The organism is Imperialibacter sp. EC-SDR9 (assembly GCF_902498805.1).
In the GTDB taxonomy this organism is placed as follows: domain Bacteria; phylum Bacteroidota; class Bacteroidia; order Cytophagales; family Cyclobacteriaceae; genus Imperialibacter.
This window is the reverse complement of sequence record NZ_LR701604.1, coordinates 1-57,671: the sequence shown is the minus strand read 5'-3', so window position 1 is coordinate 57,671 and position 57,671 is coordinate 1. Positions and strand designations below refer to the sequence as shown.

45 protein-coding genes (1 of these 45 running past the window's edge) are annotated in these 57,671 nt (G+C 47.9%); 7 read left to right on the top strand and 38 right to left on the bottom strand.

Annotation, left to right across the window (positions count from 1 at the left end):
- The 9 genes from GC130_RS22320 to GC130_RS22280 form a co-directional block, all read right to left on the bottom strand.
- Nucleotides 1–1,535: the 5' portion of a tetratricopeptide repeat protein gene (locus GC130_RS22320; protein WP_193217954.1), read on the bottom strand. Its footprint begins 61 nt before the window's first position; only the first 1,535 of its 1,596 coding nucleotides appear in the window; its start codon is at nt 1,533–1,535; its stop codon lies off the left edge, out of view.
- A 49-nt stretch (nt 1,536–1,584) separates the two neighbouring features.
- Nucleotides 1,585–3,168, bottom strand: a complete 1,584-nt coding sequence (locus tag GC130_RS22315) for a tetratricopeptide repeat protein (protein WP_152000580.1) — start codon at nt 3,166–3,168, stop codon at nt 1,585–1,587.
- 117 nt (nt 3,169–3,285) lie between these two features.
- Nucleotides 3,286–5,124, bottom strand: a complete 1,839-nt coding sequence (locus GC130_RS22310) for a peptidase M61 (RefSeq protein WP_193217953.1) — start codon at nt 5,122–5,124, stop codon at nt 3,286–3,288.
- 150 nt (nt 5,125–5,274) lie between these two features.
- Nucleotides 5,275–5,688 carry a DUF3052 family protein gene (locus GC130_RS22305; protein ID WP_152000579.1) on the bottom strand — a complete coding sequence of 138 codons (414 nt, stop codon included), beginning with the start codon at nt 5,686–5,688 and terminating at the stop codon, nt 5,275–5,277.
- 187 nt (nt 5,689–5,875) lie between these two features.
- Entirely contained in the window at nt 5,876–6,337 is a 462-nt protein-coding gene (locus GC130_RS22300; protein ID WP_193217952.1) for a GNAT family N-acetyltransferase, read from the bottom strand.
- The gene (locus tag GC130_RS22295) at nt 6,334–7,941 is read right to left on the bottom strand and encodes a M1 family metallopeptidase (RefSeq protein WP_152000577.1); all 1,608 of its coding nucleotides are present in this window, start codon (nt 7,939–7,941) and stop codon (nt 6,334–6,336) included. The genes GC130_RS22300 and GC130_RS22295 overlap by 4 nt, the downstream gene beginning before the upstream one ends.
- A 70-nt stretch (nt 7,942–8,011) precedes the next feature.
- Nucleotides 8,012–9,190 (bottom strand): DnaJ domain-containing protein, encoded by a 1,179-nt coding sequence (locus GC130_RS22290; protein ID WP_152000576.1) that lies wholly within the window; start codon nt 9,188–9,190, stop codon nt 8,012–8,014.
- A gap of 175 nt (nt 9,191–9,365) precedes the next feature.
- Nucleotides 9,366–9,767, bottom strand: coding sequence for a hypothetical protein (locus tag GC130_RS22285; protein ID WP_152000575.1), 402 nt, complete (start codon nt 9,765–9,767; stop codon nt 9,366–9,368).
- Between the two features lie 126 nt (nt 9,768–9,893).
- Nucleotides 9,894–10,232: a helix-turn-helix domain-containing protein gene (locus GC130_RS22280; protein WP_152000574.1), complete on the bottom strand. Its 339-nt coding sequence runs from the start codon at nt 10,230–10,232 to the stop codon at nt 9,894–9,896.
- Nucleotides 10,233–10,323: 91 nt separating this feature from the next.
- Between GC130_RS22280 and GC130_RS22275 the strand changes: the two genes are divergently transcribed.
- Complete coding sequence (locus GC130_RS22275) at nt 10,324–10,764, top strand: DoxX family protein (RefSeq protein WP_226940576.1); 441 nt, start codon at nt 10,324–10,326, stop codon at nt 10,762–10,764.
- A gap of 138 nt (nt 10,765–10,902) precedes the next feature.
- Here GC130_RS22275 and GC130_RS22270 read toward each other — a convergent pair whose 3' ends face one another.
- Nucleotides 10,903–11,193, bottom strand: coding sequence for a hypothetical protein (locus tag GC130_RS22270; RefSeq protein WP_226940575.1), 291 nt, complete (start codon nt 11,191–11,193; stop codon nt 10,903–10,905).
- Nucleotides 11,194–11,308: 115 nt separating this feature from the next.
- On the opposite strand from GC130_RS22270, the gene GC130_RS22265 reads away from it, so the two are divergent.
- The gene (locus GC130_RS22265) at nt 11,309–12,298 is read left to right on the top strand and encodes a S41 family peptidase (RefSeq protein ID WP_201568454.1); all 990 of its coding nucleotides are present in this window, start codon (nt 11,309–11,311) and stop codon (nt 12,296–12,298) included.
- Between the two features lie 125 nt (nt 12,299–12,423).
- On the opposite strand, the gene GC130_RS22260 is transcribed toward GC130_RS22265, so the two are convergent.
- Nucleotides 12,424–14,058: a hypothetical protein gene (locus GC130_RS22260; protein ID WP_152000572.1), complete on the bottom strand. Its 1,635-nt coding sequence runs from the start codon at nt 14,056–14,058 to the stop codon at nt 12,424–12,426.
- Nucleotides 14,059–14,419: 361 nt separating this feature from the next.
- On the opposite strand from GC130_RS22260, the gene GC130_RS22255 reads away from it, so the two are divergent.
- Nucleotides 14,420–17,746, top strand: coding sequence for an amidohydrolase family protein (locus tag GC130_RS22255; protein WP_152000571.1), 3,327 nt, complete (start codon nt 14,420–14,422; stop codon nt 17,744–17,746).
- Nucleotides 17,747–18,249: 503 nt separating this feature from the next.
- Here the strand turns inward: GC130_RS22255 and GC130_RS22250 are convergent.
- From GC130_RS22250 to GC130_RS22240, 3 genes are all read right to left on the bottom strand, one after another.
- Nucleotides 18,250–19,089 carry a DUF1080 domain-containing protein gene (locus tag GC130_RS22250; RefSeq protein WP_152000570.1) on the bottom strand — a complete coding sequence of 280 codons (840 nt, stop codon included), beginning with the start codon at nt 19,087–19,089 and terminating at the stop codon, nt 18,250–18,252.
- Nucleotides 19,090–19,330: 241 nt separating this feature from the next.
- Nucleotides 19,331–19,963, bottom strand: a complete 633-nt coding sequence (locus GC130_RS22245; RefSeq protein WP_152000569.1) for a gluconate 2-dehydrogenase subunit 3 family protein — start codon at nt 19,961–19,963, stop codon at nt 19,331–19,333.
- 5 nt (nt 19,964–19,968) lie between these two features.
- The gene (locus tag GC130_RS22240) at nt 19,969–21,705 is read right to left on the bottom strand and encodes a GMC oxidoreductase (RefSeq protein ID WP_152000568.1); all 1,737 of its coding nucleotides are present in this window, start codon (nt 21,703–21,705) and stop codon (nt 19,969–19,971) included.
- A 1,148-nt stretch (nt 21,706–22,853) separates the two neighbouring features.
- Between GC130_RS22240 and GC130_RS22235 the strand changes: the two genes are divergently transcribed.
- Complete coding sequence (locus GC130_RS22235) at nt 22,854–25,058, top strand: CHAT domain-containing protein (RefSeq protein ID WP_226940577.1); 2,205 nt, start codon at nt 22,854–22,856, stop codon at nt 25,056–25,058.
- Here GC130_RS22235 and GC130_RS22230 read toward each other — a convergent pair.
- Genes GC130_RS22230 through GC130_RS22220 form a run of 3 tightly spaced genes read right to left on the bottom strand, consistent with a single transcriptional unit; the run spans nt 25,026 to nt 27,117 of the window.
- Nucleotides 25,026–25,769, bottom strand: coding sequence for a hypothetical protein (locus GC130_RS22230; RefSeq protein WP_152000566.1), 744 nt, complete (start codon nt 25,767–25,769; stop codon nt 25,026–25,028). The two genes, GC130_RS22235 and GC130_RS22230, sit on opposite strands and share 33 nt — an antisense overlap.
- A gap of 28 nt (nt 25,770–25,797) precedes the next feature.
- Nucleotides 25,798–26,535 (bottom strand): tetratricopeptide repeat protein, encoded by a 738-nt coding sequence (locus GC130_RS22225; RefSeq protein WP_152000565.1) that lies wholly within the window; start codon nt 26,533–26,535, stop codon nt 25,798–25,800.
- Nucleotides 26,536–26,544: 9 nt separating this feature from the next.
- Nucleotides 26,545–27,117 carry an RNA polymerase sigma factor gene (locus GC130_RS22220; protein ID WP_152000564.1) on the bottom strand — a complete coding sequence of 191 codons (573 nt, stop codon included), beginning with the start codon at nt 27,115–27,117 and terminating at the stop codon, nt 26,545–26,547.
- Between the two features lie 138 nt (nt 27,118–27,255).
- On the opposite strand from GC130_RS22220, the gene GC130_RS22215 reads away from it, so the two are divergent.
- Nucleotides 27,256–27,465: a response regulator transcription factor gene (locus GC130_RS22215; RefSeq protein ID WP_152000563.1), complete on the top strand. Its 210-nt coding sequence runs from the start codon at nt 27,256–27,258 to the stop codon at nt 27,463–27,465.
- A 247-nt stretch (nt 27,466–27,712) separates the two neighbouring features.
- Here the strand turns inward: GC130_RS22215 and GC130_RS22210 are convergent, their stop codons facing one another.
- The 4 genes from GC130_RS22210 to GC130_RS22195 all read right to left on the bottom strand — a co-directional run bounded on the left by GC130_RS22210 (nt 27,713) and on the right by GC130_RS22195 (nt 31,508).
- Entirely contained in the window at nt 27,713–28,147 is a 435-nt protein-coding gene (locus GC130_RS22210) for a hypothetical protein (RefSeq protein WP_152000562.1), read from the bottom strand.
- Nucleotides 28,148–28,188: 41 nt separating this feature from the next.
- Nucleotides 28,189–28,404 carry a hypothetical protein gene (locus GC130_RS22205; protein ID WP_152000561.1) on the bottom strand — a complete coding sequence of 72 codons (216 nt, stop codon included), beginning with the start codon at nt 28,402–28,404 and terminating at the stop codon, nt 28,189–28,191.
- Nucleotides 28,405–28,671: 267 nt separating this feature from the next.
- The gene (locus GC130_RS22200) at nt 28,672–31,161 is read right to left on the bottom strand and encodes a PspC domain-containing protein (RefSeq protein ID WP_152000560.1); all 2,490 of its coding nucleotides are present in this window, start codon (nt 31,159–31,161) and stop codon (nt 28,672–28,674) included.
- Nucleotides 31,158–31,508, bottom strand: coding sequence for a PadR family transcriptional regulator (locus GC130_RS22195; RefSeq protein ID WP_152000559.1), 351 nt, complete (start codon nt 31,506–31,508; stop codon nt 31,158–31,160). The genes GC130_RS22200 and GC130_RS22195 overlap by 4 nt, the downstream gene beginning before the upstream one ends.
- Nucleotides 31,509–31,965: 457 nt before the next feature.
- On the opposite strand from GC130_RS22195, the gene GC130_RS22190 reads away from it, so the two are divergent.
- Nucleotides 31,966–33,030: a PorV/PorQ family protein gene (locus tag GC130_RS22190; protein WP_152000558.1), complete on the top strand. Its 1,065-nt coding sequence runs from the start codon at nt 31,966–31,968 to the stop codon at nt 33,028–33,030.
- Nucleotides 33,020–38,083: a C25 family cysteine peptidase gene (locus GC130_RS22185; RefSeq protein ID WP_193217950.1), complete on the top strand. Its 5,064-nt coding sequence runs from the start codon at nt 33,020–33,022 to the stop codon at nt 38,081–38,083. The genes GC130_RS22190 and GC130_RS22185 overlap by 11 nt, the downstream gene beginning before the upstream one ends.
- A 6-nt stretch (nt 38,084–38,089) precedes the next feature.
- Here GC130_RS22185 and map read toward each other — a convergent pair whose 3' ends face one another.
- From map to GC130_RS22095, 17 genes are all read right to left on the bottom strand, one after another.
- Nucleotides 38,090–38,851: a type I methionyl aminopeptidase gene (gene map, locus GC130_RS22180; RefSeq protein WP_152000556.1), complete on the bottom strand. Its 762-nt coding sequence runs from the start codon at nt 38,849–38,851 to the stop codon at nt 38,090–38,092.
- 37 nt (nt 38,852–38,888) lie between these two features.
- Nucleotides 38,889–40,049, bottom strand: coding sequence for a sterol desaturase family protein (locus GC130_RS22175; protein ID WP_152000555.1), 1,161 nt, complete (start codon nt 40,047–40,049; stop codon nt 38,889–38,891).
- A 10-nt stretch (nt 40,050–40,059) separates the two neighbouring features.
- Nucleotides 40,060–41,055 carry a 3-oxoacyl-ACP synthase III family protein gene (locus GC130_RS22170; RefSeq protein WP_152000554.1) on the bottom strand — a complete coding sequence of 332 codons (996 nt, stop codon included), beginning with the start codon at nt 41,053–41,055 and terminating at the stop codon, nt 40,060–40,062.
- The gene (locus GC130_RS22165; protein WP_152000553.1) at nt 41,033–42,334 is read right to left on the bottom strand and encodes a F390 synthetase-related protein; all 1,302 of its coding nucleotides are present in this window, start codon (nt 42,332–42,334) and stop codon (nt 41,033–41,035) included. Before GC130_RS22165 ends, GC130_RS22170 begins: the two co-directional genes overlap by 23 nt.
- Nucleotides 42,331–43,185, bottom strand: a complete 855-nt coding sequence (locus GC130_RS22160; RefSeq protein WP_152000552.1) for an MBL fold metallo-hydrolase — start codon at nt 43,183–43,185, stop codon at nt 42,331–42,333. The genes GC130_RS22165 and GC130_RS22160 overlap by 4 nt, the downstream gene beginning before the upstream one ends.
- Nucleotides 43,182–44,174: an NAD(P)-dependent oxidoreductase gene (locus GC130_RS22155; protein WP_152000551.1), complete on the bottom strand. Its 993-nt coding sequence runs from the start codon at nt 44,172–44,174 to the stop codon at nt 43,182–43,184. The genes GC130_RS22160 and GC130_RS22155 overlap by 4 nt, the downstream gene beginning before the upstream one ends.
- A 124-nt stretch (nt 44,175–44,298) precedes the next feature.
- Nucleotides 44,299–45,063, bottom strand: coding sequence for a hypothetical protein (locus tag GC130_RS22150; protein ID WP_152000550.1), 765 nt, complete (start codon nt 45,061–45,063; stop codon nt 44,299–44,301).
- A 126-nt stretch (nt 45,064–45,189) separates the two neighbouring features.
- On the bottom strand, nt 45,190–48,138 hold the full coding sequence (locus GC130_RS22145; protein ID WP_152000549.1) for a CHAT domain-containing protein: 2,949 nt from the start codon (nt 48,136–48,138) through the stop codon (nt 45,190–45,192).
- Between the two features lie 132 nt (nt 48,139–48,270).
- Nucleotides 48,271–48,816, bottom strand: a complete 546-nt coding sequence (locus GC130_RS22140; RefSeq protein ID WP_152000548.1) for a GNAT family N-acetyltransferase — start codon at nt 48,814–48,816, stop codon at nt 48,271–48,273.
- Nucleotides 48,817–48,824: 8 nt separating this feature from the next.
- Nucleotides 48,825–49,136, bottom strand: a complete 312-nt coding sequence (locus GC130_RS22135; RefSeq protein WP_152000547.1) for a hypothetical protein — start codon at nt 49,134–49,136, stop codon at nt 48,825–48,827.
- An 84-nt stretch (nt 49,137–49,220) separates the two neighbouring features.
- Nucleotides 49,221–50,159 (bottom strand): DUF4249 domain-containing protein, encoded by a 939-nt coding sequence (locus tag GC130_RS22130; RefSeq protein ID WP_152000546.1) that lies wholly within the window; start codon nt 50,157–50,159, stop codon nt 49,221–49,223.
- 4 nt (nt 50,160–50,163) lie between these two features.
- Entirely contained in the window at nt 50,164–52,545 is a 2,382-nt protein-coding gene (locus GC130_RS22125) for a TonB-dependent receptor (protein ID WP_152000545.1), read from the bottom strand.
- Nucleotides 52,546–52,796: 251 nt separating this feature from the next.
- A complete protein-coding gene (locus GC130_RS22120) occupies nt 52,797–53,666 on the bottom strand; it encodes a hypothetical protein (protein WP_152000544.1) in 870 nt (289 codons plus the stop codon).
- Between the two features lie 51 nt (nt 53,667–53,717).
- Nucleotides 53,718–54,629 carry a glycosyltransferase 61 family protein gene (locus tag GC130_RS22115; RefSeq protein ID WP_152000543.1) on the bottom strand — a complete coding sequence of 304 codons (912 nt, stop codon included), beginning with the start codon at nt 54,627–54,629 and terminating at the stop codon, nt 53,718–53,720.
- Between the two features lie 729 nt (nt 54,630–55,358).
- Complete coding sequence (locus GC130_RS22105; RefSeq protein ID WP_201568458.1) at nt 55,359–55,808, bottom strand: excisionase family DNA-binding protein; 450 nt, start codon at nt 55,806–55,808, stop codon at nt 55,359–55,361.
- A 222-nt stretch (nt 55,809–56,030) separates the two neighbouring features.
- Nucleotides 56,031–56,555 (bottom strand): hypothetical protein, encoded by a 525-nt coding sequence (locus tag GC130_RS22100; RefSeq protein WP_152000542.1) that lies wholly within the window; start codon nt 56,553–56,555, stop codon nt 56,031–56,033.
- A gap of 190 nt (nt 56,556–56,745) precedes the next feature.
- Nucleotides 56,746–57,507: a hypothetical protein gene (locus GC130_RS22095; RefSeq protein WP_152000541.1), complete on the bottom strand. Its 762-nt coding sequence runs from the start codon at nt 57,505–57,507 to the stop codon at nt 56,746–56,748.
- Nucleotides 57,508–57,671: the final 164 nt, after the last annotated feature.

The window sequence follows — 57,671 nt, the reverse complement described above, 5'->3', positions numbered from 1 at the left end:
TTTTCGTAGATATTCTTCAAATGATACTTCACAGTGTTCACTGAAACGAATACCTTCTCGGCAATTTCGGAGTTATTGAGATTGCTCAGGGCATGGGTGAGTATTTCAAACTCACGCTCCGAAAGTGGTTGAGAGAGGCGTTGATTAATGTCGTCAAGCTCCATGTTCAGCGCCTGGGTGTCCTGATTAAGTACTACCTTTATCTTTGTGCGCATTTCATTTACCTCGGCTTCCAACTGTAGCCGCTTGGCTTTATACCTCGACATCAAAGCCAGCGTAATCGACACGAGTGAAATAACGACGATAGCGAGTGAAAACAGGAGCCACCTTTCACGAACATCCTGGCCGGCTATCTCGCTTTGCTGTACCTCATTTTCAAGCCGGAGGATAGTGTTTTCTTGCTCCTTCACATCCACTGCATATTTGATATTGAGTTCGGAAATGGCATTTCTGTTAAAAAGTGTGAGGGTGGAGTCTTCCAGTAGCTTGTATTGTTTGAATGCATCAAGAGCTTCCATATACTGACCTTTGTATTCCTTTACCTCAGCGAGCAAGCCATAACTGTCCTTCAACTGAGTGAGGAGTTGGTTCTTTTTACTAAAGTTAAGGTTCTCCGTCAGCAGGGCTTCGGCTCGTGCAAACTGGCCGGTCAGCATAAAGTTTTCCGCCAGTGTTAGTCTCGCCGAAGACAGGTGCTCACTTTGTTCCAGCCCTTCGTAATAGTGCATGGCCAGTTCCGCCAACCCTCTGGCCTCACGGTATCTTTTTTGCTGGTTGTAGATGGAGCCTATGTTCACCCAACGTTCCGCTATGTTGATGCTGTCGTTGAGTGCCTGGTGGGCCTGAAGCGATTGTTGTACATAGTACAGCGCACTGTCCATCATGCCTAGTTGCTGATATGCTAACCCAATACTGTTCATTCGCTCGGCAACTGAGTTGGCATTGCCACCACCTTTCATGTGCATCAGTATGGATTCCTTGTAATGAGCAATAGCTCTTTTGTAGTTGCCATTTTCCTCACTAAGCACACCCATTTGCTTTAAATCAAATGCAATGGCCGAGGTGTCTCTTTTGACCCGGTCGATTTCGTAGGCTTTATTGGTGTAGTCAATGGCGTTGGCAAAGTCGCCAAGTGACTGATAGCCAGAGCCCACGTTGTAATAGGCAGTGGCCAGCTCTGTCGAATCTTGTAATGCAATTGCGTAGTCCAGTGCCTTGAAATAGTAGTCGAGCGCTTTGGAGTAGATGCCCAGCTCCCGGTAGCAAAAGCCAACATGGGAGTTGCATTCGAGCATTAGCAGGAGGTCGCTTACTTCCGACTTTGACGCAGCTTCAAGGGCAAAAAGGTAATTTTCAAGCGACTCAGGAAGGTTGTTAATGTAGTACAAAGCATCAGCTTTTAGCTGGTAGAGCCTGGCTTTTTCAAGTGGGTCTTTTGAGTTTCCGAGCAACTGACTTGCGACGGCCACCACCCGCTCATACTCCTCTGCCTTGACCATGTCTTTCAGGCGGTCGACAGTAATGCCTTGTGCCAAACAGTGAATACTGATTAAAAGAATAACTACTAATAGAGATATACCTTTCTCACGAACTGGAAACCACATACTCGACTGCCTCTTTTCGGTTACTTACGCCTAATTTAACATAGACATTTCTTAAATGGAACTTAACGGTATTAATCGATATGAACAGGTTGTTACCAATCTCCTGGTTTGTTTTGCCCGCCAGGCTAAGTGTAAATGCTTCGAACTCCCGCTCAGTCAGCGGGTCTACAAGTTTATCATTGATCGAGGCAAAATCTACAGCAAGTTCTGTGGCCATAGGGCCTTCCAGCAGGTCTACATAACGCTTTTGCAAGGCATCAAATTGGTGTTCTTGCAACGTCATTTCCACCTTTCGGCGTTTCCCTTGCATAACGGCAAAGATCATGAGACCAATCACAAGCATTGACAGACTAACCACAGAGGCTATAAACCATGCTCTTTCATTGGCTGCTTCCGCTTCATTTATTTTATTTAATAGCGATAGCTTATCAATTTTCGCTTCTTTTTGGGCGGTGTTGAATGCGACTTCCAGTTCGGCGATCTTCTCGTTTTTCTCTTCACTTACCATTTCACGCCACACGTCTGACGCTTTTCTTTCAAACTCCAGGGCTGATTTGTAGTTCCCAGCCATCTCTTCAATGTCGGCCCTGTTAGCATAGGTGAGATGCTCTATTTCTTTGGAGCCGAGATTGGCTACAATGGCCTCTGCTTCCAGTAAAAGAGCTCTTCCTCTGGCAAAATCTCCATAAAAGGCCCTTATTTCTGCCAACTCGCCGAGAGACCTGGCCAGCCCCTGTAAATCGCCGATTTCTCTTTTGAGTGCGATAGACTGCTCAAAGTATGTTGCCGCTTTTCGGAAGTCTTTTAACGATACATAGGCCGAGCCGATATTGTTCAGAGCGTTGGCTATTTTTTTCTTGTCGTCGAACTCCCTGGCAATAACGAGCGACTCTTCGTAGTAGACAATGGCTTCTTTGTATTGTTCTTGTTTCCTTTTGATGATGCCCAGGTTCAGCAGGCTATTGGCGAGGGGAAGCCGCTGACCTTCCTGCCTTTTAAGCGCCAACGCCTTTAGTTGGTATTTTTCGGCATTTTCCAGGTCGTTCATGCGATCGTAGGTAATGCCCAGGTTGTTGTAAGAGGAGCTCACTTTGGGGTCATTTGCGGCCTCCCTTATGGCTAACGCCTGTAGATGGTAGTCGATGGCTTTGTCGTAGGCCGATTTATAAGTGAAGCAAAGTCCAATATTGTTGAGGAAACTGGCCAGCTGTGCCGTGTCGCCTGCCAGCTGTGCGTTGGGTATGCCTCGCTCAAAATAATAGATGGCAGAGTCGTAGGCGGCTGTTTGAAAATGGTAAATGCCTATAAGATTCAGCACTTTCACGATGGCAATAGGCGAAGTTTTTTCATTGGTGAGTAACAGCGCCTGCTCGGCATACCACCTCATTGAGTCACCGTCTTTGTTTCTGAATTGGTTGGCAATCTCTGTGAAGAGGTCAATTCGTGCCTTGCCATCGGTGGTCTTTAACAAAACCACTTTAAGGCTGTCGACATTGTTGCCAGATGCAGCTGCGTCGCCAATAATAAAGATGAAAAATATTAGTAGCCCGGGCAGCTTCAACATTAGGCAGCTTGATTAAAAAATGAACCCTCAAAATAGCAAGGGAACTTCTAAATGACAAAAATAAAGCCGCTATGATCTGTCACAGCGGCTTCAATAATGTAGCGGTATGGTGTGAGCCTACTTACTCATCCAGCTATACAGCAAGTCCAGCTGCTGCTGAGTAGGGTTTTCCATCATTTCAATGGATGGAGGCGATTGTGTTTTCACCATGATAGCCTTCGCTTTCAGCTTCACATTCTTGATTTTGCCAGGTTTCACTTCCCGCTGTACTAGTGCCGTGATCTTGTCGCCCTCTTTGCGGCTTTCCTTGTAGGCCATTACCGCCTCCTGAAAGTTTTGTACCGTAAGGGCTATGCCATCAAACTCCAGCAGGTGATCGCCCTCCTTGTAGCCCATGTCTTCTCCAAATGAGTTCAGATTGTCCGCCTTTGCTACCACCAAATGACCGCTCTCCTGATCGAGGCCGAAAGAAATATTTCCCATTGAAGGTTCCATTTTTGCCTGGGCAGGAGTAAAGCTGACGCCAATCTTGGCCAGGTATTCTTTCAGGGGCAAAGGCTTGTTCCCTTCCACATAGGTGCTGAAAAACTCCCTGATTTCCGGGTACGTAAGCTCAGTGATTTTATCGAACAGCTCATCGTCTTTGAAAGACTTGTCTTTGCCGTATTCATTTGACAGGTCTTTTAGGAGTTGGTTGACGCTGTACTTGCCGCCGGAAAGCTCCCGCAACCTGATGTCCAGACAAAGCCCTATCAGTGCGCCTTTTTCGTATACGTTGCCATACTGATCTTTGTATTGGTCGAGGCAAAGCTTGCTCATAACAGTGAAGGGCACTGTGTCGTTATAGCCAGCGGCGTTAACCACCTTCTCTTCAATCTTGGAGAGGTATTCGTCGATGCCAAAAAGCCCTTCGGCCAATTGCACGTGTCCGGCGAAGTACTCAGTTACGCCTTCGTACATCCAAAGGTGCTTCGACATTTTTGGGTCAATAAAATTGAAATTTCCTATTTCTTCAGAATGGATGCTAAGTGGCGTAATGATATGGAAGAACTCATGGGCCGATACATCTTTGATCAGCTGAGTAAGGTACTTGGGGTTCACTTCTGGCAGGCTGTACATAGAGGAATACGAATGCTCTAGTGCGCCCAGGGCACCGGATTGTGATGGCCCTGCAAAAAGATAGATAATGTAAGCGTACTTCTTAATGGGCAATGTTCCCCCCAAATAGTTTTTCTGAGCTTCCAGTATCTGGTTCACATTGTCTTTTACAAACTCAGCAGTAAGCAGGCCGTTGGGTGAATAAACAGAAAAGAGAATTTCGGCGCCCCCCACATTGATGGTCGTGGTGTCCGGCACCGAATACATCATCGGTGCGTCGGCCAGGTTGAAGTAGTTGTCGGCGATGTAGGTGTCAGTATTGTTTTCGGACTTGGTCGCCTGAAGCGACGTGGCACCATAGAATCCTTCGGGATACGAAATATTTACTTCGTACTTCACTTCCTTCATTCCCTTGAGATAGCCAAAGAACCCGAAAGTGTTGATAACGAAGTTTTTGCCTTCTTCAATGTTGGTGCCAGCCGGCTCAAATACTGTGTTGCCCTGCTCGGTGTCGTAAGAGTCTTCTACCCAATACTCCACTTTAGCGAGAGAAGAGGCATTTTTAATCAGCCACCGGTTCTGATCCAGCGAGTCAACCGCAAGCTCGTTGCCATTGATGTCAAAGGCTTTGAAGTCGGAAAGGAACCTGCCAAAGTCGTATATGCTGTACGTGCCGGGCACTATTTTCGGCATTTGGTATTCAATTTCGGATGCAGAAACAGCAGGTAGTTCAATAATCACTTTCACCTTGTCGTTCTTCACGACATTGAGGTCGAGAAATGCTTTGTAGCCAGTAGTTTGAGCAGAAAGGGAGCTCCAGGTGAGAAGCACACCTAAGAAAAGAGTCAACTTTTTCATTGAGAGTTTTTGTGTTTGGGCTCCATTCCTGTCACCAGATTGCGGATCATTTAATGAAAGCCATGTTGTTTTAGAAAGTTGCAAGCAAAAGAAGGGCGCAATTAAGCTAAATACTTTTTGTTGCTCAACATTTATTATGGTGAAAAAACGTCAAACCTTCCTCTTTTCTACCCGAATAACGCCTTTGAGGCCCGACCAGTCATTATCAACGGCACAGACCTTCACGTCCACCATGTCGATGGTAAGCATGAGGTTGCGGATGTCGTTTTCGATAAGATCCTTCGGTATTTTGGACTTCCCCTTGGGCCAGGAGACCCAAATCATGCCATTTTGCTCTATTTTGTCCTTTAGCTTCGGCAGTTGTGTGTGGAGGTCGTCTTTGCTGGTGGTGAAAAAGTGAATGATGTCATACAAGTCAACACTTTGCGATTCATGGACCAGCACATCGTTTGGAAAGTCCTCAAATAATTCGAAGTAATGTGACGGACGGTTGACGAGAAGCATTTTGCTTCCTTCTTTGATGCCCAGTTTTTTAGCGAGAGGAGTGCCTGAGTAGCCAGCCATGGTGTGTCAGTTTATTGTAACGGAGACTAATTTATGTAAACTAGTTTAATTGCTTTGACAAATAGTCATCTGGAAATTCCAAAAGACAAAAAGCAAAACCTAAATAAATAACAAATTCGAAGCACCAAAATCAAAACAGAAAGACGGGTAGTTTGAGATTTTGAGTTTCGGCATTGGTGCTTATTTGTTATTTGGCGTTTGCGTTTTGTGACTTCACTTGAAGTTCCTTCCTAAAATAAATCCTTGACTCCATAGGATCCGGGTGTTCCGAAAAGCCACTTACATAGTAGCCCTGCGACAGACAAAACCGAATCATAGGTTTGAGCTTGTTTCTTGTTTTGAGAAGCATGTGGGTATAGCCGTTTTCTGAAGCCCACTGCTCCATTGTGGCGGTTAGTTCCTGGTAAATGCCCTGGCTTCGGTAGGCCGGAAGCAGCCCGCCCATCCAGGAATAGAAGCTTCCGTCTTTGTATCTGTCGTAGCCGACTTTGAAACCTGCCACTTTGCCGTCTGCTTCCGCTACCAGAATCAGGTGAGGGGTGTTGCCCAGGCGCTGGTGGTACACGGCCGTTTTGTAGGGATCGTGGAGTTCAGGAATGTGAAGCGAGGCTTCAGCCACTTCCTCGATGGTACCCTTTCTGATTTTCATTTCCCAACTACCTTCACTTTGGCCAGCAGCCATACGTTCGGGTCTGCGACGACACCGGTGGGCATTTCAGCGATGTCCCATTCGACTGATGTGCTTTCCCCAAACACGTCTATTGTTTTGATTGTGCTGATAGTTCCATCGGCACCTTTGATTCCCACCTCCAGTGGGAGCCTGACCAACTTACTTAGTCCGGGGCTTTTCACTTCAACCGACAATTTGTGCAGCTTTTTACAGTACTTCCAGCTCAGCGAAAGCTCGGGCAACAATGGCTGGAAAATCCACTGATCAAAGAACCAGCTAAGCTGCTGTCCGCTGGCTTGTTCCATCACGGCTTGAAAATCGCTCGTGAGTGCATTGGAGAATTTGTAAGTGTCGTAGTAAGTGCGCACACCGTCAAAGAACGCCTCGTCGCCTACCTGCTTCCTGAGCATATGCAGCACCCAGCCGGCTTTTTGGTAGGTGTTTGGGCTCAGAAGCTTTTTTAACTCGATAATGGTGGTATCTACAATCGCCGAAGTAGGGTTTTTGGCATGGTATTCATCAATTTTGGGAAGCATCCTTTTCATTCCAATTTGAAGGCTGTCTTTACCATAAGTCTTTTCCATGTACACCTGGGTGAAGTAGGTAGCAAACCCTTCGCTGAGCCACACATGGTGCCAGTCCTTTTCGCTGGCTGAGTTGCCAAACCACTGGTGGGCTACCTCGTGGGCGATCAGGCCTTCAATTCTGCGTTCTCCCGACACCGACTTTTCGTAGTAGAAAATATTGCCGGCGTTTTCCATGCCGCCAAATTTCGTTTTCGACTGCACATTGGCAAGCTTCTCAAAAGGGTAGGGGCCAATGATGTCCTGCAGCGTGGCCAGTATCTCTTTGGCCGGGGCATAGTCGTAGAAACCGGCATTCTTGTTTTGATGGTATACCCACGATGACACAGGAATACTACCAACTGAACCCACATGATCCACGGCAAAGGTAGCTGCACCAAACACCATTACTTTCGTGGGAATAGCCACTGACTCGATCCAGTGAGTCATTTTTGTGTCGTTTGAAAGAACAGTCTCTTCTTTGAGCCTGCCATTGGCCACCACCTGGTAGTAGATAGGCGCCTCAATGATGAATTCGCAGGTGGCCTTGTCCGACGGATGATCCACGGTGGGCAACCATTGATGAGCCCTGTCGGGCCAGTTGTCGCCAAAGAAGGTCTTTTCTCCAAAGAGGTTGGTGCCAATAATGAGCCCATCCTGCGGAATTCCCTCATACTGAACAGTGACTCTGATGGTTTCACCGGCTTTGCCGCTGGTGTTAATGCGGATGCGGTTGTTGTTGTGCGAAAAGGTGCTTTCCCTTCTATCCACTTTCAATTCCGTCACCTTCATGCCGCCATTCGCTGTTTCGTTCTGCAAGTCCAGCGAAAAGGCTTCGATGTCATTTTTCAGCAATACCTCAATCACCGTTTTGCCCTTCACCTGATTGGTTTCTTCCGACAGCTGCAGTCTAAAGGCATAGTGTTGCACATCGATGGCGGGGTTCAACGGGTAGGGATCGCTGCCAAAGAGCAGGCAGGGTGTGAGTACAAAAGCAAGGGTATAGAGAATGGGGTTCATGCTGTGTATAGTTACAGCCCTAAAAGTAATGCAAAAACGAGTGTTTTAAATCACACAGCTAAAGAATACCTCAACGGCAGGCGGCCACGCCCTCCGGCAGTGGGGCAATTCTGGCAGCGAGGTTTTTGTACTGGCAAGCCACCTTCTCATCACCCACAGCCTGGTAGCAGTCGGCCCGCAGCAGGTAGATTTCCTGGGCCTTGGGCCACACATTGGCCAGCCACTTGGTTTCGTGCAGGCTTTGCTCCACATTGCCCACCAGCAGGTAGCCTCTTGCTTCTCCAAGGAATATATCGAGGTCCTCCCGCCCCACATTGCCACTGTGGATCAGAATGATGTAGGCTTCGCCAAAAGACGAGATGTAACTATTGATGACGACATCTGCTGCTTTGTGATAGTAGTCGAGCGACGCTTCATAATCCGATAGGTTATCCCGGTAAATCTCGGCCATGCTCTTCAGTATGTGTCGCTTTTGCAACCCCGACTGCAACAGATTGGTGTAGGTGTCGATGGCTGCGTTGAATTGGCTGGTTTCTTTGTAGCACTGGGCCAGCCTCAGCTTGAAGTCAAAGGATTGGTAAATCAGGTAGGGTTCAGCAATCAGGTAGCTTTCGAGGGCAGAGCCGTAGTCATTTGCTTCGAAAAATACGTCGCCGTCGTGAATCACTTTGGATAGTAGCGACTCTTTGAAGTCCTTGATATATTCTTCGGTTCTATAGAAGGTCACAAAAGGAGAGAGGATTTTCAACGATTCGTCCACATGACCAAGCTCCGCTTCTTTTACTGCCGTATCAAAAATGCCTCTTCTTTCATCCAGCAGCGCTTCCATTTTGAGGTTCTGGTAGAAGGCGTAAGCTTGCATGGCTGCCATGATGACCGTGGCCAGCGCCAGCGACAAACCGAAGGCCCACAGGGTGCCCTTGTTGTTGCGCTTGAGCTCCTCATACGAATAGGTGGTCTTTTTGCCTGGTCTGGCGTACGGGGGTCGCCTCGTTTCGTAGGTTTGTGAGGGAGGGGTGTATTCGTAAGTCGGTACGCTGTATTTGAACCGGTAGTCGTAGTTGGCCTTTTGAATAGGGTCGGAGAGTACCTGGTAGGCCATGTTAACCTCCTTGAAGCGCTCCTCCATGGTGGGATCTCCGGCGTGCTTGTCGGGATGGTACATCATGGCCAGCTTTTTGAAGGCCGCCTTGATCTCGTAATGTCCCGCCTCTTCGGGAACGCCCAGTATTTCGTAGTAATTGCGCACGTGGAAATTCGGTTCTGAGAAATGAATGTAGCGATTATCCGTGAAAAACGATTGTCGGAGGCATTTTGTTGTTGATAACGGTGTGGGAGAGTCGATAACACGATCGCTCTGGGTACACTTTTATTGATTGTTGACGCTAACTCTTTTTGGCCTTTCAGAGACTTTTGCTCAACCGTTACCTGGCTTTGGTTTTCTTTCTTTTATTTTTTAGTGGGGCACCTGACTTGCCGGGCTGACCATGAAAGATCGTAGTGTGCGTCCCGTCGGGGTTTACTTGTGTGTCGGTGCTGCCCTTGTGGTGAATAACCGTTTGGGTGCCGTTAGGATTTACCACCACTGAGGAGTTTCCAGTTCGGTGAATGGTGGTGTGCGATCCGTCTGGGTTTACCTGCACGCCGGTATTACCGGAGTAGTGAATGACTGAATGCGATCCATCAGGGTTTACCTGCACTGCCGTGTTGCCATTGTGGTGGATGATAGTGTGGGTGCCATCAGGATTGACCTGAATGGAAGTGCCCTGGGTGTGGGCAACGAATGCCACTAGCAGCAATAGGAGTGAAAAGGAAATCGTTTTCATCGCTCTGAGTTTAAGTGGATAAATTGCTTTTAGACAACTTTTATCTTGGCGCAAATTCCGGGCCATTCTGCGAGCAACCGATTCAGTCGGGTGAGATAGCGCACATGAGTAACAAACGGTAATCGGTCAGTCCTTCATGATCTTTTGCCGATGAGAGAGCCCCCAGAAATGCAGGGCATCCATGACGTTTTCGAGCGAGATGCCGTGCGGAGTAATGGAGTATTCAACAGTAGGAGGAAAGGTATCGTGTACCTCCCTTTTTATCAGCTGGTTCATTTCCAGCCGCTTGAGCTCTGCCGACAGTGTTTTGTCGGTAATGCTTCCGACGGCTTTAGACAGTTCTTTGAATCGTTTCGGGCCCGACGACAGAGCGAACAGTATCAATAATTTCCATTTGCCCTCCAGCACCTCCAGGGCGTCTTTGATGGCCAGGGCATTGGTTGGGCAACCTTCTCTTGTAAGCATATTGTCCTAGTTGAACGTGACGATACTATCCCAATGGAAAGCGCTATCCGGGGGGGAAGTACTATCGACCGGATAGCAAGTATAGGTACTTTTGGAAAAAGATAAAAAAGCCGGAAGCTATATGATCAACGAAGAAAAATCAACAAAGACCCTCTCAGTCGTCCTTTGGGTAACACAAGGCCTGTTGTCTGTTTCATTTTTGTGCGGTGCTGCCATGAAACTGTTTCAGCCCGTTAATCAACTTTCAGTCATGTGGTCGTGGACGGCCGAAGTGCCGCCAGCCTTTCTTGCATTTACTGGCATATTGGATCTGCTGGGAGGAGTGGGTATCATTCTGCCTTCGCTGCTCCGCATCAAGCCCTGGCTTACGCCTGTTACCGCTTTGGCAATGGTCGCTCAGATGATTGGTGCCAGCGTTTTTCATGTGATGCGGGGAGAAGGTGCCGATATTGGGGCTAACATCGTTTTTGCACTGATGGCGCTGTTCATCGCCTGGGGACGGTGGAAGGCGGCGCCGGTTCTGCCGAGATAGCTGACTGGGCCTGGGTGCAGTTATTGTGCCATTTGGTGCGAAGGGCTGGTACCCATCGCATGGATATTCCACTCCGTCCGGGCCCTTTCAGGGGTGCCCGGCTTAGGGGCGCTCGGCTCAGGGCTTGACAGTGGGCAGTCATAGCTGCACCACCAGCCCCGTTAAGGACGAAATGGCGGCAACGCCTGAAGAAGATGAGTGAAAAAGAACGAGTGCCGTAGGTGCGGTATATAGAAACCACGCCGGGGCGTGGCTATGGTGCGAAGGGCTAGCTACCCATCGCAGTGATATTACGCCCTTACAGGGCTTGCCAGTGGCGAGACCTAGCCACACTGCGAGTCCGGTTAGGAACGACGTGGGAGGTAACGCCATTGGCTCAACGATCAGTTTCCTGGCATTTTTTTTGTATCCAATAGGTGTTATAGCCAAGATAATTGTTCTTATAAAGATGTTTCCCTGCTGTAAATAGCCCACTATTCGTTAGTATTTCACTGGTAGAAACATTCAATAAAGCCATTTTCCTACTTACTTGACTTTGTATATTATGAACTTTCCAAAACGATCCTCCCTTTTTGTGGCCATGATGGCCGCAAGCCTGCTCTTTGCTGCCAGCTGCAACAAAGACGACGACCCTACCGAATTGTCAGCGGAAGCCGAGAGTTTCCTGACTGAGATTTTGGACATCATGGAAGCCAACTCAATCAACAGGGATAAAATAGACTGGACAGTCTTTAGAGAAAAGGTATTTGCTAAGGCTATTGGAGCAAAGAGTATAGAAGATACCTACATCGCTGTTGAGGAGGCATTGACATTGCTGGGCGACAACCACAGCAGCTATAGAAAAAGTGGCGGAGCAGGCACTATCTTCGTTGGGCAGCTTAGCTGCGAAGGGCAAAATAATGTGCTGCCCACTATTCCGGATAACATAGGCTATGTGAAAGTAAATTTTTTTTCGGGAGGATCTGCCGACGGAGCAGCGCTTTCCTTTGCACGAGCCATACAGTTGCAGATCAAAACTCAGGACACCGAGGATAATATTGGCTGGATTGTGGATGTGAGAAATAATGGTGGAGGTAATATGTGGCCTATGATAGCTGGGATAGGGCCTATCCTGGGCGAGGGAGTCGCTGGTTATTTTGTTTATCCCGACGGATCGGAAGAGTCGTGGGGATATCAGGCAGGTGCTTCAACTTTAAACGGAAGTGCCGTGACAACGCTGACCGAACCTTACGAGCTGATGAAGGATAACCCTAAGGTAGCGGTGCTGTTGAACAATGGCATTGCGAGCTCAGGCGAGATAGTGGCGATTAGCTTTATAGGTAGGGAAAATACCAAAAGCTTTGGTGAAGCTACCTGCGGGTTATCCACCAGCAATACCGCTTACCAAATCAGCGATGATTCATTGCTGATCCTCACTACGGCCTACCAGGCCGACCGGAACAAGAATGTCTTTGGTGTCCCCATAGAACCCGACGACCCAACTAGCAGCGAGGCTTCGATCAACCGGGCAATTGCCTGGTTACAAGGGGAGTGAGGTTGTTTCTAAGAGGTTGGCATTGCTGGTCTGATGTGAAGATTAACTTAAGTTCATTGCTCGTGGTGTGAAGGTCGTCATCGGTCAGATGGTGTCGGCTACCTGTAGGCCACTTGGTTTGCCTATTACTCTCCGCCCATAGCCACTGTAAAAGGCCACCCCTCAAACTGCCCGGCGTCGCCCTGGCGGACATCCACCTCTCTCGGCCAGCATTCAAAAGTGACGATTTTGTTCTCTTTGTTGAACCGAATCAATCCGTAGCCCGAGCCACTGGAAGGGCTTTCAGGATTGACATAGGCATACATGGTGATCTTGTTGTTGAACCCATCGAGATAGTCTCCCGTCCAGGGTAGGCTGGTAGCGGTGTTCGGGTGTGCGCCTGCTTTTCCATCAGCAGGCCACCACCAGCGGCTGTAGTAGTTGTTGACAATGGCAGGCACTACAAATGCCCATGGGCCATCACCAAACTCGTCGATGCCATGTTTGATCACCGTGGCCAGGTGCTGGTCGCCGGCAATATGCACTGCTCCGGCAGCCCTGATTTTCTCCAGTGCTTTGTTGCGGCCGGTCTGGGGCCAGCCGTTGGAATCGAGGTCGGCGTGCAGGCGATTGGTGGAGTCGCCATGTATGTGAGCGCCGCCGCAAAACCCGGTTTGCGAAAGCACCGCTTTCATCACGCCCTGGCTTTCGGTGCCCCACTGGTCAAGGAAGGCAAGCTGCCTGTCGCCCAGTAGTTGCAGGCCTTCCACATCAATGGATGCTGGGTCATAATCGGGATTGCGGATGTGATCGGGGCGGGGCCCCTGCTGAGGGATTTTTCCACCCGGGCCCGATTTGAATTTACGGTCTTCGATGATGGCGAAGTCAACCCCACCGATCATCAGGTTCGTGTAGTAAACGCCGATACCTTGTTCGATGGGCGTGGGATCGAAGGGGTCGGGCAGGTGGGCCGTTTGGCAGCGCTCCACCATTTTCACATATTGATCATGATAAAAATAGCCTCCGTCGTCGCCCTGTACCCGGGCCGCCTTTTTGCCATTCTCGCCCCAAAGATTTCCCTGGCCAATATCATGGTCGTCGGGGATGGTAATGCAGGGCCTTGTGCGAAAGGTCTCTTTGAACTGCTCGCCGAACTTGAGCCACGCTGCCGTGTGTTCGGTGTGGTCGTAAGACTGGTCACCTGCAAAAAACATCAGGTCAGGATCCTGAAAGTTGATATTGCGCACAAAATTGGCCCTGTCGCCCCTGTCCCGGTTGGAATTGCACGACAACGCTGCCATGGAAATACTGCCGTTGTCCGTTGGGTCTTTGCGAATGAGTCCTTCGAAAGTAGCTGAGTCGCCGTGAAGAATGCGGTAGGGAGTGTCGAGGGTGCTGTCCCAATCAGTCACCCGAAACAGTGCCGACCAGCCCAGGTCGTTGACCTTCGATGTTTGGATTTCCTTCCAGCCGTCGGCCTTTTTCACCTCCAGCCTCACCTCCCTTGACTCATCGGGGTACAAAGGATAGAGTTGGGCTGAAAGCTTGAGGGTATTGTTGGACACCGTGTAAAGCCCAAAGGCCACCACCTCGCTGCGGGGGACTTTGAGGTTGATAATAGGATTGTCGGGCCGGTTCCACCAGTCGTTGGTGGCCAGGGTGTCGAGTTTCTCAAATGGCGCTGTGACCAACGGCTTACTGTTGGTGTAGTCTTTTGGCTGGTTGCCTGGTGCGCAGGCAGCAAGGAGCAGGAGGAAGGGTAGGTAGAAAATGTGTTTCATTTAGCTAATATAGCAGACATTCGGTGTGGGCGTACAAAAAATAATGAGAATGGGTGGTGACACTGAGTGAACAAAGACGCCCTAGGCGTCTGTTGGCTCTTTTAGAGTGGCTATGGTGGTGCAGCCCCATCCTGATTTTCGGATAAAACCCGGTGTCTGACGGCCCTTTCGGGGTGTCCATTGGCCGTGCCGACACCTGTATTTTCGAAACACCCGTCTCCTAATGGCAAAACAAGGGTAGAACCCCGGCGGCTATAGCCTCTTTCAGCGTGGCTATGGCCGTGCCGACGCCCCCAAATAATCCCCGTTGTATCTTTTGCCTTTTTGCCCTAACTAGCAGGCTTTTACTAATTAACCCAAAATGAAAACAACAACAATATTGGCCCTACTACTGAGCCTTTCTGTAGCAGTGTTTGCCCAAAAGAAAGATGACAAAAAGAAGGGCCTTCCGCTCGACTCCCTTCGCACCATCCCTATTGAAGTAAACGAGGGCTCGTGGATCCACCTTGATGTGAGCCCGGACGGAAAGACCATTGTGTTTGAGCTGCTGGGCGACATCTATACCCTGCCCATGGCGGGTGGCCGGGCATCCCGCCTCACTAAAGACATTGCTTTTGATTCGCAGCCCCGCTTCAGCCCCGATGGCAAGGAGATTGTTTTTATTTCCGACGCCTCGGGTGGAGAAAATGTGTATGTGATGACGCTGGCCGACACCACCAAACGCCAGCTCACTGAAGGTAATAACAACGTGTTCCAGTCGCCTGAATGGACGCCCGATGGCCAGTACATTGTGGTTTCCAAAGGCGCTATCTTAAGAGGAGTGCCTAAGCTACAGCTGCTCCACAAAGATGGTGGCAGCGGCATGGAGCTGATCAAAGAGCCGGAGCAGTTCAAGACGGTAGAAGCCGCCTTTGGCCCTGATGGCCGTTATATCTGGTTCAGCCACCGAAACAGAAACTGGCAGTACAATGCCGTATTTCCGCAGTACCAGCTGGCTGTGTACGACCGGGAAACGGGTAAGTATGAAACCAAAACGAGTCGTTACGGTTCTGCGTTCAGGCCCACGCTGTCGCCCGACGGCAAGTACCTGGTGTATGGCAGTCGCCACGATGCCGAAACCGGCCTGGTGATCAGAGCCCTGGCCACCGGCGACGAGAAGTGGCTGGCGTATCCCATACAGCGAGACGATCAGGAGTCCATCGCCACCAGAGACGTGCTGCCAGGCATGTCGTTTACGCCCGATAGTCAGTTTCTGGTGCTGTCGTATGGCGGCAAGATCATGAAGCTGCCTATCGCCGGAGGTGATGCGGTGGAGATTCCGTTTACAGTAAAAGAAGACCTTGAAGTAGGGCCATCGGTGCATTTCAATTACAAAATCAGCGACGATCCCACCTTCATTGTGAAGCAGATCAGGAACCCTGTGCTATCGCCCAATGGCAAGAAGCTGGCTTTCAGTGCCCTCGACAGGTTGTACGTGATGGACTACCCCAATGGTACACCTGCTAGAGTCTCGAACCTCGACATGACCGAAGCGCATCCCGCCTGGTCACCTGACGGTAATTCATTAGCCTTTGTTACATGGAGTAATGCAGCCGGTGGGCATATCTACAAAACCACTTTTGGCAAGAAAACCACCCCGCCTGTGAAGCTGACGCAGGAGCCAGCGGTATACCGCGACATCGCCTGGAGTGCTACCGGTAGAATTGTGTCGTACAAAGCACCCATGCAGGCCATGGTGGACAGCTATGGCCCCACGGATGCCCTTGGCGTGTCGCAGGACCTGGTGTGGATTCCAGAAAGCGGAGGAAAAACCACAGTGATTGCTACAGCAAAAAGCAGGAATGTGCCGCACTTCACTGTCGACAAGGACAGGATTTTCCTCTACGACGATGAAAAAGGTCTTGTTTCCATCCGATGGGACGGTACCGACGAAAAGGCTTATTTGAAAGTGACTGGAAAGACAATTCCGGGCACGAAAAAGCCGACGGAGGCTGACTATATCAAAATGGCACCTAAAGGAGACAGGGCCATGGCTTTGCTCGACAACGAGGTGTTTCTGGTGACGGTGCCAATGGTGGGTGGTGAAACGCCAAGTATTTCTGTGAATGATCCAACAAAGGCGTCGTTTCCAGCCAGGCGGTTGACCGATCTCGGTGGGCAGTTTCCAGCATGGACAACAGATGCCAGTGCCATTACTTGGTCCATTGGTAATGCTTTTTTCTATTATGACCTGGCAAAAGGGGAGGCCTTTGCCGATAGCCTGAAGCTGACTGAGAAGGCCAAAGCGGAAGAAAAGAAGGAAGAGAAAAAAGACGAGGGCGACGAAAAGACAGAAGAAAAAGAAGACGAGAAAAAAGACAAGCCCACTTTTAAGCCCGACGAGTTGCGTGTGAAAGTGGAGGTGGCCAGGGATATACCCAAAGGGAAAGTTGTGCTGACTGGTGCCCGGGTGATCACCATGAACGGCAAGGAGGTGATCGAAAACGGCGCTGTTTATATTGAGAACAACCGCATTATAAGGGTGGGGAAGGCTGCGGACATCAACGCACCCGCTGATGCGCAGGTGATGGATGTGACAGGCAAAACGATTGTTCCCGGCTTTGTGGATGCGCACGCCCATATGTGGCCGGAGTGGGAAGTCCACAAAGATCAGGCGTGGATGTACACCGCCAACCTGGCCTACGGTGTGACCACCACCCGTGACCCGCAGACAGCCACTACCGATGTGTTGACTTACGAGGACATGGTGATGGCAGGCAGGATGCTGGGGCCTCGTATTTATTCTACTGGTCCTGGCGTTGGCTACTGGAATACCAACATTCGTGACCTCGACCATGCCCGGCAGATCATGAGGCGCTACAAGGAGTACTTTGACACGAAAACGATAAAGATGTACATCACCGGCAACCGCCAGCAGCGGCAGTGGGTGATTCAAGCAGCCCGTGAAAATGAGCTTATGCCAACAACAGAAGGTGCGCTCGACCTCAAGCTGGATCTTACGCAGGTGATTGACGGCTTCCCCGGGCATGAGCATTCCTTCCCGATCTATCCGCTGTATTCAGACGTTACCTCGTTGCTTGCCCAGTTGAAGACGGCCTACACACCAACGCTGTTGGTTTCGTACGGCGGCCCCTGGGCAGAGAACTACTATTATGCTACCGAGAAGGTGCACGATGATGAGAAGCTGTCGCACTTCACGCCACACCAGGAGCTGGACGAGAAGAGCCGCCGGCGAGGCGGTGGTGGTGCGGGCTGGTTCATGGACGAGGAGCATGTGTTTCAAAAGCATGCCGAGTTTGTAAAGGACCTTTATGATGCGGGTGGTTTGTCAGGCATTGGAAGCCATGGACAGCTCCAGGGGCTGGGCTACCACTGGGAACTGTGGTCGGTAGGTTCGGGTGGACTTACGCCGCATGAGGCACTTAGGGTAGCAACAATTCAAGGCGCTGAGGACATTGGCCTAAAGAATGAGGTGGGGTCGCTTGAGGCTGGTAAGCTGGCTGACCTTATTGTACTGGATGCCAATCCGCTGGAGAACCTGCGGAACACCAACACGATTAAGTATGTGATGAAAAACGGCCGACTGTACGAAGGGGTCACACTGAGCGAGGTGTATCCAAATAAGGTGGAAAGGAAGGACTGGCCGTGGAATGACTTTAAGCCGGTGGGTGTGCCGGGGGTGAAGTAGGAGCGCTCACGCCGAGGATTTATTTCACGCACTGAAAGTGCCCATACCCTTGCGGGATATAGTAATTTTTTGATAGTGTCAGAAATACGACAGATATGGAAACAGAACTCAAAAGGAAGAAAGATGGGAACTAAAATATTAGGTGTTTTAGTACTTATTTGTTCAATATTGATGTTTGTCATGGGGATCAGGTATAAAGACACCTCTGACAATATCACAAGGGTCAGAATGATTGGAATATCAATTCTCCTACTAGTATTTGGTTATTTTCTTTTGAAATGAGATCAGTTTTTTTGGTCTAAATGAGGCATTAAGATCGAATAGTGGTGACACTTCCAAGCCCTGAGCCGGGCGCCCCTGAAAGGGCGGCATAAACCAGGATGCTGGTGCAGCCCCATCCTGATGCTGGCGTCCGCCAGGTTTTGTTTCACGCAAAGTCGCAGAGGCGCAAAGGGAGAAGCGCAGATTCTTTGCGAGCTTTGCGACTTGCGTGAGATTACTTCCTACTTCCGATACCGCTCCGGCACTTCCATACCTTCCAGGTTCATCAGCTCCACTTTTCTGAATTGGATGGGGTGGCTTTCGCTTTGCAGGGAAATCCAGCCTTCAGTCAGGGCCATGCCGTCGTGTTTGGCTGCCGGGTCGAAGCCGTTGACCACGCCACCACCTACCTGAGGTTTGGTATATTCAAGCACATTCATGCCATTTACATAGTGCCGGATCAGCGAGTCGCCCAGTACAAGTGTTTCCACTCTTACCCACACTTTACCGTCGAAAGTAGGTGAAGTGGAGTTGATGCAGTGGTCGGTAAACAGGGAGTCGCCGAGAAACACATGTGTGCCGGGCGTGCAAAGGTTGGCCGTAGGTCTTTTACCGCTACCCAATCCGCCCAGGAGTTGCACTTCGATAGAGATGGGAAAGTCTTGTTCCACCGTCATGGTGGCAGGATCCTGGCCATGCACCATGATGCCACTGTTTCGTTCTGCCCAGCCTTCGCCGCCGGTGGCCTGCTCACCTACGAAGCGGTATTCAGTGGCGATGATATATTTTGAGAATTTCTCTTTGTAAAACAGGTGCCCGTACTGGTAACGGAAGGAGTCGTACTGGTCGTAAGCAACTGTGAGCAGTCCGTCTTCCACCCGGAAGGTGTTGCCGAAGTTGTCATTGACTGGATGTCCGCTGATCTTCGGAATCCAACCTTCAAGGTCTTTGCCGTTGAAAAGCTGCTGCCATTCCGGCTGTTGGGTTTCAGTTACCTGCTCAGCTTGTTTTTGAGGCGAAGAGCAGCTATAAGCGATGACAAGAAGGGTGGCTGTAAATGCCTTGTATTTTAAAATATTCATTGCTGGTTGGTTTAAGGGTTATTTAGGGTGTAGGGACACACTCACGAACAAGATGAAACGGAAGGGTGTGAAGACACACCCTGACACTACACTTAAAATGGGATGTAAAAAATAAATCAACAAACGCAGGGTTGGAAATGAAATAGAGTGTGAGACACACCCTAAATTCATTTGTAAATTTAATCCGGTAGGACGTGCTTCAATGCCCCACCCCGTTCTGGTGCGTATTTCACGCACCTGCTTAAGCATCGTAGCTTACGCCAAGTCGATCCAGCCACTCCTGCGGAGCACCGTTCCACACTGTGGGGCGGTTGCCCATGTACTGCAGGTCTTCCACTCCCAGTTTGCTGGAGAAAAAGCCTGTAAGCACCAGGCTGCGGAAGGTGCTGAAAAAGGCTACCCCCTGGCTGAAAACAGGGCTGGCAGTTTGTGGGTAGGCAATATCGTCGAGTATCTGCTTTTGTTCTGCTTCCGAAATAGAAGTGAAGTTCTTGCCGAAACGTTTTGTGCTTTCAATGTTCATCCAGCGCAGTCCACCACGTATAGGCGTTTGCATATATTCTCTGTCGATCAAAGTGAATTCAATGAATTCTGTTGTAAGGGCATCTTCTGCGCTTCCTGACTTATCGTCGGCAGGGATGACAAGGTTGGCCAGCACCTTCACCATTTGTCTTTCTTCGTCGGTGAAAAACTTCTGATTAAGCATTTCCATCACCTCAGGGGTAAGGTTGGCATAGCCCTCCGGCATTTCTGTCGGGTGCACATGTTCAGCCATTTCGCCTTCCTTTCCTGGTTCGCAGGCAATCAATGCGGTGGCGGACAGGGAGGCTAACGTAATATATTTAAGGGAATCTCTTCTGCTAATTGGTTCCATGTTGATTAAAGGTTTTGTTGTTTCATCTGATCAATGATGTAATCACAAGTTCTCCAGCTCAACGCCAGAATGGTCCACGTAGGGTTCTTGTCGGCCTGCGATACAAAAGGCCCTCCATCGCAAACAAAAACGTTTTTAGCTTCATGCGCCTGACAGTAGGCATTCAGCACACTGGATTTAGGGTCGTTGCCCATGCGGGTGGCACCCACCTCGTGGATGATACGCCCAGGAGCCGCAATGCCATAGTTGCTTTCAGGGCCGGGTTTTGGCCCCGTGAAAATACCTCCCATGGTGGTCAGAATCTCCTCGAAGGTATCCTGCATGTGCTTCACCTGCTTGATCTCATGGTCGCTCCATGTGTAGTTGAACCGTAGCACTGGGATGCCCCATTTATCAACGACATTCGGATCAATTTCACAGTAGTTGTCGTAGCGGGCAATAGATTCGCCACGACCAGAGAAGCCCACAGTGGCGCCGTAGAGCGTGCGGGCATCCTGCTTCAGCTGAGCGCCATAGCCACCCCCGCTGGGGCGAGTCTTGCCGTCAGGAAGCTTCAGGTGCTTGTTGAGGTTTTCAATACCCGACATATAGCCATAGCCTGGCATATCACGGCCACCCCAAATTTCGATGTGATAACCCCTGGCAAAGTCCAGTTTCTTGTTGTCGAGCCACCAGGGAGTATACACGTGCAATCCGCCTACGCCGTCTTCATTGTGAGGGATGCCATCCAGCAGGGCAGGAATTAGCGCCGAGCGGGAAGCACCGGTAGAGTCTGTAATGTAGTGTCCAAGTATGCCGCTGCTGTTGCTGAGGCCGTTAGCATGTACCGACGACTTGGAATTCATCATCAGTCGGCCCGACTCGCAGGCGCTGGCAGCCAGGATCACGATCTTGCCTTTTACGTGGTAGTCCAGCCCGTCTTCTTTGCTCACATAGCTTACACCTGTGGCTTTTCCTTCTTTGTCGGTAGTCACTTCTCTGGCCATGGCACCATTCAGAATGGTTAGGTTGCCGGTAGCCAATGCAGGCCCGATCAACACTGAGGGCGAAGAGAAGTTGGAGTGTGTGCTGCAACCCCGGTTACACTGCGAGCAGTAGTGACAGGCGGCTCGCCCGTTGTGCGGCTGAGTTAATATGGATAGGCGGGAAGGAATCACTGGTATTTTGATCTCGTCACACGCTTTTTTTACCAGCAGCTCGTAGCCACGAGGCTTGGGAGGGGGCAGGAAGTTGCCATCGGGTTCGTTGTAGATGCCTTCTTTTGAACCGAAAACGCCCACAAGATCATCCACCTTGTCGTAGTAGGGCTTAATGTCGTCGTAAGAGATTGGCCAGTCGTCGCCGAGGCCATCTATGCTTTTTCGCTTGAAGTCGTTGGGGCCAAAGCGCAGGGAGATACGGCCCCAGTGGTTGGTGCGGCCACCCAGCATACGGGAGCGGAACCAGTCGAACTCTGTGCCTTTGGTGCGAGTGTAGGGCTCGCCCTCCAGCTCCCAGCCACCGAAGGCAGCATCGAACTCACCAAATGCTCTTTCTTTGGTGCCAGCACCACGGCGTGGAGAAGAGTAATTCCATTTGAACATATCGCCCTTGGCGGAGTCGAAATGGGGGCCAGCCTCCAGCATGAGCACTTTGGCGCCAGCCTCGGTAAGCACTTTGGCAGACATACCGCCACCAGCGCCTGAGCCGACGATTACCACATCGTACTCCTCGGGGACTTCTTTGATTTGAAATGCGGACATAGTAGGATAAAAAGATTAAGCGTTTTCTAAATATCCTTCATTTTACGAAAAAGGGTTGGGAGTGGAAAGGGGTTTGTGTATTAAAGTAGGAGAGGAATGAGTGGGAGAGTTTGGAGGTGATGAATGGGAGATGGAGTTGGGAGACCGGAGACGGAAGACCGGAGTTGACCGATGCCGGGGAGACCCCATAAGTTTTTATTGTATGTGTCAGGAACGGTATGATCAACCAGATTGAGTCAGTATTGCTGGGATGTGATTCAAAGCTGCTGCAACATAACAGCAGGTGTGAAAAAGCCAGGAGAGGAGATGTTTCTGGCCTTTTATTGCAATATTGAATTGGTTGAGTCCTATTCTTCAAACTAAATGTCCCACATCCGTCCAATCCCCTTTGAATGGTCATAGTATTTTGGCAATTTATATATTGATCTCAACCTGATTAATTGACTAATCAATAGATGCGACTCACCTGCCTTACGTGTGCCTTGGTTTGCCTATTCTTTTCCTTGTCCGCCCAGCCGCCTGATTTCGAATTGATCAGGAAGGATTTGGAGAAGGTGGATTCGCTGATTTTTACGCTTAATCAAGAGAAAGCATATCCCATCATCAAAAACCTGCGCAAGCAGCGCTTGTCGCATGAGGCCGGGTTGTTGCTGGATGTTTACGAAGCTCGAACACACTTTCACAACAGAGAGTTGGAGAAAGGACTGAAAATGCTCAGGACTCTGAAGGAGCCGGTTGAGAGGAAAGGTGATGCTTATCTTAAAGGAAATTGGCTATTGGCTAAGGGTATTTATCATTTTAGAGAACGGGAAAATGATAGCGTTGTTGTCACTTTGAACAGGGCGGAAATAGTTTTAAGGCAGTCTTATACGGAAAAAAAGGTTCCACTTTTTTTCGCAGTTCACTACAAAGTGCTGACGTACTGGTGGCGACTTGCTAAAAGCAGAGAAGGGTTGCGGGAAGCTGAAAAACTGATGGATCTCGTTAGGTCGCATTCACCAAAATCGATTTTCTATGCCGACGCTTCCTACTCGCTCGGAACTCTCTATCAGGATAAATATGACCTTGAAAGTGCTAAATCTTGTTTTTTGGAGTCCCTCTCGATTGCTCAGAATAACCAGTGGGGTCAGCTTGTCAATGATTGCCTCGTGGCGTTGGGTAACCTCTATTACAACGCTGAACGTTTCGGTGACGCCACGGATTTTTACGAAAAAGCGATTGATCAGGAAATTGAAAGAAATGGCGTTAATAGTAGAAGTTTAATCAACTATTATAACAATTGTGCCAGTGGCTATAAAAAAGCCGGGGTGCCAGATTTGGCTTATCAGGTGCTCCAACGTGGTAAATCTTTGGCGGCCCGGGTTGCAGGACAAAAGTCTCTGGAATCGTCATGGTTTAGTTTGAATTTGGCAAATTTCTTTCTGGATCAGAAAAATTACGATTCTGCACGCTATTATTTTAACGAAAACCTATCTCTGAAGACATCCCTTGTTGGTTTAAAACACGATGATGTAGGGTGGGCATATGGCGGATTAGCTGAGTTCCATCACAAAATGAAGAATAATGATTCGGCGCTCTACTTTATTCAAAAGGCGATTGTTGCGGCCCACCCTACCTTTGAAAACTTTGGAGTTAGCGAAAATCCTCCCTTTGACACTGTGTTATATAGTAATAGCCTATTCACCTTTATGTATCGGAAAGGGGTATACCTTCACAAGAAAAGCCTCGAGAGCACAAGTGGTGTCTTAAATGATGATGTGTTTTTCTATTACAACGAATTAGAGAACTTACTCTTGTCAAGAAGAGAAATCTATTCTGGAGATATGACAAAGATGTACATGTTCAGTGACATGAAGAAGGTGTTTGAGCTGGGCCTCGACATATGTTATGCTCGCATGGCTATTGCATCCGACCGTAAACGGATGTTGGAGAGGATTTTTAAAATACTTCAAATGAGCAAATCTGTCCAGTTATTGGAAGAAATACTTTTAGGAACAAGAAGGGAAGGAAATGGCGTCGAACCGGGCCTGCTCGACTCACTTAAAAAGTATGAAACCTTGTGGGCGGCATTTGAAGACTTGTCAACAGAAAAAACTATCAACAAGCCGATGATTGTGCGAAGGCAGTTTGTAAGGAGCAAACTTGACAGTATTTCTACCGTCCTTTCATCTAACTATCCACAGTTCAGTAATATTGATTTGCAAAACAATCTTGGGAGTCTTGACCAGCTATCCAGATTTTTATCGTCGTCTTCGTCTTACTACGCAGAGTTTTTTTGGGGGGCAAACTCCATTTATTGCATGTCTTATGATGGTGACGATTTTGTTGTAAAAAAGGTTGCTGATGTCAATCAAGTGGGCAGTGAGCTGGCCACAGTGCTGGGTATTTTGACGGCAAATAAGCAGCAACCGGAACTTTTCTCTGCATCTGCGTTTAAGTTATCCTCCATGCTATTCAATAACGCCTTTCTCGACCATCTTGAGTTTGCACAAGTTTTATATCTGGTTCCAGACGGACCCCTGGCTTTTTTGCCATTCGAGGTACTACTCACTGCTGAGCCAGGTTCAAGTGATGGATTTAACACCTTCAAGTATTTGTTGTTTGCTGCTCCAATCGCCTACTCCTTCAGTTCTCAATTGATGATCGCTTCAGGCCATGAGCGGGTGAGCGCTGAAGAAGTTGTTGGGTTGGGATACTACAATTTGTCAAAAACCCGCACCAATAATCTTCCGGGATCAAAGAAAGAGCTTGATTTAATACGACGATACTGGGAAGGCGAGTTCGTTTATGACGCATCTCGGGACGATTTGCTTAAGAATCTCAACACAAACAAAATCCTTCATGTCGCAGTACACGGAGGCACAGACACTTTATCTATTTTTGGCTCCTATCTAAGTTTTGCTAACAAAGAAGGTCGGGAATTGAAGGTTTATTCGAATCAACTACACAATGAAAAAACGAATTCCCCGCTCGTGGTGCTTAGTGCTTGTCAGAGTGGTTTTGGAAAGTCGGTTAAAGGGGAGGGTATATTAAGCTTGGGAAGGGCCTTTAGATTATCCGGGGCCAGGGCGGTAATTCAAAGTCTTTGGAGAACTGATGACGATGCTTCGGTTGAAATTATGGGTGCGTTCTATCGAGCGATGCGAACTGGCGAACCACCGCTAATGGCGCTATATGAAGCAAGAAAGAAACTGGTCTCGAAATCTGATTACAAAACAGCCCATCCGGCAAGATGGGCTTCATTTGTTTATTATGGAAATTTAGAAGAAAGGGACTCTCACCCTCTCTTTATTATGATGGCATTAGTTTTGGCAGGTCTTCTATTTTTTCTTTACATCATACGCAAGAGGTAAAACCCGCATTTTGCCGTCAAGGGGAAATCTAACCCGACCAATTTTGTATGAAACGCTATCCTTGAGCGATACTAATACGCCTGTGGACTTTAGAAACATGAGTGTTGTGTCACCAAAGGACACCATGCCGTATGGATTGGCGTTTCCATAAATCAATCCATCGGTATAGGGATCTTCAACTATCCCGAACCTGTCAGGGCTATTGTTGGTTATTATTTTTATCTCGTCAGGCAGAACGGAGTGGGGGTGCCTACATTGAGACCCATCTTCAAACTCGCAGAGATCAAAGGCAATTGTCATTGGGTGATCCTGAGCTAGCCCCTTTAGTATGGTAGTTCTCACTACCATGGAGTAGTTCTTGGTCGTAAACTGGAGATTGGGAAGATTTCCGTTGTTTATTCCGGGAAGCAGAAAAGTGTCTGCCGTCGAGTCATATGTCGTCAGTGCATACACATATTTATGTATTCTTTGAGCTGAGTCTGTGGTCGATTTTTTATCACATTTCGAGCACGGGTTATGTACCTCTCCGTTAATATGGGTTCTGCGACCTTTTTTTCTCAGGCCTTCCAGATCAAGGTCCGGGTGATAAAAGATCAGCGTGTCAACCGTGCTTTCGGAGTTATCTGTTGACTGTCGGCTGCTCCCACAACTTGCCCCAACAATTGCCAGTAAGATGATGAAAACACTGGGATTTGTAATTGAATGCTTCATAATGGTAAGTATAGGTTGAAAATAAAGTTTATATAGCCTTCAATATCGCCCTGCTCCTCTCCTCATACGCCGTGCCCGACTCAGCCAGCACCTCAAATATTTTTTTGGCCTTTTCCTCCTCGTCCAACTTCAGCCAGGCCAGGGCCAAATACCATTGCACCTGTGTTTTGTAGTCTTCAGCCTCCCCAATTAAAGGCTCCCAGATACTGGCTGCTTTTGCCGCCTCATCATTGGCCAGGTAGCTCATCCCCAGATAAAACAATGTGCCTTCGTCAGGCTGTTGAATACTTTCGAAAATCTCAATAGCCATGTCATAGTCCTCATCCGCATATCTCCTGAAGGCCAGGTCTTTCGCCGTGAGGCTGTCTTTGGCACTGCTGTCTCTGTAAATGGGCGCTTCCACATTGGGGTACACCTCAAAGTATTCGGCATACAGCGCCTGTGGCTCCGTACTTCTCAGCAAAAAGAACCACGCAGCTACTACCATCAGCGTCACCGATGCTGCCACTGGCAGCCAAACCTTCCAGCGGAAAGTGGCCGCTCCAGTGCGTGCAGTATCGACAATGCCCGCTTCTGCTTCCTGAATCACCTGCCAGGCTTTCTCCAGTTCTGCTCGTTCCAGTCCTTTCTGTAAGTATCTCACATCTTCAAACAGTTGTGTGAAATCTTTATCTTCGGCCAGCCTTTGCCGGAATTCTTCTTCCTCGCTTTCTGAAAGCTCTCCGTTGAGGTACCTGTCGATTAGTGCTATGTCCTGCTCTTCCATTTACCTCTATTAGGCTAAAGCCATTTGAATCTTTTCTTTTTGCAGTAGCTCCCTCAGTTGCTGCAGGCACTTGTACTTTTTGTTCTTGGCCGTTGCTTCGTTTTTGTAGCCAAACTCTTCCATCAGCTGCCTGATGCTTGCCCGGAAATAGTAAAACCGTGTCAGCATGCTTTGGCACGGATCGCCCAGTTTTTCGATGGCCTTTTTGGTGGCCTCCAGCAAGCTTTCCTTCAGTTGGGCTGCGTCGGTCGCCTCTTGTCCTTCCCCTCTGTCATCCACCCATTCCAGGGGATTACTGCTCAAAGGTATTTTCATATCTTCTCTCACCATTTCCTTGTACACATTTAGCCCGATACTGAATAGGTAGGGCTTTATGCTGTCGTGCATCATGGTCATTTTTCCCTTTACCACATTGTTGTAAAGCCGCAAAGTAGCTACCTGATAAATGTCCATGGCGTCGTCGTTGCTCATCTTATATTTGGCCCGGATCATGCCGATAAACTCCTGACGGTATTTGCTGTATAATTCGCCGAGGGCCTGCATGTCTCCGTTTTTAAGCGAAGCGATCAAGGTTTCATCCATTCCGGTTGTAGTATAATGATTGAAAAGCCTAAAGGTCACCTAAAATACCTAAATATAAGTAGCGGCAAAAAATTACAGATAGTGCGGTGACCTTTTCTTGGAATCGTCATAAGGTAGTGTATTAAAAATGAAACTATCATGACCGAACAAGCCAATCCATTAACGAGAAGAGAAAAGGAGATCATTGAGCAGTTGTCGTTTGGCTATAGCGCCAAGCAGATTTCGGACATCCTTTTCATTAGTGAGTTAACCGTAGCCAAGCACAAAAGCAACCTGTTCATGAAGCTGAATGTGAACAACACGCCCCACCTGGTGAGCCTGGCTTTGAGGGAAGGACTGATATGCTGAGATTATACTGGAAGAAAAACCACAACAACAAAATATAGGTAGGTAGTAGCAATTGAAAGTAGTAAAATCTTTTAGTTAGGTACACAGATCAGTGGAAAGCCTGAGGCAGATAGCCTCGGGCTTTTTTTGTGGTTACCATTGACGGCATGAGCCGGGTTGGAAGGGCAAAAACTTGCAGCCTTGGCTGTTATTAGCTGGCCCGGTGACTTAGACTAGCGGAGGCTACTGTCAACTTAATATATCGTTTTCATTTTTCGCCGATTTCTTGCATTACTTTGATTATTTCTAATACGGATGTCGTGTCCATGCTCGATGTCGAGATGTTGTCGTAGGTCAAATCAGAATAAACAAATACAGTGTCCCCATCTTTGTACTGTCCGTTTTCTTCTTGATAGCCTATGTACACCCCAAGACTGCCAAAGTAATCGAGCCGCCGAAGTTCAAAATAATTCAACTTGTTTAAATCTAAAGTGTCTGATAAAAATAAGTCAACGTAAGAGTCATCGAAGTCTTCTTTAGTTAGGTAAATGTACCTTTCGTTGCCTATAAAGACTGGGATGTTTTGTTTGATGACCAATGAGTCGTTAAAGCGCAGTACAACTCTAGAGTATTTCTTATCGTTTTCCTGAGTGCAAGAAACAAGCAAAACAATGCCGAAAACAATTAGACTAATGCGTAACATCTATTAAAGATTGCAGGTATAGAAATAGGCGTTGCAAAGGACTAATTGTTCCTTTTCCATGCTTTTTCCCGAAGCTGCTTAGCGTCTATTGCTCTGCCCTTCCACAGACCTGCAGAGGCGAAAAAGTCATACTTTTTCGGCGATGTTGATTTTATTGGCTTGTGTCTTTTCACCTCGACAAAATCGAGCTGCTGCAAAAAATTTACCAGATAGAGCAGTTTACTGTCGTCCTTTACTGTCAGTGTTAACTTTTCCATATACCAAAGATAAATATTTAACACTAACTTTTAGTTCATCTCAATGGATGATGTTGATAAACCTCTTCTTTCAGCCTTTCATTCAATTATGCCAATGCAAGAAGGAAATACACAATGAGAAGAAGTAGACCTGTTGGAACAAAAAAAAACCGAACACCTTCCGGCGTCCGGCTTTTCGGACTTGAAAATTGGGCAAATGAAAATCTTTAGTTATCGGTAATCAGTGGTATTCGTTCAGTTTACTGTTTACTGTTTACTGTTTACTGATTACTCCTTTCTTACCGACCCCGCTCCCGACCTTCTGATATCTGTACTTGCCTCGCCCTGGTACACAATGGTGCTGGCACCAGATGCTTCAGCTTTCAGATCGACCATGGCATTTACCTTGGCACGGGCTGCTCCCTGGGCTTTTACTTCCACATAGCGTGCTTCGCTGCCAAAGGCGTCGAGCGATGCTGCCCCTTCCACGTCAGCTTTTAGCTCGTTCACATTGCCCCGCAGGGTCAGCTTGCTGCCGCCGTCCATTTCTATGTCGAGCTTGGAGGCGTCGATGTCCATATCCACCTGGGCAAAGCCGGAGAGGTTAATATTAAGTTTGTTGGCTTGGAAACCATCGATATAGGCTTCCGAAGCACCGGACAGGTCAATACTTTCCAGGTCCGGTGTGCTGATGTAGACGTAGATTTTGTCGCTCGACTCCCAGTTGTCACGCCAGTCCCAGTTGCGGCCACGGATGTCGAATTTCAGCACCCCGCCCGACTGGCTCACTTTTACCCTTTCCAGCCACTCATCGTCGCCGGTGATTTCGATGTCTTTGTAGTCACCCTGCTTAATGTAGAACTTGAAGATGCCGCCGGCTTCAATCTCATCATATCCTTTGAAGTCGTAAGTAAGGGGTTTTGCATCGAAGGAGCTTTTTCCTGAGCCTGAGTTATATGAGTAATAGTCGTCATCTTCCTCGCAAGTGGTGCACTTCAAGCCAGCGTCAGTAAACACCCAGGTATTGCCTTCCATTTGGCGGGTGGAGTAGCCATTTCTGTAGATAGTGTTTCTCAGAATCCTGGCCAGGCTTTCGTCCATTTTGAAGGGCTGGTTGTAGGGGATGTACAGTGTGATGTCCAGGTTTTGCACCCTGAAGCGTGCGTCGTTTGTAAACTTAAGCTCTCTTGGGAAATTGAATACAGAGTCTTGCACATCGACGTCATAGGTTACCATCTGCGCATTTTCAAGAGCTGTCGAACGGTCTCTTCCTCTTGCTTCAAAATCGAAGACGGCTTTGTACACTGAATCTTCGTGGCCTCTCAGGCGAAGCTCCACGGCTTCGTACTGACCGTTCCACTCGTCCCAATCCTGGCGGTCGCTTCCTGAAAGCTTCAAGATGGCTGTTTTGCCGGCCATGTCGTAAGTCTTGGTTTCGGTGTAGATGGCATCTGTGCGGAAGTCCATGATAATGCGTGGCACTGTGTAGCTCACAAGCACCAGACTGATGATCCACAAGCCGAAGAGCGTCCATCCTAAGAAGGATCCGGCCACCCATCTTTTTGCCATGATGCTGATACCTCCCAGGGTGATAGCCAACGCTGGTATGAAAGCTGACAGGAAGAGCCCAAAGACAGCCCAGCCAGGTAGTGTCTGCTGGAAAAGCTCTACTGGCACGCCGTCAACCGATACCCAATCCCACCAGCCGATGGTAAGCCCGAAGAACATGGCACAAGTGATAGCAATGGCGGTCATTGTCGACAACCCAAGCATGCTGAAAAGCAGTCCGATGAATACCCGGAGGATATCAACGAATACGTTGGCGGCAGGGCCGATAAATTTGGCGATACCATTGATAATCAATGCGATCAATCGGAATGGAAACAACAACACTTTCACGATTGGGCTTTCTTCGTCCTCCTTTATGTTGAGGTTCGACTTAATGTTTGTCTCAATATTGGAAAGCGTAACGGGCTCTCCCTGCATTTGCATTTTCTCGGTGATGGTCTTTGCCAGGGGCGTGATGATCCACAAGATGATATAGACAAAGAATCCGGTACCTCCGAGGAAGATGGAAAGCACGAACAGCAGTCTGATCACTGTTACATCTACTCCGAAATAGGCAGCCACCCCGCTGGCCACGCCACCCAGCACCCGGTCTTCCTGGCTGCGGAACATCTTCTTGATTTTCTTGTCGTCTTCAAGAGCTTTGTTGCCTGGCACCACAATCCACAGGATAATATAGGCGAGCAAAATTGCGCCACTTAAGCCTGGTAGAAAGAAGTTGAAGAACATAAGCAGAAAGAGCAAACGCACCCACATTGGGTCGATGCTGAAATAGTGGGCAAGACCACTGCACACCCCACCAACGACTTTTCTGTTGATGTCACGATAAAGTTTTTTCGAACTGGTCTTCTCTTTTTCTTCGGTCTTTTCTTCCGCCGTACTAGTACTTTCTTCGCTGCTGGTGTCGGCTGTGGGCGCAGGTGCTGCTTTGTCCTCCACGTCTTCAATCGCCTCAAAATCGGCAATGGTACCCATGGTGGAGATCAGCATATTGACATCTTCGATGGCCACTACCTGCTTGTTCTCTTTGTCCAGCTTCTCGAGGAAAATCTCAGCTATTCTGCTTTCGATATCGGCGATAATTTCCTTGCTGTCTTCGAAAGTCGAAAAATAGGTGGTAATGGATTCGAGATAGCCCTTTAGCCTTTCATAGCCATCTTCCTCTATGTGGAAGATAATGCCGCTAATATTGATGCTTATATTCTTATTCATTTCTTTTGCCCGTTTTGCTTTTTCGTTGTCATAATTTTACTGGTAGAGCCCACAAGTTCATCCCAGGTACCCTGGAGCCCATTTAAAAAAGTTGTTCCTTCATCAGTCAGGGTATAGTATTTTCTAGGTGGCCCTGAGTTTGATTCAACCCATTTGTAGTCAACGAGGCCGGCCTTTCGCAGCCGGGTAAGGAGGGGGTAGAGTGTTCCTTCCACTACCATGATCTTTGCAGAAGTAAGCTCCTGCAGCATGTCGGAGGCATACACCTCGCCACGTGATATGATATGGAGGATGCAAAACTCGAGAATCCCCTTCCGCATCTGCACCTGTGTATTCTCAATGTTCATCTCGCATTTTGTTTAAGAGTTTTTGACCTTAGCACTATATACGGAAAAGTACCTTGCATGGCCAAGTACTGGCTAAGAAATATTAGTGAATAAACGATTATCATTGAATAGTTATATTTAATGCTTCAAAAAGTACAATATTATGACGCTTTGTAGGCGTTTGGGCGTCGATTGCCACTGTCGTACTGCGTCTGTTTATTTTGCTAAACAGTTCTTAATCCCTTGACACCACTGGGCGTACCAGCGCAAACACGGACGGAAGGCGGTTGGTAGCTGCGTTAAAGCCGCATTCCGATAAGTGGCTGTGCGTCAGTGAATCCTTTTTCGCCAGCTTCCAGCAAAGACCAACATCTTCATCTACTTTTGCAGTCTATTTATCGAAGTATTCCAACAAGTGAGCGGGTATGTTGGTGTGGAGAATGTTATATCATTAATTTTAGGTTGAATTAGTCACTGAATGCGGATAGCGTTACTTTTTACTTTGTGTTTGTTTTGTTCCGGCCTTGTTGTGGGCCAGGGAAATGCACCGAAATACAGTAATGAATTTCTTGCCATAGGAGTTGGGGCAAGGGCATTGGGCATGGGCAATACCCAGGTGGGTTTGACCAACGATGTAACGGCGGGCTATTGGAACCCGGCCGCACTCACTCAACTGACGGAACAATATCAGGTGGGACTGATGCATGCAGCTTACTTTGCTGGCATAGCCAATTACGATTTTGCGGGGTTTGCCACACCAATAGACAGCAATACCTTCATGGGTGTCTCTGTGATCCGTTTTGGAGTAGACAATATCCCCGACACCAGGTTCCTTTATGACGCCAGCGGCGCTATCAACTACGACAATATCCGTTTCTTTTCTGCGGCCGACTATGCTTTTATGTTTTCTCTTGCAAAAAAAATGGGAGGCTTGTCGCTGGGTGGCAACCTGAAGGTAATCCATCGGACGGTAGGCGATTTTGCCAATGCCTGGGGTTTTGGGCTCGATGCGGCACTACAGTACAACAGGGGCAATTGGAAGATGGGGGCGGTACTCAGAGATGCTACCGGAACGTTCAATGCCTGGACACACAATTCTTCACTGGTTATTGATGTATATACTCAAACCGGCAATGTGATCCCGGAGAGCAGCCTCGAAATTACGCTACCCCGCCTGTCGCTGGGATTGGCCAATGCAGTGGTGAATAGAGGAAAATGGACTGGGCTTGTGGGCGCCGACGTTGATTTGACGTTTGACGGACAAAGAAATACATTGATCAAAAGTAAATTAGCCAGTATAGACCCGAAAGCAGGCTTTGAAGTGAGCTATGCGCAAAAGGCCTTTTTAAGAGGTGGCGTGAGTCAGCTACAGCAGGTCAAAGACTTTGACGGTAGCAAATCATGGACCTACCTGCCGTCGTTTGGTATTGGGCTCAACCTTCAGGGCGTGCAGATCGACTATGCCTTAACAGACATTGGAAACAGGACGCAGTCGCCTTATAGTCACATCTTTTCATTAAGATATGGATGGAATGCGAAATAGACTGTGGACATACAGAAGTGCTTTATTGGCCGGGTCGCTATTTGTAGCAAATATGGTGCAGGCGCAACCATGGGGCAACGAATGGGTCAAACCAGGGCAATCGTACTATAAAATCAAGGTCGCCAGAGAGGGGATGTTTCGCCTGACGCAGCAGCAATTACTGGAAAGCGGCGTGCCATTGAGTTCGATCGATGCCAGACGGCTGCAGCTTTTTCACAGAGGCGTGGAGCAGGCTATTTATCTGCCAGGGCAGGAAGACGGCAGGCTTGATGCCAGCGATTATATTGAGTTTTACGGGCAACCGGCGGATGGCAAGACCGATACGGAACTGTATGTTTCTGAAGATGCCCAGCCTCACACTTTATATAACTTGTTTTCTGATTCAGCAACCTATTTTCTCACCTGGCCGCTAACGGCTACGTCAGGCAAGCGGATGTTGGCACCTGTAGCAGAGAACAATGTAGGTAACTTACCTGCTGAGCCTTACTATCTCCGGGAAGTACTCAAGCTTCAGGTCAATAACTACTCGCAAGGGAAAACCTACCAGGGTGGCGACATCATTCTTAGTCAGTACGACCATGGCGAAGGTTGGACAGGCAGTGATATTGCCAAAGGTGCCAATCAGGTGATCACGCTAACTGGGTTGACTAACAGGGTGACTTCCGGGCCCGACCCTACGCTGGAGGTGCTCCTGGTCGGGAGAAATAACCTGGATCACAATGTGGAGGTATATGTGGGCCCATCTTCGTCAAGTTTGCGGCTTTTGCATACTGCAGAGTTTTCAGAGCATGATCCCTATACTGTCTCCGAAACCATTTTATGGTCAGATATTTCATCTGTCGGAGAGTTGTTTTTGCGGGTGAATGTGGTTGGCATCGGCAGCGCTGCTGATCGGGCTGCAGTGTCCTATGTGAAAGTGAACTACGCAGCTAGTACCGACATGGCTGGCCAGTCGCAGAAAATTTTGACGCTAAGAGAGAACACGGGAAGTAAGTCTTTTATTCGAGTGACCAACCCTGCTGGAGCCAGCAGCCTTTTTGATGTAACCCAGCCGGATAACGTGAACAAAATTGGTGTCATCACAGGAACCAGCGATTTCACCGCAGTGGTAAACGGCACCGCTGTTCAGCGGAAACTGATTGCTACTACCGCTCCCTACACTCCTGTAAGTATTAAGCAGGTGACAATGCTATCCATCGATCCAACGGCTTTTGATTACATCATAGTCACTCACCCCGAGCTTAGAAAGGCCACTACTTCAGGAACTGCCGACCCTGTGGCAGCCTACAAAGCTTTTCGTGAAAGTGCAGCTGGGGGGCAACATCAGGTGCTCATTTTAGAAATGGAGCAGATATTTGATGCCTTTAACTATGGGGAAATATCTCCCTGGGCTATTCGCAGACTGGCGGGCTACCTGCTGGCCAACGGTGCGCCTGAATACTTTTTTCTTATTGGAAAAGGAACAGGCGTGCACCGGAATTACTACAGGCAAGACCCTGCCACCACCACACTTATTCACTTTGTGCCCACTAACGGTGTGCCTGGAAGTGATGTCGCCATGCTGGCCGGGCTGGCTGGTACTACTTACGAATCGCCAATTGCAATAGGTCGATTAAATGCACGGAATCCGGACGACGTGCAGGCCTACCTGAATAAGGTGATGGAGATGGAGAATCAGCCCTTCGATCAGTTATGGAAAAAGAATTTCATTCATTTGAGTGGAGGGGCTACGCAGGGTGAACTGGCGACGTTTCGATCTTATGTCAACGGGTTTAAGTTCATTGCAGAAGGTAAATACCTTGGAGCCAATGTAGTGACAAGCAGCAAGTCGACAAGCAATGCGGTGGAGCTCATCAATATTGCAGAGGAGGTGAATAACGGCGTGTCAATGATCACTTTTTTCGGTCACTCGGCGAGCTTTTCTACTGATATCGACATTGGCAACGTGTCTAATCCAGGCTTCGGGTACAACAACAAGGGCAGGTATCCGGTGATTTTGGTTAACGGATGTGATGCCGGTAATATTTTTGAAACTTCGTTCACTTTTGGTGAAGACTGGACGTTGACGCCAAACCTCGGGGCTGTTGGTTTTATGGCCCATACTTACAAAGGCTTTTCCAGCGACCTGCGAAACTTTTCTGGTGTGTTTTATGAGACAGCCTTTGCTGACACCTTGTTTGTGAAGGAGACGCTTGGAAATATTAAAAATGAGGCATCGAAAAGATACCTTGAGCGATATGGGTCTTCGGAAAGGAACATTACGCAGGTGCAGGAAGTACTGCTGCAGGGGGATCCTGCCATCAGGATATTTGGTGCCGGGAAACCTGACTACGAAGTTAGCACCGATGTACTGGAGGTTATAGATACTGAAGGAAACCCGCTGCAGGTAGCTAAGGATACGTTTGCTCTCAAGTTTGTGGTGAAGAACTTTGGTATCGCCACGGAATCTGACTTGAAAATTTACGTGAGGCGAAGGCTGGAGGACGGCAGTGTGAGCCTGGATTCGCTCATATCTCCGTATGTGCTTCGGGAGGATACCATGTACTTCGGAATCTCGAACCCTGACCTTGCCGGTTTGGGTAACAATACCTTTGAGGTGATTCTCGACCCAGCCGACGAAATAGATGAGCTGAATGAAGGGAACAATACAGCCAGCATCGATCTTTTTTTAGCCAAAGGAACAACAATTCCAATTTTCCCGATGAAGCGGGGTATTGCCGGATCGAATGTCGACTTTGTGATCCAGGCAAGTGACTTGTTTTCACCCTCACGAGGTTTCGAACTTGAAATTGACACGTCGCCAGATTTCAACGGCCCAATGAAACACAGGATCAGTGGCGACATGCGGGTGATCACTGTCCAAAATGTGGATTTGGCTTCGGCATTTTCAGTAGCTGATTCAACGGTGATCTACTGGCGGAGCCGCTTCCTGAACCCAGAGCCGGAGGAAGATACTTCGTGGGTTTTGAGCCAGTTTACCATGATCAACTACAGTCCCCGGGGGTATGCGATGGTGTCGGCCAATCAGTTTGCTGACGCCGAAATCAAAGGGATGTCGCTGTCAGAGTCAGGCTTTGATTGGTCTTTTCCAGAGAACAACCTGGATATCAGTATCAAAACCTTTGGCCCTAATAATCCTGGTGCAGCCGCCCGTGACTACAGCGTAAAAGCTGGTACGCTGGAGCTTTTTGTGGAAAGTGAAGGCTTCAACGTATGCCGGGCCAATACACTTAACGTTGTTGTGTTCGATAAGCAATCGACGGTGCCTTATGCGCCGTTTCCCGAATGGCAAAAGTTTGATGTAAGGCTCACCTGTGGATTGAATTCAAAACGTATTCACAACTTCACTGACGGAGAGATGTATGACCCGGCGGCTTCCAACGGAGGAGCCAGAAGGCTTTCTCAACTGCTGAATGCCGTGCCTGAGGGAGACTATGCTGTCTTTTTTAGCATAGGCACTGTGCAGTACGACAGATGGGATGCCGAAGTAAAGGAGCAGCTAAAAGCCTTCGGTGTACAAACATCCACATTGAATGGCCTTGTGAATGGGCAACCGGTAATTTTCTATGGAAGGAAAGGCCAGGCAGAAGGAACTGCGGTGGAGTTGCTTTCTGATGGAAGTGGCAGCCCGGCCGATGAGCAACAGCTTGTGCTGAATGACGTAGTGGAAGGCAAGTTCTTTAGCGGCAGCGTGCTGTCGGGCAGGATAGGCCCGGCCAAGTCGTGGGGATCGCTTTATCAGGAAGTAAAGCTTGGCACCGGGCAAACTGCCGGAAACTTCAACCTGGATATTTACGGGCTACGCAACGATGGCATTAAAGATTTGCTGTTTGCCGATGAAAATGTGTCAACAATAGACCTGACCTCTGTTGACGCTAATTTTTACCCTTACTTGCAAATAGATTACCATACGGCCGATGAGGCCAATCTGGTGCCTGCGCAATTGAAAAAATGGATAGTCACGTTCAATCAGCTACCGGAGGGCATTTTATTGACCAGCGACCCGACTGCCCGGAACAAGCTGACCAGAACTGCCAATGAAGGGGAGGAGGTTGTTGTGCCGTTTTCATACTTCAACCCTTCTCCGGTTGATTATGCCGACTCTCTTACTGTCAGGTACCAGCTCGTGTCGAGTGAAACCAGCTCTATTCAGGAGTTTGAAATGAAACTACCGGCGCTGCCTGCGGGAGACTCGGTGCAGTTCAATGTGCAACTAACAACCCTGGGAGCAGGAGGCAAGGAAAGCCTGCGCACAATAGTAGAAACCACAGAAAGGGAGTTGATATCTACCAACAATCAACTGACATTTACCGATTATTTGGACGTAAACGCCGATAATGTCAACCCAACTCTTGACGTGACTTTTGATGGTACCTATATCCTCAATGGCGACATCGTTTCTCCCAACCCGCTGGTAAAAATGAGACTGTACGACGACTATGAGTACCTGCAAAAGCAAGACACGATTGGCATAGAGGTGTACCTCAAATCTCCCTGCGAGGAGTGCGACTATGTAAGGGTGCCTTTTTCCGGAGGCAAAATGACATGGTCAGCCAACACCGAAAAGAAGGAGTTCAATATTGAACTCAGACCGGGGCCATTGGAAGACGGTATTTATGCCATGCGTGTGATAGCAAGTGATGTGAGTGGAAACCAGGCTGGAACAGCTCCCTACGAAATCAGCTTTGAGGTCATCAACGAGTCGACAGTAACAAACTTCTATCCCTATCCCAATCCCTTCAGCACAAGCACCAAATTTGTGTTTACCCTCACAGGGTCAGAAATACCCGATCAGCTGAAAATACAGATCATGTCGGTGTCAGGCAGGGTGGTGAGGGAGATTACGCAGGACGAAATTGGCCCGATTCGCATTGGTAATAACATTACGCAGTTTGCCTGGAATGGAACCGACGAATATGGTGACCAGCTGGCGAATGGCGTTTACCTTTACAGAGTGCTGCTTCGCATGAATGGCCAATCGCTGGAGCACAGGGCGACGTCCGCCGACAAGGCCTTTAAGAATGGCTTTGGGAAGCTGTATATTCTGAGGTAGGCAGCCTTACCAAATCTCATTGCTTTCAGTAAGAATCACAGGCTCGCCATCTGTCACGATAATGGTATGCTCGTGTTGTGCTACAAAGCCTCCTTTGTTGCCCACAAGCGTCCAGCCATCTTTTTGCGTCTTTGCAAAAGTAGACTTGGTGGCAATAAAAGTCTCGACGGCCACCACAGAGTTTTTCTTAAACCGCTCTCTATTGAAGCGGTTGTAACAATTCAGAATATCCTCTGGCGCTTCGTGGAGGCTTCTGCCCACTCCATGCCCTGCGAGGTTTCTTATCACAGTAAAACCAGCCTTCCTCGACTCAATTTCTATGAGCCTGCCAATGTCTGCCACACGTACGCCCCCTTTTATTTCATTGATGGCTTTCTGAAGTATTTCCTTGGAGGCTTTCACCAATCTACCATGGTTTCTGTGGTCGTTCCCCAACACGAATGAGCCCCCATTGTCGGCCCAAAAGCCATTGAGCTCTGCAGAAACATCGATGTTCACCAGATCCCCATCCCTAAGTACTTTCGTTTTTGCAGGGATGCCATGGGCGATTTCATGGTTAAGACTGATGCAAGTGTATCCCGGGAAACCATAAGTTAGCCCTGGTGCGGACCGGGCACCAAACTCTTTCAAAATGCTGCCGCCGTATTCGTCCAGTTCTCTGGTAGACATCCCAGGCCGGGCATACTCTCTCATCCGCTTCAAGGTGGTGCCCACCACCTGACTGATTTGCTTGATACCTGTTAATTCTGATTGAGAAGTGATCGACATACGTTGGGGTTAATGGTTCTTAAAGGCCAGAAGGCATTTACGACAGTTGCGGTTGATTAGTTTGGTTTTTCGAACTAGAAATCGACATTAATCTTTTTGGCTTGGGCGAAAAGAAAAGACGCCTCAGCGTTTCCAGTCCATGCAGGCCAATTATTATCGCTAAACCTATCAGAATAGGCTCTTTGATTGAAAGCGTCAAAAGGAATAACACAATAAAGACATTTGTGCAGGCAACCCATAAAACTGCGCCCCATACCTTGTTTTCGGCAAGCCCACCGTTGGCGATAGTGCCCAGGAAAATAATGCTAAACAAGAATAGCTTAGGAGCACCTGCCCACGATGGTTCTTTGTAAATGTAGAAAAGCAACAGACAGAACAGCAGTAGCCCTCCAAAGCCAACAAAGGCGTCACTAGAGAAATTTTTTTGAGACATTACCCTTCTCAATTGTGGCATTGGAAGCCTAAGCCACTTCAAAAAAGGGATGTTATTGGCCCAGAATGGGTTTTCCGATGGAACAGGATCATTGGTGCCGAATTCAATATCAATGTCATCACGTTCCGCCTGGAATGTACCGAATAGTTTATCCCATATCACGAAGGTGCCGCCACAATTTTTGTTGACGTACTCCGGATTCTTGCCATGATGCACCCTGTGGTGAGAGGGAGTGATCATGATATGCTCCAGCCAGCCGCTCTTTTTCACAATCCTGTTATGGTTATAAAACTGAATAAAATAGTGGACTGAAGAAACTACGATGAATATCTCCAGTGGAAGTCCCAAGATGGCCAACCCAGCAAAAAATGGGAAGGAGGTAAGTGAAGAATACCAGGAGTTTCTAATGCCGAGGGATAGACTGAAATGCTCTCCCTCATGATGAACTACGTGCACAGCCCAAAGGAAGCTGATAGCATGATGGAGCCTGTGCAACCAGTAGAAACAAAAGTCCCAGGCGACAAACGCAAAGACCCACTGCAGGGCAACGGGCCACTGAGCCACCCAGCCAAAACTAAAGTGCGTCAGCAACCAATGGAAAGCTAATACCTCCAACCCCCGGAAAATCCACAGCAGGATATGGCCGGAGTTGAGGTTCATGACGATTTCCTTCCAGGGGATTTTCTCCTGCAGGAAGTACCTGATGGCTGCAAGCTCCATCAACACCAGAAGGAAAAGAAGACCAGTGCCGTATACCAGATTCATGATTTAAGACTTAGAATTTAAACAACAATCCACCTACAGAAAATCCAGCTGCAGTACCAATCAGTAAGCAACTATCGCCCCTTTCAAGCCGCCCTGATTCGATCGCTTCTGTCAGAGCCAGTGGAATGGAAGCAGCGATGCAGTTGCCATAGCTCGCCAGATTATTGACGACTTTGTCAGTTTTGCCACCAAGGAGACTGTCAAGCAGCAGCAGGCCTGATTTGCTGGCCTGGTGGGGAATGATCAGATCCACCTCTCCGATTGATGAGCCAGTTTGGCAAAACAGCTTTTCCGTAAATTCAGGTACTTTTTGCATGGCCAGTTTCAGGAGTTTTTTTCCTTCCATGCTAAAAGAATGAAGTGCTGCGTCATAGGGATGGTCTTTGAAGAAAAACTTGTTTCCACCACCTCTAATGATGGTGTGTTCGGCTCCCTCAGAGTAGGTGACCAGCCTATGTTTCACGAGGCCGCTTTCTCCGGCGTCATCAAAAGAGACGATGATGGCAGCGGCGGCATCGCCAAAAAGGCTGAACGTTTCCTTGTGTTCAGGGTTGAGACCCTTTGAAGCTATTTCTGCACTCACAATGGCGATGTGCCGACAGTCGCTGTCGTTGAGCAGGCGGGAGGCATAGTCCAGTGCTGTTACAAAACTGAGGCATGTGGTGTCGATGTCAATACAGCCAACTTCAGCATGATGCCAACCCAACTCATGCTTGATCATGCTGGCTTTGTTGGGTAGGGGATAATCATAAGTGGCTGAAGCGGCAATGAGGCAGCCAAGGTCTTCCGGTTGCAGCCCAGCCATGTCCAAGGCTTTTGACAAGGCCTCGGCACCCAGCTGGCTATTTGTTTCGGTGGTGGCAATATGCCGTTTCTCCACGCCAGAATACTTGGCGATCCATCCCGGTGGAAGACTGAGCTCTTTTTCCATGTCTTCCGAACGGACAACACGAGCTGGCAAACTGGATCCAGCGCCAGTAATCTTAAACGGTCTGATGACTTTCATTCCTTATCCTTTTGAATTTGACTCCCTTCTGGAGGAGTTGCTCTTCTTCCCGAATGATTGTGATGCCGGGAATACCAAAAATTTCAAATAAAGACTGAAGTGCACTTTCAGCTTTTCCGTATGCGTTTAAAAAATCTCCTTTGTTTACCTCAATAAACAGGCCAATTTTCTTCTCACTTCGCCGGATCACCACGTAATTGTCAATCACATCACTGCTGAAAGCCACAGCCTGGCGGATAAAATCGGGGTAGATCGTGATTGTTTTGTCATCGTGGACAAACTCAAAAACGTCGTCAGACCTGCCCTCTATTTTAGCGATTTGCATCGTTTTTAGCCCGCAACTGCATGGCTTACCTTCATGAATGATGTCGTTCAGTTCGTAACGAACAATGGGCTGGGTCGTTCTCAGAAGGTCGGTGATAATGGGATGAAATCTTTTCTTCTCCTCGTCCAGGTACTTCTTCTCAATCAGTAGCCAGTCTTCGTTGAAATGCAGAAAGCCTGCCTTGCAGGTGTGAGCGAGAAATCCCTCCGTACATTGGTAGACTTGTTCTATCATTATTTTAAAGACCTTTTCCAGGTAGGCTTTCTGGTCACCTTCCAGTACTTCCGCCACTGAAATGACTTTTTCGAAGCGAGCAGCTATCTGCTTTTCTTCAAAATATCGGGCAATGTGCATGAGTACCGATGGCTGACCGACCAAGATGTGAGGCCTGGTGGCTGCCACCGTCTGGCAGTGCTGGGCCATATCGCTTTTTATATCATAGAATTGAAACTGAAGAAGAGAAGAGTTGACCGATTCATAAAGCGTGCTGTTGGCCCTGAGAAAAAAGGCCACTTTTCTTTTTCGCAACGAAAATCCAATAACCCTGTCTAAAACTGCGGCTACCCAGATGGCTCTCTCCTTTTGACTGGCGAGGAAGATGCCTCTGTTTCCACTTGTGCCGGACGAAAGCCCGACGGTAGTTCCCCGAACCGTGGGAGAGAAGTTCCTTGACTTTTCACTTTCAAGGCCGACAGCGAAAGCCCCTTCTTTTGTAATGCCCACTGTATTGATCTCATCGAAATGGGTCATGAACGAGCTTTTGTCCATGATAGGAAACTGGCTGAGAGGCTGATCTGAAAACGCTTTGTAGAAGGGTGATTTTTGGAGATTCTTTCTCCAACGGTTTTCTTTTGTGGCTCGCAGTTGGTGAAGCGACTTCTGGTTATAGCGCTTTCTTCTTTGCCAGCGGAACAAAAGAAAATGCCACAAGATTTGAAGTTTGAAGCCGATCATGATTGTGAGCCGTTTAGTGCTGTCAGCGTTTCGAGGCAGTGGCAGGGAATGATCAGTGTTTCCGGATGAGCCTTATGGAAGTTGTGTAGCCGATTCAGGCTGGCCTTGTACTCGGCCCATGAGTCAAAGAACAGACGGACGATGGTGTGGGGGAGCTTCAGGTCGGTATAAGCTGGTTTCAACCAGGCGGCATCGGAGATGAGAAAGACCCGCCCTTTTTCCGTTGCGAGCAGTGCGCCCAGCTGGCCTTTGGCGTGGCCATCCAGTCTGGTCAAGAGAATGGTGCCATCGTTAAACAGATCATGCAGTGGCCCCAGATGTTCGTCTTTTGAGACTCCTTTTTCAATATCAAGAAAGTCGGTTCTCTCTTCAAAGCCCTGAGGCATCTGTGCGGGGAGGAATCCTTTTTTTAATGCACTCAGTCCGCTTTTTCCTTTGATGTCGTTATAAGCTGCCCGGTCGCAAATGAAACGGGCATTCGGGAAGTCTCTAAGCCCTCCGATGTGGTCGGCGTGAAAATGCGATACAATGATATAACGGACGTCTTCCGGCTGTATTCCATCCGCTTTTAATTGTGCAGCAGCTTCTTCCTCGGGTTTTATAAAAACGGGTGTAAATGCCCGGTACAACTTGTACGGATAAGAGCTTGTGCTTGAGAAAAACCGTTTTGTGTAGCCGGTGTCGAAGAGGATTACGCCATGCTTTGGATGTTTGATCACTGCATAGGTGGCGTAAAACCGGATGGTCTTTTTGGGTGCGCCCTTTTGCGCATGGTGCCAGCTGGCCGTGCAATGGCCTGCGGCTTTGAGCTCCCAGCTTACGAAGTGATTGGTGTTGGCAGGCCGGATCATTGAACAGCTATTTTGTACCACTCGGCAAATTCGTCAATAGCCTCCCAGGTGGTTTGACCTGGCTCATAACCGAGTCGCTCTCTGGCTTTGGTGATGTCGAGTGTCATAGATTTGGCCAATATGCCCACGGATTGCCGGGTAAGTACGGGCTCCTTTTTTGACCGGGACAGAAGCGATTTCCATTCCATCATGGTGGCAGCAAACGAAGCCACAGCGTAGGGTACCTTGCCTTTGGGTGGCGGTAAGTCAAATTTACCCAAAACATAGTTGATGGCTTCCCAAAGCTGCACAGGTTCTCCATTGCAGATATTATAGGCTTCGCTGCAAGCCGTTTCAGGTGCGTGCATGGCTAGTTTTACGGAGTGAACTACATTAGATACAGCCGTTAGGTCTACCAGGTTATCACCTGAACCAACTACCTTCAGCCGACCTTCGTGGTAAGACCGGATGAGCCTGGGGAAAATTACGGTGTCGCCCCTTCCAATCAGTGCCCGTGGCCGGATGGTAATATAGCTCAGGTCCGACTTCTCAAGCAGCTGCTCAGCTTGTAGTTTCGTGGCGGCGTAGTTGTTGGAGGGCTTTTGGGGCAAAGGATCGCTTTCTTTTACATTGAAGCGGTTTTTGAAGTTGAAGTAAACGGCCGGAGTGGAGATATATACGTAGCGCTGTACACCAGCCTTTTTACTGGCAGCAATCAGATTGGCCTGAGATACGATATTGGCCTGATGAAAGGCCTCATAGCTGCCCCAGGGCGACGACAGACTGGCGCAGTTGACAATAACATCGATGGGTTGTTCGAGCAGGCGTTCCACATACCCGGCATCCACCAGGTCGCCCAGCTGGTAATTTAGCTTGCTGCTTTCGACTGTGTGAAGCGGGTCAAGGTTTCTTCCAGCGGCAACTATCCCGCTTATTTTGTCATCCAAAGCCAATGCCTCAGCTATTCTGGAACCAAGGAATCCGGTGGCGCCTGTTACAAGTACGTTCATGATAAGCCTTGGTTGTTTGACGCTCTAAATTAGTCAATCTTCCGCTCATACGAATGGTTGCAAAAGGGAAAGAGCATTGAACCAACGGCACAATGCTCTTACAAATCATGAGACTTAGTTAATATTATTCGTAGGGTTGAATACAAGTGATTTCGATGCTATAATGATCGCCCGGGTAGGCCAGACACACAACGTCGTCAACGCCTGGCTCATAGTCGTCGATTATCCTGGCCCCAATGTAATACTTTGTTCCCTCTTTGGCGTTTTCTGGCACAACCACGCCCTCTGCCACCGACACTGGTTGAAGCAAAAACGCACGGACACCACCTGCTTGTTCTGTTCTTAATGTCTGAAACCACAGATTGTCCCAAATGCCAGTTCCACAGACGGCAGAGATAGTTTCTACAGCCCATCCACATTCCGCCGACTCCGAAATGGCTAGCACTTCTTCTTTGTTTGATGCATTGACTACCCAGGCCTGAAAACCTTCGATGGGCCTGTTCCCTTGCATGATATCAAGAAGATCAAACGTGAGTTCTTCGGTGGGAAGTGCTTCGCACATATCATTGTTGCCATCGTGGATCAATGCAAAGTTTGCGACGGCGGGGATTGTTGATGAGTCAATAGTTCCATCCCACACTAGTTTGAAGTCATGTTTTTTGCAGCCGCCCCCATATTGTACTGTTACTTTCAGTAGCGAGTCATTCAGTACAGCTTTTTTGATAACGAAGGGGTCGCCAGTCGTTTGCGAGGTGGCAGCAATAAAGGCATTGGCATTGACTTCCCAACTTGTGGCAAATCCCGATGATGGCGTAACCGGCTCGTTTTGGCAGGAGAACACCGTTAATGAAAAGAATAGCACAAGTAGATTTGAGACAACAGCTTTCATAGCTCAAGAGTTTGTTTTAAGAAACCTTTTGCGGCCATTTGGTTGGAAGTGTGGGTGCTTGTCAGGCAAAAAAAGCAAAGGCCCTATCTGTGTGGAGCCTTTGCTTCGATAAGTTGATAGTAAGAATTAGTTCATCATGACAAAGGCACCCCAATAGTAGGGCTCGGCATATTTGGTTCTCAAGGCATTTTGAGCTTTGGCAAACGCCATCTGCTTGTCACCCGACTTCAAAAACTCTTTGTAGAAATTGACCATCAGTTCCTGGGTGGCTTCGTCGTTTACTTTCCACAAGCTCATGATGATAGCCCCGGCTCCGGCGACCTGAAACGCCCTTTGGAGGCCATATACACCTTCACCACCCTTGATCTCCCCAAGCCCAGTTTCGCAGGCGCTAAGGATTACCATGTCTGTTTGCTCAAGATTGAGGTTCAACACTTCGTAGGCAGTAAGAATGCCGTTGTCGGCGGTATTAACTTCTTTATTTTCGATGCTGCCAGTGGTGCCTTCCACACCGGCCAGAAAGAGCCCGGAGCGCAATAGCGGATTCTCTTTGGCCTTGCTGATCTCCACGCCTAGCACCTTGTCACCCTCGGCACCGGCCACGTCCTGAAGGAAGAAGCCATGGGTGGCGATATGAAGAATACGTGGGTTTTTGACCTTGTCTTTCAATAGCGCTTCGGTGGCCTGATCCTGCATGTACACGTCGGCAGTGGTGCCCGAAGTTTTAGCCAATGCGCTGATGGCCTGCACTTCCTTTTGGGTTCCCGGTAGAGGTGAAAGCGTACTTTTCGATCCGTAGTTGGGGAACCCGACCAGTACAGTGTTTTTCGAACCACTCCTGGCACTAGCATTTTGGGCCAACTGCCTCGTGCTACTCAGCAGCACTATGTCATGTTTGTCTTTCACATAGCTGCCGTCGGTGGCCTTGAGGGTGATCACGTTAATCTGGTTGTACACGCCGTCGAGCGACATATACAATTTTTTACTGCCTGCAACCTTGCCCGCAATAGGCTTCCAAAATTGCTCGTAGGTGATGGCATCTTCCAGCTTGTTGGTCACCATGTTGCGGTAGGCTTTGGCGTACCTGGTCTCAAGGTCTTTGCCGTTGCTAATGGTGACTAGTTCCGGTGAAGCAGCGCCATTTTTTACGAAGGCAAAGGTGTATTTATTGTTGTCAGTAAACGACTTATCAAATACCGGGAAGGTAATAATTTCTACTGCCATTTCTCCCGGTTTGAGTTTGGCGGCCACATCGGCGAGCTTCACCGACGGCAGCTTGTTGGCATCAGCGAAGTCGGCGCTCATTTGGTTGAGCTTGCGCTCCAGGCCATTGGCTGACGATTCGAGGGAATCCAGGTTCACCTTCTGCTCTTTCAGTTCATCTTTCGACAGTGAGTAGTAGCTGGCCAGCGACTCCTTCAGGTTTGTCCAGCTGAGGTAGGTGTCGATGAGGGGCTGGTTGCCGCTGTTGAGGATGTTTTGACGAAGCTTCACAGAGCTACTGAGCAAAATGCCTTTTGTAGACAAATGGGCTTCATACATCCGGGTGGCGAGCTCAGGCTTCCTGCTGCTGTTTTCTGCGGCGAAGTTGTAAAAGGCCAGGAAGGAGGGCCGTACTTTGTCCCAATACTTGCCTTTTTCGTTTTCGCTCATGGCGCCGAAATACTTTTCGAGCAGGTCCATGTGTTTGGTGAGCAGGGCGCCGAAGGTTGAATCCGCTTTGTCCGTCTCACCCTTCTTCCAGCGGGTGATGGCCATGTTTTCCAGCGTGCCCAGGTACTCGGGGTGATTGTTACCAAAGTTTCTTTCATAGATACCAATCACATCACCGAACGTGGCAACAGCCTTGCCGTACTGATCGGTGAAATAGTAGTATTTACCCAGGTTGCGCAGGGTGGCGGCATAGGCTGGGTGGTCTTCTTTCAGCTTCTTTTTGTAAATCTCCACGGCGCTGGTCAGCAAGCCTTCCACCTCATCGGTCCTGCCCAGTTCCATGTACAGTCCTGCGAGCTGGTTTTGAATCTCGGCATAGTCAGGACTGCTCTTACCAAAGCGTTTTTCCTTCAATTCCAATAGCTCTTTGTAAATGGCTTCGGCTTCAGTGTACTTCTTCTGGTTTTGGTAAATAACGGCCAGGTTGATTTTCAGCTTGGTAAAGTCGGTACCTTTTTCGTTGATGTGCTTAGCAGCCAGTTCAATGCTTTTGTTGAGGCTGCTCACAGCCTGGTCGTTTCTGCCCAGCTCAAATCGGAGAATGGCTTCATTGTTCAAAGCCACAGCGTACTCCATTTGGTCGTCAAATTTGTTTTTGGCCATTAGCCTCAGGCATTCAGCCATGGCTTTCTCGGCTTCGGTGTATTGCCCAAGGTCTTTGTAAAGTACGGCCAGGTTGTTTAGCACAGAAGCCATGGCCTGACTGTTCGGGCTGATTTGCTCTTTGATCAGTGTTTCCGTTTGCTCATAGTAGCTTTTGGCAATGGTGAACTGCCCCTGCGAATGATGAAGGATGGCCAGGTTCATCATAGTCTTGGCCAGGCCGTATTTTTCCAGCAGATTCAGCGAGTTGTTAGCTGTAATCACTTCCACCACTTCGAAAAGATTGTTGTCGTTGTACGCACTAAGAATTTGATCGCTGAGGTAGCTGGTGGCCAGGCTGCCTCCGTAGTTTTCGTCGAGCAGGTAGTTCAAGCCACCAAGAAAATTCATTCTTGCACTCCATTTGCTGATGCTCAGCGCAATACTACCCGACCGATTGGAATCAAACACTTTTTCTGCTCTGGTCAGCTTCACCACATTGTTGCCGGAGTTGTCGGTGTAATTTTTCGCCCCCACCAAAAAGGCATTTTGATTATCTTCTCTATTGTCAAAAAATGACACTTTGGAGCCTTGCGAAATCGCCAGGTTGTAGAAAGTGGTGTCTTTGGTGGTTTGCTTGTCTCGTGGGGAGGATGTGAGCGACTCTGTTAGGTTTTTCTTCAGCTTGTCCATCAGCTGAGCACTGGCCTGAGGAGCAAACAAAACACTAAAGAGAATGATGGCGAGGAAAAAAATGGGTTTGAATGACAAGGTTTTCATAAGATCAATGATGGATTCAAAGTCAAAATGATTGATGGAACGGAATAGATATATTCCGGTTTCAAATATGGCGATTTTTAGAGAGGATTAATAATGATGAGTTTGGTGTTGTTGGCGCACAATGGTCGCTAACTAGCTCAGCGGCTTCACCATATCATCATCACCGCCATTCAAATCAAAGCTGCCCACCTTGATAAAACCGGTTTTCTCATAGAACCTTCTGGCCCTTGGGTTGCCATGCTGCACGCCGCCCCAAAGAATGATATGGATGGCACCTGCTTTCTTCGCCTCGTATTCAAGCTCAGTGAACATGGCATTTGCCAAGCCTGTGCCATGGTAGTTTTCGTCGACCGAAGGCGCATAGGTAGCGTAGGTAAATTGATCCGTGTCTATGCCGTAGCCTTTCAAGCGACTGTCGTCGTCAGGTAAGATGCCCGGAAGGAGCAGACAGTAAGCCACACACTTGTCGTCAGCAAAAGCTGCCAGTCTGATGCAGGGATCATCGTCGAGGTTTTCACAAATGGCTTTGACGGTTGCCTCGTCGAAGGGGTGGGGGCCAAACCTTTTGCGGGTAAGGTCAGAAAAGCTACCAAAGTAGCCTAAGAGGGCAGCCGCATCAGTTGGCTGTATCGGCCTTATGAGCACTGCTTCGCCTGAAGGGAGTGTTAGTTTTTTCATAGTGCCTTCTAAAGCGTCTTTACATAACCCAGCGCTTGTTTGGCAAAGGCTGGCCACTTCGTTTCGTAGTCAACGGGCACCCGAATCCAGCCTCCCATGGGTGGGCGCTCCGGCATGGGGCGAAAAACCTCACAACCGTCGAGGCTTAAAGCTTCCTTCTGTGCGTCGCCTTCCAGCTTAAACACCATATTGTCTTTCCAGGCCATAAAGGCGGCCTTGCCGTTGGGCGCTTTCACGCAGATGGCGCCAAACATCTTGCTCTTCTTGCCGTCGGGCAAAGACTCTGCGATTTGGTGAAAAAGCTCTTCTGTTCTGGTCATAACACGGAAGGGTAGGTTATAAACTAAAGTAGCAAAAAGACCGGCTTTTTGCTACTTTATCGAGTCCGTTATGACTGGTACTGCTTAAGGCGTCTCGTTTTCTGCCATCAGTTTCTTGCCAGAGCTACTGACGGTTGATACGTTGAAACAACCCACGACTTTCACACCTTCCTGAGACGGGATAATATTTGTCGGTACATTATCAATGGGTGTGGCGAAAAGCTCTCCAAAACCCCCGGGGCGATCAATTTGGATTTTCATCAGGTTAAGGAAATCGAAGGTGGCTTCAGACACGGCATGGATTTCGACATAAATGGAATCTCCGTCCAGATAAGAAGGTAATAACTTACCTGTGTCTGGATCCTCGTCGGTGCTAAGATTGATGCCAGTGCCAGACCTTACAGGTGTGATAAAGATAAGTCCATCTACCTCCGAGCCCCGGCTAAATCCGGCGTCGTAGGCTGTTAGTATTTCAGCTGGCTTGTTGAGGTATTTTCCATTTTTCCAGCCCTTGATCCAGTAAGCATTGCCTGGCCCATCTAAATCCCTGGCCCAAACTTCTGCGAACCATGTGGCAAGCGCAAAGTCGTTTTCCGGCTCAAAATTAAATGTGATGCTATCAATTTTTGGTACGCCTTGCGTGACAGAGGAAGAGGTGTACTCAATGCCTTCAGTTAAAACGCTGAGTGAATACTGAACGCCAGGGAGTCCCAGTGAATCGTCGCTTTGCGAAGGATCCCACTCGTACCATCCGTCTGTATTTGATTCTGTAAATAGAAATACTCTTCCCTGATCGTCGGTGATGCTGACCTCAGCACCAGAAACGCCCGCAGGCCTGTTTTTGTCAAAGTAGTATTGGGTTTTGGTTACTTTGATCACTTGCACTTTGTTCTGGCTTGTGACAAAAGCATCTATTGAAACTACAGGCTCGCTATCAGCCAGCTCGGGATAGATCACGTCCTCGCAGGCAAACAATGAAGAGACGAGAAGGGCAGAGACTATATATATGTTTGCAGATTTCATACGATTAAAACTTGAAGTTGTAAGTAATGGAAGGGAACACTGAGCCGATAATGGCAACACGAATGGCCTCGGTTGGAAGAGGTTCTCCGGATACTGGTCGGTCTCGTCCCTGGGTAAAGTAGATAGAGAACGGGTTACGTCTGTTGTAGACGTTGTACACCGAAAGCACAAATTGGTCAGTCACCTTTCGGGGCTTGCCGTTTCTTTTCACAGTTTTTCCGTTGAGTGTTGCGCCAATGTCGAAGCGATGGTAGTCTGGTATTCTTACATTGTTACGGCCGTTGCCATAGTTAAAGGGCACCACGTAGTCCTGCCACTCAAACCTGTCTGTTGGGAAGGTGGTGGGCGTGCCGGTGATGTAGCTGAAGTTGGCCGAAAAAGAAAGCCGGGGCGTGACGTCATAAAAAGCAGCCACTTTCACATTGTGGGTCTGGTCGTAGCGGGTAGCATACCAGTTGTTGTTGTTAATGCCGTCCACTTTCAGCTCGGTTCTTCCGAGTGTATAACTCACCCATCCGTTCAATTTCCCTTTCTTTTTCTGCACGTATAGTTCCAATCCGTAGGCCCTTCCAATACCACTCAACACATCACCCTCCAAAAAGGGGTTGATCAGTAGGTCGGCACCGTCGATGTAGTCGATCTGGTTTTTGGTGCGACGGTAATAGACTTCGGCCGAGGCTTCAATCATGTTGTCATTGAAATTCCTGAAATACCCCAACGCCACTTGCTGCCCGGTTTGCGGCTCAATATTGTTCGTGCTCGGCGTCCATACATCCAGCGGATTGCTGGCTACCGTGTTCGAAATCAAGTGAACATATTGGGCTGTTCTGTTGTAACTCCCTTTGATGGAACTCTGAGGATCGACTAACAAAGAGAACGATGCCCGGGGCTCAAAATTAAAGTAGGTTTGAATAGTTTCGAGATTGTCTGCCTCCGAAACCGATGTTACGTTTCTTCTCACACCGGGCTCTGGTGAGTCATATTCAAAATATTTGCCAGGCCCCATGTAGCTAAACGATGAAAGGCGAAGACCATAGTTGATAGTGAGTGCCGACGACAGTTTCTGTTCGTTGCCTGCGTATACGGCACTCTCCAGCCCAAACTTTTTATCGAGACTGATGTTGCTTACTTCTCCGTTGCTCACACCGAGGGCGTTGGCGGGGTCAAACTGATATACTGTGGCATCGCCACCAAAGCTCAGTTCGTTGTTCGTATTGATGAAGTAGCTAAACTCCGGCTTGAAGTTGAACGTGGTTATTTCCGATGTCCACTCAAATTTATCCAGGTCATTTTCTCCGAAGGCCAAAGAATAGTCGTAGTTGCTATAAAACGCTGTGAAGTTTGAAAACAACCGGTCGTTGAACAAGTGGTTCCAACGGATAGTAGCAGTCTTATTGCCCCAGTCGAACCCCTGGCGGGCGTCGAATAAGAACTTATCTCTTCCAAAATAGCCTGATGCGAATACCCTGTTCTTCTCGTTGATATTGAAGTTGGTCTTCACCGTCAGGTCGTAGAAATAAAGCTGAGCACCATCGTCTAGTACATCTGTGAATGGCTTGGCCAGCACGTCGGCATAGGAGCGACGCCCTGCTATGATGAAAGAAGACTTTTCCTTTTTGATAGGGCCCTCTACCGCCAGACGACTGAAGATGGTGCCTACTCCTCCCGCTACATCATAAGATTTGTTGTTACCCTCTTTCATCCTTATATCAAGGATAGAGGAAATTCTGCCTCCGTAGCGGGAAGGTATAGCGCCTTTGTAAAGCTTAATGTCCTTCACTGCATCTGGGTTAAACACGGAAAAGAAACCCAGTAGGTGAGAAGAGTTAAACACTGGAGCTTCATCGAGCAGCACAAGGTTTTGCCCAACCGAGCCACCACGCACGTTGAAGCCCGAAGCACCCTCGCCAACGGTACTTACACCCGGAAGCAGCTGTATCGTTTTCAGTACGTCGACCTCACCAGCAAAGGCAGGCACTTTGGTGATGGTTTGCATGTCGAGCTTGGCGACGCTCATTTCAATGCTGGTCACATTGGCATCCTCTCTTTCAGCAGACACCACTACTTCCTGCAACTGCTGCTGCTCGGAACGTATTTCCACGTCCATGCGAACGTTTGCCTTTAGTTCTACCGTCTTCACCGTCGTTTCATATCCTACATAGCGGTATTCGAGAGTGTAGGTGCCCGGTGGCAGCGTAATGGAATAAAAACCATAAAAATTGGTCACGGCTCCGTCGCCGATTTCTTTCACAAGCACATTGGCCCCGAAAAGGTCTTCTCCGTTGGCAGCGTCTTTCACATAGCCGTTAACGGTGACCTTGTCTTGAGCGAATACGTGTAGCGCACTAAAAATCAGGCAGAGCCCGAGCAATAAAGTTTTTTTCATTGAGTTGTTGAGATTGATCTGAATAAATTCACTTAGCCAGTTACGATAGTTTGAAGCAGGGGTTGGGAGTTGTTGAAAAAATAATAGAACGATCATCCGGAAAAGTCCGAATCAGCATTGATCCTATTTGCAGATTCATTTTGTGAATAATAGTTTAGTTTGCTTAGTAGTAAACTTAAACCATTAGTACCCCTATGTGTTTTGGAATTACTTAAGAAAAAAAATATTAATAGTGCGGAATAAACTCCTGATCATTCATTTACAACCACGGCCAGCTTGTCTCCTTTGGGGCCAACGGCCAGTCGGGTGATGCCTTTCAATTGGAAAGTGCTGGCAAGTTCAGCTATTTCTATCCATGCCTTCGTAGATGCCGACCAAGTGAAGAGCTTGCTGCCCTGACCCATGATGATTTTGCCATCTGGTGTCCAGGCCATGTCTTGTGAGTCGGCCATCGCTTCGCAAATCGTTTCAATTTTTGCTGTTTCAGTGTCAAGCGACTGGATAAGCGCCGGCTGCCCTTCTCTGTTCTGCAGAAAGCTGATGAGTTGGCTACCTGGGATGTTGTGAATAGATCGGCCAATATTGCTTGCGACAATTGTATTCGTTTTGGCAGAAAGATTCGAGATCTGAAGCGTTTGAGGTTCGCCCAGGACAAAAGATACCAGCGTGTTGTCATCTCTCCAGGCATGATAACCAATCACAAGGTCGGGCACTACAATCACCGGCTCACCTTTCCTGATGGGAAACTTCCATAGCAACTGCGTGCCGTCCACCTCCCGGATGCAGGAGATGTGTTTCCCATCGGGCGTAAGGGTAGGAGAGTATTCGTTGGAGGCATTGTCCGAAAAATTGATTTTGGTGCCCCTGGCAGGGTTGTAAATGAAGATGTCAATCTGTGGAGTGGCGTCCTGCGACACAAAGAAGAGCTCACCAGTCTTTTGAGAGAATGAAGGCTGGTTGTCGTAGCGGCCGGGGTTGGCCGATACGTTGATGGGGTTGGAGACGCTGATCGTTTCGCCGTTGGCTTTCAGGTCGAAAAGGTAAACCTCGGTGCTGGGCTGGGCAATGGCTGATAGTGAGAGGAGGGAGGCTAATGCGAAGAGGAGAGAGGCTGGTTTCATATTGCTGAAGGTTTGTGCTGGCAATATACTATTTGAGGAAATATGACCATTTTATGGCTTTAAATTATTTTTGTCTATAAAAAAATCCCGAGTAATTTCATTTTCAGATAACCAATTAGAAAAATCTACGCAATCTATTTTAATATGAGGTTCCTTGTTGTCAAATAGAAAGTAATAATGCTTCATTAGTAAGCTCAATCTTTCGTAATGATTTTTTGAGTTAAAACCAAACTCGATAACTACAGATTTTTCAGGCATCCATAAAATATTGGCTAAGCCAGCCCCATGTTGGGCTATAACGGCGACTGCAGAATCAAAATACCTAATCTGATCCTCAAATGATATTTTTTCCAATTTCAAATTATGAAATTCATAATTAGGAGAGACTTTTGATCTAATATACTTTTCGAGCTCATCATGATTCTTGATTGACCTTCGAGATGAACCTGATCCCTTAATGGTAGCACTAGTTTGATAGTAGGGGTCAGGAGGAATACGCTCTATCAATAGAATTTTATTTGGTTTGCTAGTGGAATCAATATTTAATTTTTCGCAAACCATTTCTTTTAAGTTTTTATATTGAAAATGGTTAATGTTGATTTGAATTGGATTCATTCCAATCAAATTCACCTTTCTTTCCCAGGCATTGGATCGAATACGAACCCGGTTGTCAAATAATTTCAATAAAATGGGAGTTAGAACACCAAATCCGTTTAGCGAAAAAATGACATTTGAGGGTGTTTTTTTTATTATAAAACTGAGAGGTAACAGTAAATCAAAGATAAAATGATAATAATGTTCTACATGTCCGCCCGCAGAGAAGGGGGGGACAGGATTGAGTGCGATGTTGTGTGTGGATGTTGCAAGTCGAATTATTGACCGTTGATTCCATTTAACTTGGTGCTGGGCAAAGAAACCACTTATTTTTATTCGATTTCCCAACTTATTTCTCAATATTTTCATTGCTCATTACTCTTGCCTAAAATGAGTGTGGGAGTTTTATGCAGCTCCGCTACCACTACATCTTAGCCACGCCGATGATAAAATTATAATTTGTGGCGGACAATCCAAGCCAACCTAACAATGATAACTGATGAAGCCCACATTCATTTTTACCGGTGTGTTAGCGTACATTTCCTAGGATAATGGCCGTTTTGGGTAATCCTGCTTTGGTTAATATCCGAAGTAGTTCCTCCGATTCGATAGGTGGGTTTTTCAACCTCTTAAGTTGTCTTAAATAGGCTTGATATCCTTTATAGCCGTCAATATTAAAAAGCTCAACAAGAAAGTCATCTGGATGTATAGCTTCTACCCCAAATCTCTTAAGTCTTGTTGAAGGAAAATCCTTTAGATTGAATGTGATAATCAGGCTGGATTCTGAAATCAATGAAGCGGCAACTACATGCCTGTCGTCTTCATCTGGAAGTTGAATAAGTTCTATTTGGTCTTCATATTAAAGAACATTTGCATCAGGGAAAGCAGTATTCATTGTTTGAACCAACGCCTCTAGTTGAATGCGGGTTAGATCCGGTCTGTTGATCAGTAGGTTACGTATCCACTCCTCTTGAATTTATCCTGTCCATTTCGGTTGGAACAATCCTTCACCGGCAAATGACAATAGAATATCTCTTACCGGAGCTGGATATAGGACACAAGCATCCAATATGGCTTTGAAAATCCTCTGTTTGGCCATCAGTAGCCTAATCCTAGGATTTGAGAATCTTTTACTAGCTTTTCAAGCTGTGATTCTCGAACCTTATTTTGCTGTTCCTTTATATGTAAAACGTCCTGAAGAAGTATCCGTCGATGTTTGCCTACTTTTTTAAATGGTATCCGTCCTTGTTCTAATAATTTGACGATAAAAGGCCTGGAGACATTCAGTATACCAGCCGCCTGTTGCGTGGACAATTCAGTATCCTCTGCTACGATATCAACCGATTTACCATCCGACATATTGGAAAGCACTTCTATAAGATATGTTAGTGCCTTTTCAGGGATCGTGATATCCTCTCCCTGAAGGGTTATCCTAATCTCTTTTGATTTTGAAGATCTTCTTGTTCGTGCAAATTGCGAAAGTCTTGCAGCTGACTCCAATGCCATCTGTTGCTCTTCTGAAGTTATCCGTTTTTTAACCGTGCTCATGTCTGGCAGTTTGTTACAAGTTACATAAACGAAATATTCGAAACAAATGTTTTACACGAAACGCTAGGAGGATTGGCGCTAACGCCTCGGTAAAATGAGTGTGGTAGTTTTATACAGCTCCGCTTCCACTACATCTTAGCCACGCCTATGATAAATATAACTCTTGTGGCGGGCAATCCAAGCCAACTGACCTTTGGCAACCAATGAAGCCCACATTCATTTTTACCGCTGTGTTGTGATCCCTTTTTCCCTCTGATAGTCTTCGAAGGTCGGCAAGTACTTCTTCCACGTCCACTCTACGAAAAAGACGCCATATCCCAAGTGTACTATCCCAACCATCCAGCCCAGGTCCGTAGGTAACAATGCCAGGGCTATCACTATCAAAATCACGTATAGTATTGCAAGTCCTAGCACTGTCCATATTCCTTTCCGGTTGCCAAGCTCCCATATATTGAATGCCATAAAGGGTCCGATCACGAGAGGAGTTAGTAGAAAAGCCAAAAGATAGATGGTATTCTTTGAAGTCAATTTGCTTTCAAATTCTTCGACCTCTTGCGCAGCTTCAAGCTTTTCAGAAAGTCTGGCTATTAGTTGGTCTACGTCGTCCGATATAGGCCCTCTGTTCTTGAGTTCAAATGCCGCTGCCAGTTGAGCCTCTTCTGCAAAGGTCGCTGGACTATTAATCACCTTGGTCAGTTCTGCGTCCGACTTGTTGGCCATGACAGCCGAAAATTGGTTTTTCCGCATCCTTATGAAACTAGCACTAATGGATCACAACGCCTCGGTAAAATGAGTGTGGGAGTTTTATGCAGCTTCGCTTCCACTTCATCTTAGCCACGCCGATGATAAAATTATAAATTGTGGCGGGCAATCCAAGCCAACTACACTATGAAAACTGGTGAAGCCCACATTCATTTTACCGTTGTGTTACCAGCATTTATTTCTTAGGGGTGCACATCGAAAATAGCCATCTTACGAAGTCCTCTGTCTGCTCTGGAGGACTCCTGCGAAAGTAGGCGTTGTGACTTCCATCCAAATTCCATTCAACGACCCAAATCGGTCTGTATTCGTGAACACTATTTATCAGAAGGTCAGTAGAATCTATTGGGGCTAGACTTTCCAACTTCAGTTTATCAAGCGCTGATAGCAGTCTTTCGATCTCATATTCATCTACCTCTATATTTTGTTGGGAGTATTTGAAGGTCAACGAGTCCTGAATAATAGATTTAGATATGATTGGCTGTAACTCTGGGTAAAAATATGCCTCATCAGAAACCTCCAGTTTCCGCTTAAGTTTTGTCGATTCTCTATTTGTAAGTTCATCGAGGTTAAAGTATGAAAGCTTAAGCCTATTATCACCCTCTTTTTTATATAATGCCTCAATGACCCCTTGGTCTTTATAAAATGTCATTACCTGACCATCGTCTCCGAAAACAGGAAAGTAGCAAACTCTGAGAATAAAAGATTCGGAAGAAGGAAACGGTGGCTCGTTAAAAAGAGAGAGTTTGACACCGACAAGATCAAGAAGAGTGTATTGGTAAAAGTTGTCATATGTCACAGTATCACCCAATACTCTTACAAGATTAGGAAAATACACAGCCAAGTCTTTAGAATTCCAAGAGTTAATAAATCTACTGTTTTGGCCGAAACCTTTAAGGCTCGCAATGAGAAAGAGACCAAGTGTTAGTACCCTAATCAAGTTTTTGACTGATTTACGCCCTGTAAGTATTGCTGGTAACGTCTGGCTAAAGTGAGTGTGGGAATTTTATGCAGTACTGCTTCCATCACCACTTAGCCACGCAGAAGATAAAATTAACTCTTGTGGCGGACATTCCAAGCCAGCAAATGATAAGTAACTACTGC

Bases quoted from the DNA above. Each gene is read 5' to 3' on its own strand.
- GC130_RS22310 (WP_193217953.1), bottom strand. From the start codon at position 5,124: ATGAAAAAGTTGACTCTTTTCTTAGGTGTGCTTCTCACCTGGAGCTCC.
- GC130_RS22300 (WP_193217952.1), bottom strand. From the start codon at position 6,337: ATGAAAATCAGAAAGGGTACCATCGAGGAAGTGGCTGAAGCCTCGCTT.
- GC130_RS22225 (WP_152000565.1), bottom strand. From the start codon at position 26,535: ATGGAAGAGCAGGACATAGCACTAATCGACAGGTACCTCAACGGAGAG.
- GC130_RS22245 (WP_152000569.1), bottom strand. From the start codon at position 19,963: ATGGAACCAATTAGCAGAAGAGATTCCCTTAAATATATTACGTTAGCC.
- GC130_RS22170 (WP_152000554.1), bottom strand. From the start codon at position 41,055: ATGAAAGTCATCAGACCGTTTAAGATTACTGGCGCTGGATCCAGTTTG.
- GC130_RS22255 (WP_152000571.1), top strand. From the start codon at position 14,420: ATGAAAACAACAACAATATTGGCCCTACTACTGAGCCTTTCTGTAGCA.
- GC130_RS22140 (WP_152000548.1), bottom strand. From the start codon at position 48,816: ATGAAAAAACTAACACTCCCTTCAGGCGAAGCAGTGCTCATAAGGCCG.
- GC130_RS22205 (WP_152000561.1), bottom strand. From the start codon at position 28,404: ATGGAAAAGTTAACACTGACAGTAAAGGACGACAGTAAACTGCTCTAT.
- GC130_RS22120 (WP_152000544.1), bottom strand. From the start codon at position 53,666: ATGAAACCAGCCTCTCTCCTCTTCGCATTAGCCTCCCTCCTCTCACTA.
- GC130_RS22165 (WP_152000553.1), bottom strand. From the start codon at position 42,334: ATGATCGGCTTCAAACTTCAAATCTTGTGGCATTTTCTTTTGTTCCGC.
- GC130_RS22125 (WP_152000545.1), bottom strand. From the start codon at position 52,545: ATGAAAAAAACTTTATTGCTCGGGCTCTGCCTGATTTTTAGTGCGCTA.
- GC130_RS22100 (WP_152000542.1), bottom strand. From the start codon at position 56,555: ATGCGGAAAAACCAATTTTCGGCTGTCATGGCCAACAAGTCGGACGCA.
- GC130_RS22195 (WP_152000559.1), bottom strand. From the start codon at position 31,508: ATGAACATTGAGAATACACAGGTGCAGATGCGGAAGGGGATTCTCGAG.
- GC130_RS22155 (WP_152000551.1), bottom strand. From the start codon at position 44,174: ATGAACGTACTTGTAACAGGCGCCACCGGATTCCTTGGTTCCAGAATA.
- GC130_RS22215 (WP_152000563.1), top strand. From the start codon at position 27,256: ATGACCGAACAAGCCAATCCATTAACGAGAAGAGAAAAGGAGATCATT.
- GC130_RS22280 (WP_152000574.1), bottom strand. From the start codon at position 10,232: ATGCTTACAAGAGAAGGTTGCCCAACCAATGCCCTGGCCATCAAAGAC.
- GC130_RS22250 (WP_152000570.1), bottom strand. From the start codon at position 19,089: ATGAATATTTTAAAATACAAGGCATTTACAGCCACCCTTCTTGTCATC.
- GC130_RS22295 (WP_152000577.1), bottom strand. From the start codon at position 7,941: ATGAACCCCATTCTCTATACCCTTGCTTTTGTACTCACACCCTGCCTG.
- GC130_RS22185 (WP_193217950.1), top strand. From the start codon at position 33,020: ATGCGAAATAGACTGTGGACATACAGAAGTGCTTTATTGGCCGGGTCG.
- GC130_RS22160 (WP_152000552.1), bottom strand. From the start codon at position 43,185: ATGATCCGGCCTGCCAACACCAATCACTTCGTAAGCTGGGAGCTCAAA.
- GC130_RS22135 (WP_152000547.1), bottom strand. From the start codon at position 49,136: ATGACCAGAACAGAAGAGCTTTTTCACCAAATCGCAGAGTCTTTGCCC.
- GC130_RS22285 (WP_152000575.1), bottom strand. From the start codon at position 9,767: ATGAAAACGATTTCCTTTTCACTCCTATTGCTGCTAGTGGCATTCGTT.
- GC130_RS22240 (WP_152000568.1), bottom strand. From the start codon at position 21,705: ATGTCCGCATTTCAAATCAAAGAAGTCCCCGAGGAGTACGATGTGGTA.
- GC130_RS22175 (WP_152000555.1), bottom strand. From the start codon at position 40,049: ATGAATCTGGTATACGGCACTGGTCTTCTTTTCCTTCTGGTGTTGATG.
- GC130_RS22305 (WP_152000579.1), bottom strand. From the start codon at position 5,688: ATGGCTGGCTACTCAGGCACTCCTCTCGCTAAAAAACTGGGCATCAAA.
- GC130_RS22190 (WP_152000558.1), top strand. From the start codon at position 31,966: ATGCGGATAGCGTTACTTTTTACTTTGTGTTTGTTTTGTTCCGGCCTT.
- GC130_RS22105 (WP_201568458.1), bottom strand. From the start codon at position 55,808: ATGAGCACGGTTAAAAAACGGATAACTTCAGAAGAGCAACAGATGGCA.
- GC130_RS22230 (WP_152000566.1), bottom strand. From the start codon at position 25,769: ATGAAGCATTCAATTACAAATCCCAGTGTTTTCATCATCTTACTGGCA.
- GC130_RS22260 (WP_152000572.1), bottom strand. From the start codon at position 14,058: ATGAAACACATTTTCTACCTACCCTTCCTCCTGCTCCTTGCTGCCTGC.
- map (WP_152000556.1), bottom strand. From the start codon at position 38,851: ATGTCGATCACTTCTCAATCAGAATTAACAGGTATCAAGCAAATCAGT.
- GC130_RS22130 (WP_152000546.1), bottom strand. From the start codon at position 50,159: ATGAAATCTGCAAACATATATATAGTCTCTGCCCTTCTCGTCTCTTCA.
- GC130_RS22265 (WP_201568454.1), top strand. From the start codon at position 11,309: ATGAACTTTCCAAAACGATCCTCCCTTTTTGTGGCCATGATGGCCGCA.
- GC130_RS22315 (WP_152000580.1), bottom strand. From the start codon at position 3,168: ATGTTGAAGCTGCCCGGGCTACTAATATTTTTCATCTTTATTATTGGC.
- GC130_RS22210 (WP_152000562.1), bottom strand. From the start codon at position 28,147: ATGTTACGCATTAGTCTAATTGTTTTCGGCATTGTTTTGCTTGTTTCT.
- GC130_RS22150 (WP_152000550.1), bottom strand. From the start codon at position 45,063: ATGAAAGCTGTTGTCTCAAATCTACTTGTGCTATTCTTTTCATTAACG.
- GC130_RS22145 (WP_152000549.1), bottom strand. From the start codon at position 48,138: ATGAAAACCTTGTCATTCAAACCCATTTTTTTCCTCGCCATCATTCTC.
- GC130_RS22220 (WP_152000564.1), bottom strand. From the start codon at position 27,117: ATGGATGAAACCTTGATCGCTTCGCTTAAAAACGGAGACATGCAGGCC.
- GC130_RS22200 (WP_152000560.1), bottom strand. From the start codon at position 31,161: ATGAATAAGAATATAAGCATCAATATTAGCGGCATTATCTTCCACATA.
- GC130_RS22115 (WP_152000543.1), bottom strand. From the start codon at position 54,629: ATGAAAATATTGAGAAATAAGTTGGGAAATCGAATAAAAATAAGTGGT.